51 protein-coding genes (2 of these 51 cut by a window edge) are annotated in these 57671 nt (G+C 39.2%); 45 read left to right on the top strand and 6 right to left on the bottom strand.

Annotated elements, in window-relative coordinates; all coding sequences use genetic code 11:
- Together QKW49_RS11245 and allB are read right to left on the bottom strand one after the other, a co-directional pair.
- On the bottom strand, positions 1 to 646 hold the 5' portion of the coding sequence (locus QKW49_RS11245; RefSeq protein WP_282867624.1) for an ABC transporter ATP-binding protein. The gene continues 884 nt to the left of window position 1, outside the view; 646 of the gene's 1530 nt are visible here — the first part of the coding sequence; its start codon is at positions 644 to 646; its stop codon lies beyond the left edge, outside the window.
- Positions 647 to 679: 33 nt separating this feature from the next.
- Complete coding sequence (allB, locus tag QKW49_RS11240) at positions 680 to 2098, bottom strand: allantoinase AllB (RefSeq protein WP_282867623.1); 1419 nt, start codon at positions 2096 to 2098, stop codon at positions 680 to 682.
- A 184-nt stretch (positions 2099 to 2282) separates the two neighbouring features.
- Between allB and QKW49_RS11235 the strand changes: the two genes are divergently transcribed.
- The 25 genes from QKW49_RS11235 (at position 2283) to mnmA (ending at position 28839) form a co-directional block, all read left to right on the top strand.
- A complete protein-coding gene (locus tag QKW49_RS11235; protein WP_282867622.1) occupies positions 2283 to 3434 on the top strand; it encodes a sialidase family protein in 1152 nt (383 codons plus the stop codon).
- Between the two features lie 348 nt (positions 3435 to 3782).
- Positions 3783 to 5126, top strand: a complete 1344-nt coding sequence (locus QKW49_RS11230) for an ammonium transporter (protein ID WP_282867621.1) — start codon at positions 3783 to 3785, stop codon at positions 5124 to 5126.
- Between the two features lie 240 nt (positions 5127 to 5366).
- Positions 5367 to 5597, top strand: a complete 231-nt coding sequence (locus QKW49_RS11225; RefSeq protein ID WP_282867620.1) for a hypothetical protein — start codon at positions 5367 to 5369, stop codon at positions 5595 to 5597.
- A 136-nt stretch (positions 5598 to 5733) separates the two neighbouring features.
- Positions 5734 to 6435 carry an RNA polymerase sigma-I factor gene (gene sigI / locus QKW49_RS11220; RefSeq protein WP_282867619.1) on the top strand — a complete coding sequence of 234 codons (702 nt, stop codon included), beginning with the start codon at positions 5734 to 5736 and terminating at the stop codon, positions 6433 to 6435.
- Between the two features lie 4 nt (positions 6436 to 6439).
- Entirely contained in the window at positions 6440 to 7762 is a 1323-nt protein-coding gene (locus tag QKW49_RS11215; protein ID WP_282867618.1) for an anti-sigma factor domain-containing protein, read from the top strand.
- Positions 7763 to 7951: 189 nt separating this feature from the next.
- Positions 7952 to 8455, top strand: coding sequence for a flavin reductase family protein (locus tag QKW49_RS11210; protein WP_282867617.1), 504 nt, complete (start codon positions 7952 to 7954; stop codon positions 8453 to 8455).
- Between the two features lie 165 nt (positions 8456 to 8620).
- Positions 8621 to 8932 carry a hypothetical protein gene (locus QKW49_RS11205; RefSeq protein WP_282867616.1) on the top strand — a complete coding sequence of 104 codons (312 nt, stop codon included), beginning with the start codon at positions 8621 to 8623 and terminating at the stop codon, positions 8930 to 8932.
- 4 nt (positions 8933 to 8936) lie between these two features.
- Entirely contained in the window at positions 8937 to 9989 is a 1053-nt protein-coding gene (locus tag QKW49_RS11200; RefSeq protein ID WP_282867615.1) for a V-type ATPase subunit, read from the top strand.
- Positions 9990 to 9999: 10 nt separating this feature from the next.
- Positions 10000 to 11901, top strand: a complete 1902-nt coding sequence (locus QKW49_RS11195) for a V-type ATPase 116kDa subunit family protein (protein ID WP_282867614.1) — start codon at positions 10000 to 10002, stop codon at positions 11899 to 11901.
- A 43-nt stretch (positions 11902 to 11944) separates the two neighbouring features.
- A complete protein-coding gene (locus tag QKW49_RS11190) occupies positions 11945 to 12361 on the top strand; it encodes an ATP synthase subunit C (protein WP_282867613.1) in 417 nt (138 codons plus the stop codon).
- Between the two features lie 359 nt (positions 12362 to 12720).
- Complete coding sequence (locus QKW49_RS11185; protein ID WP_282867612.1) at positions 12721 to 13029, top strand: V-type ATP synthase subunit F; 309 nt, start codon at positions 12721 to 12723, stop codon at positions 13027 to 13029.
- Positions 13030 to 13033: 4 nt separating this feature from the next.
- On the top strand, positions 13034 to 13642 hold the full coding sequence (locus QKW49_RS11180; protein ID WP_282867611.1) for a V-type ATP synthase subunit E: 609 nt from the start codon (positions 13034 to 13036) through the stop codon (positions 13640 to 13642).
- Positions 13643 to 13734: 92 nt separating this feature from the next.
- A complete protein-coding gene (locus QKW49_RS11175; RefSeq protein ID WP_282868123.1) occupies positions 13735 to 15501 on the top strand; it encodes a V-type ATP synthase subunit A in 1767 nt (588 codons plus the stop codon).
- A 227-nt stretch (positions 15502 to 15728) separates the two neighbouring features.
- On the top strand, positions 15729 to 17126 hold the full coding sequence (locus tag QKW49_RS11170; protein ID WP_282867610.1) for a V-type ATP synthase subunit B: 1398 nt from the start codon (positions 15729 to 15731) through the stop codon (positions 17124 to 17126).
- Positions 17126 to 17746, top strand: a complete 621-nt coding sequence (locus QKW49_RS11165) for a V-type ATP synthase subunit D (RefSeq protein ID WP_282867609.1) — start codon at positions 17126 to 17128, stop codon at positions 17744 to 17746. The genes QKW49_RS11170 and QKW49_RS11165 overlap by 1 nt, the downstream gene beginning before the upstream one ends.
- 69 nt (positions 17747 to 17815) lie before the next feature.
- Entirely contained in the window at positions 17816 to 18019 is a 204-nt protein-coding gene (locus QKW49_RS11160) for a DUF378 domain-containing protein (RefSeq protein WP_282867608.1), read from the top strand.
- A 381-nt stretch (positions 18020 to 18400) separates the two neighbouring features.
- Positions 18401 to 19423: a PstS family phosphate ABC transporter substrate-binding protein gene (locus QKW49_RS11155; RefSeq protein ID WP_282867607.1), complete on the top strand. Its 1023-nt coding sequence runs from the start codon at positions 18401 to 18403 to the stop codon at positions 19421 to 19423.
- A 215-nt stretch (positions 19424 to 19638) separates the two neighbouring features.
- Positions 19639 to 20556: a phosphate ABC transporter permease subunit PstC gene (pstC, locus tag QKW49_RS11150; RefSeq protein WP_282867606.1), complete on the top strand. Its 918-nt coding sequence runs from the start codon at positions 19639 to 19641 to the stop codon at positions 20554 to 20556.
- A 104-nt stretch (positions 20557 to 20660) separates the two neighbouring features.
- Positions 20661 to 21509, top strand: a complete 849-nt coding sequence (pstA, locus tag QKW49_RS11145) for a phosphate ABC transporter permease PstA (RefSeq protein ID WP_282868122.1) — start codon at positions 20661 to 20663, stop codon at positions 21507 to 21509.
- Positions 21510 to 21701: 192 nt separating this feature from the next.
- On the top strand, positions 21702 to 23912 hold the full coding sequence (locus QKW49_RS11140; RefSeq protein ID WP_282867605.1) for a methyl-accepting chemotaxis protein: 2211 nt from the start codon (positions 21702 to 21704) through the stop codon (positions 23910 to 23912).
- 29 nt (positions 23913 to 23941) lie between these two features.
- Entirely contained in the window at positions 23942 to 24697 is a 756-nt protein-coding gene (gene pstB, locus QKW49_RS11135) for a phosphate ABC transporter ATP-binding protein PstB (RefSeq protein WP_282867604.1), read from the top strand.
- An 81-nt stretch (positions 24698 to 24778) separates the two neighbouring features.
- Positions 24779 to 25435, top strand: a complete 657-nt coding sequence (gene phoU, locus QKW49_RS11130) for a phosphate signaling complex protein PhoU (RefSeq protein WP_282867603.1) — start codon at positions 24779 to 24781, stop codon at positions 25433 to 25435.
- A gap of 145 nt (positions 25436 to 25580) precedes the next feature.
- The gene (locus QKW49_RS11125; protein WP_282867602.1) at positions 25581 to 26864 is read left to right on the top strand and encodes a homoserine dehydrogenase; all 1284 of its coding nucleotides are present in this window, start codon (positions 25581 to 25583) and stop codon (positions 26862 to 26864) included.
- Positions 26865 to 26867: 3 nt separating this feature from the next.
- Complete coding sequence (locus tag QKW49_RS11120; RefSeq protein WP_282867601.1) at positions 26868 to 27458, top strand: HD domain-containing protein; 591 nt, start codon at positions 26868 to 26870, stop codon at positions 27456 to 27458.
- 265 nt (positions 27459 to 27723) lie between these two features.
- Entirely contained in the window at positions 27724 to 28839 is a 1116-nt protein-coding gene (mnmA, locus tag QKW49_RS11115; RefSeq protein WP_282868121.1) for a tRNA 2-thiouridine(34) synthase MnmA, read from the top strand.
- Between the two features lie 120 nt (positions 28840 to 28959).
- Here the strand turns inward: mnmA and citC are convergent, their stop codons facing one another.
- Positions 28960 to 29967 (bottom strand): [citrate (pro-3S)-lyase] ligase, encoded by a 1008-nt coding sequence (gene citC / locus QKW49_RS11110; protein WP_282867600.1) that lies wholly within the window; start codon positions 29965 to 29967, stop codon positions 28960 to 28962.
- A gap of 275 nt (positions 29968 to 30242) precedes the next feature.
- On the opposite strand from citC, the gene QKW49_RS11105 reads away from it, so the two are divergent.
- The gene (locus tag QKW49_RS11105; protein WP_282867599.1) at positions 30243 to 32444 is read left to right on the top strand and encodes a methyl-accepting chemotaxis protein; all 2202 of its coding nucleotides are present in this window, start codon (positions 30243 to 30245) and stop codon (positions 32442 to 32444) included.
- Between the two features lie 74 nt (positions 32445 to 32518).
- On the opposite strand, the gene QKW49_RS11100 is transcribed toward QKW49_RS11105, so the two are convergent.
- On the bottom strand, positions 32519 to 33466 hold the full coding sequence (locus tag QKW49_RS11100) for a LysR family transcriptional regulator (protein WP_282867598.1): 948 nt from the start codon (positions 33464 to 33466) through the stop codon (positions 32519 to 32521).
- A gap of 350 nt (positions 33467 to 33816) precedes the next feature.
- On the opposite strand from QKW49_RS11100, the gene QKW49_RS11095 reads away from it, so the two are divergent.
- From QKW49_RS11095 to citX, 15 genes are all read left to right on the top strand, one after another.
- Entirely contained in the window at positions 33817 to 35172 is a 1356-nt protein-coding gene (locus QKW49_RS11095) for an MmgE/PrpD family protein (RefSeq protein ID WP_282867597.1), read from the top strand.
- 79 nt (positions 35173 to 35251) lie between these two features.
- Positions 35252 to 35341: a PrpF domain-containing protein gene (locus QKW49_RS11090; protein ID WP_282867596.1), complete on the top strand. Its 90-nt coding sequence runs from the start codon at positions 35252 to 35254 to the stop codon at positions 35339 to 35341.
- Between the two features lie 140 nt (positions 35342 to 35481).
- On the top strand, positions 35482 to 37782 hold the full coding sequence (locus QKW49_RS11085; protein ID WP_282867595.1) for a hydratase: 2301 nt from the start codon (positions 35482 to 35484) through the stop codon (positions 37780 to 37782).
- Positions 37783 to 37860: 78 nt separating this feature from the next.
- The gene (gene citD / locus QKW49_RS11080) at positions 37861 to 38151 is read left to right on the top strand and encodes a citrate lyase acyl carrier protein (protein ID WP_282867594.1); all 291 of its coding nucleotides are present in this window, start codon (positions 37861 to 37863) and stop codon (positions 38149 to 38151) included.
- 1 nt (position 38152) lies between these two features.
- On the top strand, positions 38153 to 39049 hold the full coding sequence (gene citE, locus QKW49_RS11075) for a citrate (pro-3S)-lyase subunit beta (RefSeq protein WP_282867593.1): 897 nt from the start codon (positions 38153 to 38155) through the stop codon (positions 39047 to 39049).
- A gap of 16 nt (positions 39050 to 39065) precedes the next feature.
- Positions 39066 to 40604 carry a citrate lyase subunit alpha gene (citF, locus tag QKW49_RS11070; protein ID WP_282868120.1) on the top strand — a complete coding sequence of 513 codons (1539 nt, stop codon included), beginning with the start codon at positions 39066 to 39068 and terminating at the stop codon, positions 40602 to 40604.
- A gap of 55 nt (positions 40605 to 40659) precedes the next feature.
- Complete coding sequence (gene larA, locus QKW49_RS11065; protein WP_282867592.1) at positions 40660 to 41925, top strand: nickel-dependent lactate racemase; 1266 nt, start codon at positions 40660 to 40662, stop codon at positions 41923 to 41925.
- Between the two features lie 19 nt (positions 41926 to 41944).
- Positions 41945 to 42973 carry a tripartite tricarboxylate transporter substrate binding protein gene (locus QKW49_RS11060; RefSeq protein WP_282867591.1) on the top strand — a complete coding sequence of 343 codons (1029 nt, stop codon included), beginning with the start codon at positions 41945 to 41947 and terminating at the stop codon, positions 42971 to 42973.
- A 91-nt stretch (positions 42974 to 43064) separates the two neighbouring features.
- Entirely contained in the window at positions 43065 to 43568 is a 504-nt protein-coding gene (locus QKW49_RS11055; RefSeq protein ID WP_282867590.1) for a tripartite tricarboxylate transporter TctB family protein, read from the top strand.
- 18 nt (positions 43569 to 43586) lie between these two features.
- The gene (locus QKW49_RS11050; protein ID WP_282867589.1) at positions 43587 to 45086 is read left to right on the top strand and encodes a tripartite tricarboxylate transporter permease; all 1500 of its coding nucleotides are present in this window, start codon (positions 43587 to 43589) and stop codon (positions 45084 to 45086) included.
- A gap of 70 nt (positions 45087 to 45156) precedes the next feature.
- The gene (locus tag QKW49_RS11045) at positions 45157 to 46191 is read left to right on the top strand and encodes a TAXI family TRAP transporter solute-binding subunit (RefSeq protein ID WP_282867588.1); all 1035 of its coding nucleotides are present in this window, start codon (positions 45157 to 45159) and stop codon (positions 46189 to 46191) included.
- Positions 46192 to 46463: 272 nt separating this feature from the next.
- Positions 46464 to 48353: a TRAP transporter fused permease subunit gene (locus tag QKW49_RS11040; protein ID WP_282867587.1), complete on the top strand. Its 1890-nt coding sequence runs from the start codon at positions 46464 to 46466 to the stop codon at positions 48351 to 48353.
- Positions 48346 to 49224 (top strand): DUF6282 family protein, encoded by an 879-nt coding sequence (locus QKW49_RS11035; RefSeq protein ID WP_282867586.1) that lies wholly within the window; start codon positions 48346 to 48348, stop codon positions 49222 to 49224. The genes QKW49_RS11040 and QKW49_RS11035 overlap by 8 nt, the downstream gene beginning before the upstream one ends.
- A 179-nt stretch (positions 49225 to 49403) precedes the next feature.
- Positions 49404 to 50270, top strand: a complete 867-nt coding sequence (gene citG / locus QKW49_RS11030) for a triphosphoribosyl-dephospho-CoA synthase CitG (RefSeq protein ID WP_282867585.1) — start codon at positions 49404 to 49406, stop codon at positions 50268 to 50270.
- A gap of 28 nt (positions 50271 to 50298) precedes the next feature.
- A complete protein-coding gene (gene citX, locus QKW49_RS11025; protein WP_282867584.1) occupies positions 50299 to 50859 on the top strand; it encodes a citrate lyase holo-[acyl-carrier protein] synthase in 561 nt (186 codons plus the stop codon).
- A 130-nt stretch (positions 50860 to 50989) separates the two neighbouring features.
- On the opposite strand, the gene QKW49_RS11020 is transcribed toward citX, so the two are convergent.
- Positions 50990 to 51757, bottom strand: a complete 768-nt coding sequence (locus QKW49_RS11020) for an ECF transporter S component (RefSeq protein ID WP_282867583.1) — start codon at positions 51755 to 51757, stop codon at positions 50990 to 50992.
- Positions 51758 to 51836: 79 nt separating this feature from the next.
- Positions 51837 to 52709: a pyridoxamine kinase gene (locus tag QKW49_RS11015; RefSeq protein ID WP_282867582.1), complete on the bottom strand. Its 873-nt coding sequence runs from the start codon at positions 52707 to 52709 to the stop codon at positions 51837 to 51839.
- 262 nt (positions 52710 to 52971) lie between these two features.
- On the opposite strand from QKW49_RS11015, the gene QKW49_RS11010 reads away from it, so the two are divergent.
- The 4 genes from QKW49_RS11010 to QKW49_RS10995 all read left to right on the top strand — a co-directional run.
- Positions 52972 to 53688 carry a S24 family peptidase gene (locus tag QKW49_RS11010; protein WP_282867581.1) on the top strand — a complete coding sequence of 239 codons (717 nt, stop codon included), beginning with the start codon at positions 52972 to 52974 and terminating at the stop codon, positions 53686 to 53688.
- A gap of 103 nt (positions 53689 to 53791) precedes the next feature.
- A complete protein-coding gene (locus tag QKW49_RS11005) occupies positions 53792 to 54940 on the top strand; it encodes an amidase domain-containing protein (protein WP_282867580.1) in 1149 nt (382 codons plus the stop codon).
- 96 nt (positions 54941 to 55036) lie between these two features.
- Complete coding sequence (locus QKW49_RS11000) at positions 55037 to 56698, top strand: ATP-binding protein (RefSeq protein WP_282867579.1); 1662 nt, start codon at positions 55037 to 55039, stop codon at positions 56696 to 56698.
- Between the two features lie 218 nt (positions 56699 to 56916).
- Positions 56917 to 57671: the 5' portion of a U32 family peptidase gene (locus QKW49_RS10995; RefSeq protein WP_282867578.1), read on the top strand. The gene runs 1174 nt beyond the window's last position; only the first 755 of its 1929 coding nucleotides appear in the window; it begins with the start codon at positions 56917 to 56919; the stop codon falls past the right edge of the window.

The raw sequence follows: 57671 nt of genomic DNA, 5'->3' as shown, positions 1-57671 counted from the left end.
TTCGTAAAACGGTGATATTATCGGTAACACTCATCAGTTCTTTGAGTTTATGCGTGATAAGGATGACACACTTACCTTTCTCTTTGAGTAACACCAATGTTTTTAACAGCTGTTCGATCTCTTGCGGAGTAAGTACTGCTGTAGGCTCGTCCATGATGAGGATATCGGCACCAAGGTATAGTGTTTTTAAAATCTCAACTCTTTGCTGCATAGCTACCGGTATATCTTTTACAAGTGTTTTCGGGTCTACTTTCAGACCAAATTCCTCACCCAACTCACTGACGGTTTTGTTCGCTAAAGTAAAATCGAGAAGGCCACTCTTTTTACAAATCGGGCGTCCGAGCATGATGTTTTGGCCCACTGTGAGTGAAGGTACCAATGTAAAATGCTGATGTACCATACCTACACCCTTCGCAATTGCATTCTTGGGACTGTGAAAATGTACTTTTTCTCCGCTGATGAAAATTTCACCTTCATTGGCGCGATACATGCCATATAAAATTTTCATCAGCGTGGTCTTTCCAGCTCCATTCTCACCAATAAGACCATGAATACTGCCCCATTCGATGCCAAGCGAAATATTCTTGTTTGCCACAACACCAGGAAAGATTTTGGTGATTCCTTTTAATTCAACTGCATATGCCAAAGTCAATCCCCCTTTATTTTTCTGTTATCTTTGTTATTTATTTGACCACTGCTTAGGCACATACTCACCATACCCGGCTTCAGTTTTGATCTCACCGTCGTGATACACCATTTGGCCGCGTACGTATGTCTGCGTGACCTTGCCTTTTAGCCGGACACCTTGATATATGCCTTTTTTGCTCTTAGTCTTAGACAAAGACTTCATTCCATCATATGACCATTCCTTATGCATGTCTACTACTATTATATCGGCATCAGCACCCGGCAGTAAGCTGCCTTTTTTTGGGAACAGGTTCATGATGCGGGCTGCATTACCAGATGTGAGCTGAGCCAAGCGGGGCAAAGACAATCCGCGTTTATGAACACCCTCTGTAATCAGACCGGCCAGCATAGCATCGAATCCGCCAAAGCCACAGTATTCCTTCCAAAAACTACCCTCTTTTACCTTTTCTTCATCACTGTACGGTCCATGGTCTGAGCCGATGGTATCAATGGTGCCGTCCATAATATATTCCCACATTTTTTCTACATTTTCTCGACTTCGGATAGGGGGATTACATTTGGCGTAAGCTTTTTTCTCACGGAGGATGGATTTATCAAACATCAAATAGTGAGGACATGTTTCCACCGAAACGTCTATACCCTCCATCTTAGCTTTTTTTAGAAATTCAGCACCTTCAGCAATGGTCATGTGACAAATGTATAGCCGTGCGTTGTTAGCGCGTGCAAATAGAACTGCACGCTGAATAGCTTCCAGTTCTACCCACCAAGGCCGAGCGTCATCGTGCATAGCTTCATCATGACAGTTGGCGTATTCTAAGTCTTTGCTTCCAAAATCAGCTGCTTCAGCATTTTCCGCGTGCACACCGATTAGACCTCCAAATTTGGCCGCCTCCCGCATGCCCCTGACTAAATAACCATCGGTGATCTGAGGGTAATCAGCGTTTGCAAAGCTCATGAAGCCTTTATAGGCAACACAACCCAATTTATCAAGTTCGGCTAGGTTATCAATATTCGAAGGGATCAGCCCACCCCAAAATGCAAAATCCACAAAAGAGTTTTCATTTGCGACTTTAAATTTAAGATTGAAGCCTTCCTTTGTTGTTACCGGAGGAACACTTAGCGGCATATCCACTATAGTTGTTATTCCGCCCGCAGCTGCAGCCTGTGATCCATGATACCAATCTTCACGATAGTTTGATGGTGAAGGGTCCCACATATGTACATGGGTATCAATAACTCCGGGAAACAAAACCTTTCCCGAAACATCGATAACCTCTCCAATCCCCTCATATTCTCCAAAAATTATCGCTGAAATCTTTTCGTTTTCTACAATTAGTGTGCCTTCCATCACTCTATCGGGTAAAATGATTTTTCCGCCTTTAAAAATCTTTATGCTTTTTAACATATTGAACCCCTTTTTTAAAATGTTTTGCAAATAGCAGCTCATCATTGATGAGTAGTATATGTTTAGATTATCTTATTTTTTTGTTCTTGTCAATAATTTAAAAAAATATTGTTAATAATATATATTTTGGTTGATAATATTGACAATATATATATTGGTTGATAAGATAATAACTAATCACATGTGATGAGTCACGGACAATTTTTTAGAAAAATAGGAGGAGAGAACCATGATGAATGAAGATTCAGCATTAAATCCCGCTAAAATCTTCGTCAACCCGACTGAAGAGAGGTTTTCGGACCAATACCGCAAATGGCAGGGAATTCCCTCAATAGAAGTATCTGCAAAAGGACGAATATTTGTCAATTTTTATTCTGGACAGGAAGCTGAAGTAGGCGGAAATATAATGGTACTTTGCACTAGTGACGACCATGGTAATACTTTTAAGTCCTGTACAGCGGTAGTAGAACACCCGGATTCGGAATGTAGAATCTACGATCCGAATTTATGGATCGATCCACGCAATCGTTTATGGATGACTTGGACTCAGGCACGAGGGTTTAACGATGGCAGAAGTGGCGTATGGGTCTCAATTTGCGACAATCCGGACGCTGATGCGCTTGTATGGACAGAACCGCGCCGCATTGCCAACGGTATAATGATGAATAAACCCACGGTGCTTAAAAATGGTGAATGGCTTTTTCCCTGTGCCATTTGGTGCAACCAGAGCGGTAGTGTGCCCGCTGAGGATCATGGCCTACAGAATGAGCAATTCTCTAATGTTTATATCTCCCAAGATGAAGGGAAAACTTTTTCTCTTCGTGGCCATGCGGATATTCCCAATCGCAGTTTTGACGAGCATATGATTGTAGAAAAGAACGACGGTACCCTATGGATGCTGGTCCGAACCTTTGATGGCATTGGCGAAAGTTTTTCTACTGATGGAGGGTTCAACTGGACTCTTGGTCGTAAATCACATATTGACGGCCCATGTTCCCGTTTTCATATCAGGCGCTTAAAATCCGGTCGATTACTTATGATTAATCATTATAACTTTACCGAGCACATTGATATAGAAGATATTATGGCACAGGGCGATGTGAAAAGCTGGAAGGGGCGTTCGCACTTGACTGCTATGCTCAGTGATGATGACGGTGAAACCTGGAAGGGTTTTCTACTGCTTGATGAGCGCAATGAGGTATCCTATCCTGACGCAAAAGAGGCAGATGACGGTTTTATTTATGTGACTTACGACTGGGAACGAGTCTCTCAACGCGAAATCCTTATGGCACGTATTACCGAAGAAGATATTTTGAAAGGTAAATGCGAAACTCCAGGCACCGGACTGAAAATTCTTGTAAACAAAGCTATGGGAAAATAGCCTTTATTTGCAAACCTGCGAAGGGTATACTCTTGCACCGATATGGATAATAGCTTTCATACTCATGTTAGACAAGGCGATTATACTGATGGGGAAAAACAGGCGATATTAATAAAAAAACAACGTGAATTAATTCCATACATTTATATATTGCGAGCGAAAATGAATTTCCTATAAAAAATACTTGCAAATTATAGAGAAATACTTTATAATGTACTTAAGTTATTATTACAGGGTTGTAATATGGAACCGAAGTAAAGACGCTTCATTAGAGAGAGGAATCTCTTTAGTGGATTGCGTCTTTTTTTGTTTTATATTTACAGTAGTCAAATATTTAAGGAGGTAACAATGATGTTAAGAACAATGAAGTTAAGAATGATTTTAATGCTTGTTTTAAGTTCTATTTTAATTTTATGTATGCCTGTTGCGGCATTTGCTGCTGAAGGCCCTACACCCGAGAGTAATGCGGTTGCTATAGACACGGTTTGGGTAATGATAGCGGCTTTTCTGGTTTTCTTAATGCATGCAGGCTTTACCTGCGTAGAAGCAGGTTTCACACAATCTAAAAATACAGTAAACATTATTATGAAAAATGTTATGACGATTTCAATAGGTGTAGTTGCCTATTATCTTATAGGGTTTGCGTTGATGTTTGGACCGGACATCGCAGGTCTGATCGGCGCGAAAGGTTTTGCATTGACACAACGTGATTTGTTTGATTTCGGAATACCGTTAGATGCTTTCTGGTTTTTCCAAGCAGTATTCGCAGCCACCTGCGCAACCATTGTATCCGGTGCCATGGCTGAGAGAACAAAGTTCAGTGCATATTTGTTTTTCTGCATACTTATTTGCTCCGTTACTTATCCTGTGATCGGTCACTGGATTTGGGGAGGCGGATGGCTTTCAAACTTAGGATTTATTGATTTTGCAGGATCTACAGTTGTACATGGCGTTGGCGGGGTCACAGCTTTAATCGGGGCATGGATGGTAGGTGCCAGAACCGGTAAGTACACACAAGATGGAAAAGTTCATGCGATTCCGGGACATAGTATTCCACTCGGCGCATTAGGCGTACTTCTTCTTTGGTTCGGATGGTTTGGATTTAATCCAGGTAGTACCATTTCAGGTACCACTCCGGATATTGCGTCAATCGCAGTAACTACATTATTGGCAGGTGCAGCTGCAACCATTACAAGCATGCTATTTAGTTGGGTTAAATACGGTAAGCCGGATGTGAGCTTAACATTGAACGGATGTTTGGCGGGCCTCGTTGCTATTACTGCCGGAACAGCTGCAGTGACTCCAAATGGCGCATTGGTTATTGGTGGTATTGCAGGGGTGTTGATGATATTAGCTGTCGAGTTCTTTGATAGAGTTGCTAAAATCGATGATCCTGTTGGTGCAATATCTGTTCACGGAGTTTGCGGCAGCTTCGGAACTATCATGGTTGGATTGTTTGCAAAAGAAGGTGGCTTACTGTACGGTGGCGGTATCAAGCTTCTGGGCGTACAAACTTTAGGTGTTACAGCAGCCCTTGGTTTTGCGGCAGTGATGGGTCTGATCGTATTTGGTGCACTGAAGGCAACCATAGGAATCAGAGTATCTGAAGAAGAAGAAAGTAACGGGCTGGACATCGGAGAACATGGAATTTCAGCTTATACAGACCCTTCATCTACAGCTAATATTTTTTAAGCATAGAATTTGATAAGCAAATTTATAAAAAGGCATCCTTATTTTAATAAGGGTGTCTTTGTTTATTTCTTAGAAATATTCTACGTAAGAACGCATAAATAGCATGATTGTTTTTAAATTTGTTATAAATTACCCTGTTTTTAATATTACTGTGTACGAATACTATTATAGATAATGTTAATAATTGCTTTTGTTAAAGTATTTGATATGTAGTATAATACTGCAATTGGAGGGGTAATTTTGAGTAAGCTTGCAAATTGCATCAGGTGCGGGAATGTATACATATATAGCACTGGAAGCTATAATGTTTGTCCACAATGCAAATCCAAGTATGATGAAGTTTTCTCGGCTATCAGAGAATATCTGATAGAGCATCCTAACAGTAGTGTGATGGAATTAGCGTCAAAATTTAATATTTCTGTTAAGTCTATCAGAAGCTATATACAAGATGAAAGATTAAGTATACGATAATGATATGAATGGATAGGGGCAATTTAATATTCTTTGCGTATAGCGGAGTGAGCATTGCCGGTTTAAGAATACGAATATTTATAATAATATACTCATGTTTGTTGGCATATATGAGGGAGTAATAAGGGAGGCAATTATGGATAAAGCCATAGCGCTAAGGGTTATATCCATAAAGGATGATCCGGATCAATTGAATAGTTTTATTGAAGAATATAAACCTTTTATCGCATCGTGTGTTCAAAAATCAACAGGTAGATATGTTGAATATGGCAGAGATGATGAATTAAGTATTGGCTTAATGGCATTTCATGAGGCGATTAATGGGTATGACCGGAATAAAGGGAATTTCTTAGCTTTTTCCAGTCAGATTATTCGAAGAAGGTTAGTCGACTACTATAGAAAACAGAAAAAATACAGTAATGAAACTTCTATAGAAGGCTCACTAAATACTGAAGATCATGAAGAGTATGATTTAAGTATGCGAGAAGCGATAGATGAATATGACCGGTTGGAATTGGAAAGGGCAAGGCGGATTGAATTAGAAGAGTTAAAGAAAGAGTTGGCGTATTGGGAAATCAGTTTTTCGGATGTGGCACAGGCATCGCCAAAGCAAGAAGGAACAAGAAAGCTTTATCAAAAAATCATTCAATGTATTGTGAGTGATAAAAGTGTTGCCGACATTTTACTTAAGAAAAGGTACTTGCCGGTTGCAAAAGTTTGTGAGAAGTTAAGGATTAACCGAAAAAAAATAGAACGTGGACGTAATTATATCATCGCCGGTGTTGTAATTATGTTAGGTGAATATGAATTTATCCGTGACTTTATTAATTGGAGGTGATTTAATGAAGGCGATAGTGGTTGAAATAGACGGAAAAAATATGATTGTAGTTGATAATAATGGCTGTTTTAAAAAGATAAAATATGTGGAAGGATGCAGAGAAGGACAAGAAATAGATGTGCAAACCGGTTCAAATATTAGATATTTACCCTTTTTGCAGAGAATCGCAGCTGTTGCGGCAGTCTTCGTTATTGCTATCGGGTTAGGGTTATACGGATATTATTCTCCATATAGCTATGTGAGTATGGATATTAACCCTAGCGTTGAAATAGTCCTTAATAGGTTTGAAAAGGTTTTGGACGTACAACCCTTGAATGAGGATGGGAAGAAAATAATAGACGGCTCTCAGCGATTTATGCATAAAGAAGTGAACGTTGTAATCACTACTCTAATTGATAAGGCGCATGAGGAAAACTATTTAAAGGATAGTCAAGATAATGAAATATTTATTACCGTATCTTCTTCAAAACAAAAGGTGGCGAAAAAAATCAGCGAGGAAGTAAAAGAGTATGCTGCCGGAGAAATGAACAATAGCGATATTGAAGGACACGTAACTGCCGAAGGAGTAACTATTGAAAAACGTGTTCTGGCTAGAGAGGAAAGTATTTCGGTAGGTAAATTTCTTCTATTGGAACAGCTTCAACAGGTGTCTCCCGATGCGGACATCGACGAAGTAAAGGATAAATCTGTAAAAGATATTATGGAGAATATAAAGAAGCAGAAGGATAAAGATAAAGATAAAGAAAAAGAAAAAGAAAAAGAAAAAGATAAAGAAAAAGATAAAGAAAAAGATAAAGAAAAAGAAAAAGATAAAGAAAAAGAAAAAGAAGAAGCTAGCGATAAGGATAAAGTTGATAATAAACAAGGAAATGTAGATAAGAAGGAAGACACGGTGGAGGTCAAAAAACAGAATCAAGTAAATCAGAACAATAAGAAGATAGAAGAAGAGAAAAATACAAGACAAAAAAATAATCAAGATAATAAAATACTACCTGTGGAACAGAAAAAACAGGAAAAGAAAGATGACACGTCTCAACAGCCGAACGTGTCATTGCCGCTCGAAAAACAGACATCTAAGAACGACGATATAGAGGAGGAGAGTGCAAAAAAAGAAGATAAACAAAATGAAGAGAAAGAAAAAAAAGCAGATTCAAAAGTACGAGAGGATTTGTATAATAAAGATGTAGAAGATCAGAGCGAAACCATCGGCCAAGGAAAAGCAAAAAACGAAAATGAAGATAAAGACAGCAACAAAGCCAGTAGACAGAATGAAGATGAAAATAAGAATGAGAATGAAGATAAAAAAGAGAAGAACAAAAAAGATTGATGAAAAACAGCATTTCAGATGCTGTTTTTTTACGAATGGCAGGATATTTATTAAAAATGTTGTATATATTTAATAATGGATGCCAGAGAGTGGGTATATATCATATATGATTACTCATGCTTTAGTAAATGGTGGCTTCAGACGGAGGCGAGTCTTTAAACTCTTAAGAAAATGAAGGGAGAGATCATCATGTTTAAAGATGTACCTTATGATCGCTATATGACAGAGGTGAATCGTGGGCTTGCAGGAAGCGGGATCTTCTTGACAGCAAAAGGAGAAAAGCTAAATACTATGACCATTGGCTGGGGATTTGTAGGAAGAATGTGGGCAATGCCGATTTTTATTGTTCCTGTTAGAAAATCCAGGTTTACATATGGTCTTATTGAAAAAAGCGGAGAGTTTACCGTAAGTGTACCTTTTAGCAGCTTGAAAAAAGAATTGGCATTATGTGGTGCAAAGTCAGGAAGGGATATTGATAAATTTAAAGAATGCGGTTTAACGCCTGTCTCCGGGAAAGTAGTAGATGTTCCTGTCATTGAGCAGTGTGACTTGCATTTTGAGTGCAAGGTAGTCTTTAAAAAAGACGTAGATTCTAATTCCTTAAATCAAGAATATGATACCAGATGTTATCCAAATGGCGACTATCATACCTTATTCTTTGGTGAAATAGTAGCGTGTTACATGAAAGACTAATAACAATGGAAATTTTGACATTTTGGTTTTTTTTTTATATAATATATGATATGTCAATTCTATAATGTATTTTTGTATTTCCGGACGAGGGAGTTCAGAATTCTTATTCTTTGGCCCCCTCGTCTTAAATTTGAAACCGTAGGCACGAATGGAGGGGATATTTTTTTGGATGCGATTATAAAGAAAATTCTCGAAATTGAGCAAAAAGCACAACAGATTGTGGATGATGCGGATCAAGAAAAGCAAAAAATCGATGAAGCTTTAGAATTAGAGATACAGGACATGGAACAGGAAATACATTCAAAGGTTGAAAGAAAAATCCGACAAATCAGAGAACGTGAAATGCAAGAGGCCCAGAGTAGAATTAAGGAAATCAACAGTAAGGTGAAGCAGCAGACGGAGTCCATGATCCGATATGCAGCAGAAAAAAAGGATGAATGGGAAGATCTGTTGATGAACCGGATTATTGGGCGGTGAAAACATGTCATTATCATTATACAGATATAGCAGTTTGCATGCAAAGGTTCGGGTCATGCTGGCAAGGAGCCTAACATCTGCCGATTATGAAGAATTGGTAGTAAAAAGGTCAGTTCAGGATGTTGCAGCATATTTAAAGTATAATACGCACTATCAAACAATATTAGATGAAATAAATGAAACTACAATTCATAGAGGTCAATTGGAAAAAGTATTTAAAAAGGTGCTTATCAATGATTATATTAAACTATTCAGATTTGTACAAGGTAACGCTAAAGCTTTCTTAAAGCTTGCGTTTTTGAGATACGAAATAGAAGATCTTAAAATTCTTTTAAGGGTGTTGGACACAGAACACAATACCCAGCTAGTTCATGATTCTTTAATTTTTCTGAGGAAATACAGTACGATTGATATCGAAAATGTTGCATCATCCAAAGATATTCAGCAATTTATTCAAAACCTAAAAGGCAGTATTTATTATGATGTACTCTCTCCCTTTATTACCAACACCCAGCATCTAAACTTATTTAGTATTGAGATGAGTTTGGATATGTATTTTTTTACCCGCCTTTGGAAGCAAAAAGACAAATTGCTGAAGAATGAAGACCATAAAGCGATACTACAGTCATTTGGCAGTGAAATTGATATTTTGAATATACTGTGGATTTACAGATGTAAAAAGTATTATAACACGCCAAAAGAAATTATATACAGCTACACCATTCCGTTTACATATAGGATTAGTAAAGCGCAATTGATAAATATGGTTGAGGCAAAGACACCCGAAGAAGTACTGGAACTCGTACAGACCACAAAATATAATCAGATTTTTTTAGAGGGTAAAGAGTATTTCTATGAGCAAAATTTCACTTACTATGTATATAAACTACATAAGAGACTTTTAATGCGTCAGCCTTTTTCCATTGCTTCTTTAATGGCGTATTTGCATTTGAAAGAAATAGAAATTCGTAATATTATCTCGATTATTGAAGGAATTAGATATCAGCTTAGTCCTGATCAGATAAAAAAATATATTGTGGCAGGATTGGAAAAGTGAGGTGGTGGGTATGGCCATATTAAAGATGAAGTTTATTAATATCGTGGGACCGAAGAATAAGTTAGACAGCTTTATGCTGGATCATATTTTACAAAATAATATTCATCTTGAAAATGCCATGAGTGTCCTGGATAATGTCAAAGGGTTGTACCCTTATATTGAAGAAAATCCTTATGAAAGCCTTATGAAGAAGTCCAAAGAGATCGTTGAATATGTAAATCTCTCATTAAAAGGGAAATGGGAGAGCCCGTCCGCGGATTCTATAGCAGAAATGGAAAAGTATATTGACGCCGTGGGGGAGAGACTAAAGGTATTTAAGAACCGCAAAGAAGAAATCGAGAAAAACATGATAGAAAACACGCAAATAGTGAAACAGTTAAAGCCTATGAAGGATGTAGACGTGGAACTGGAGAGACTTTTTAACTTTCGTTTTATAAAATTCCGCTTTGGGCGGCTGCCCAAGGACAGCTATAAAAAGCTGGAAATGTATCTGCAAGATATAGAAGCATTCTTTATCATGGTTTTACAGGAGGCCGACTATGTCTGGGGGATCTATTTCACACCGGATGTTTATGAAGAGAAAATTGACAGTATATTCTCCTCATTGTACTTTGAGAGGATACGCATATCGGGCAAAGTCAGTGGAACTCCCGCACAGGCGTTAATACAGCTTAATGATGAGCTCAAACGGTTAAATAATGAAAAAAACCGTGTGCAGCAGGAGCTGGATGAATATGTCGCAAAGGAGCAAGAAACACTTATTAGGGTTTGTGCTTCTATAAAGCAATTATATCAGGCGTTTAATATCAGAAGATTTGCGGCACATACGCGGGAATCTTTTTACATTGTAGGGTGGATTCCTGAGCTATATTTAAAGAAGTTTACACAAGAATTGGATAAAGAACAAAGCATTACATATATTGCCGAAGAGCCTGAGATAGTAAAAAAAGTGAAGCCTCCTACCATATTGAAAAATCCTGTACTATTTAAACCTTTTGAAGCTTTTGTAAAGATGTACGGACTGCCTTCGTACAATGAGGTGGATCCAACCATGTTTCTGGCACTCACGTATGTTTTTATGTTTGGCATGATGTTCGGTGATTTGGGACAGGGTGCTGTTCTGGCGCTGCTGGGATGGGTTTTGTATAAGAAACGCGGAATGGATTTGGGTAAGGTACTGGTGCCGGTTGGGACTTCGTCCATGATTTTCGGTTTGCTATATGGAAGCATATTCGGACATGAACATCTTATTCCAACATTGTGGATAAAGCCGATGAACAATATCAATACCATTTTGATGATTGCCATAGGGATTGGGATCGTATTAATTACTTCTGCAATGATTATAAATATTATCAATGGCATTAAAGAAAAGGAATTGGCTAGAGTATTGTTTGATAATAACGGTCTTGCGGGATTTATATTCTATTGGGCGGTGATTGGATCGGCAGTCTATTCTTTTATAAGCGGGAAGACGGTATTAACGTTATTTTTCGCATTGATTTTCTTTGTGATGCCACTGATATGCATTTTTATGAAAGAACCGCTGGAAAGGTTGATACATAAAAAGAGAGACTGGTTTCCGGAAGATAAAGGTGAATTCTTTGTTGAAACCTTTTTTGAAATGTTTGAAGTGCTGTTAAGCTTTGTTACCAACACCATTTCATTTGTCAGAGTGGGAGCATTCGCACTCAGCCATGCGGGAATGCTGGCGGTTGTGATGGGATTTGTTGAAACCACAAAAGGCTTAAACAGTTTATTGATTATTATTATAGGAAATATCTTAGTGATTGGATTGGAAGGTCTAATCGTAGGAATTCAAGTGCTGAGGTTGGAATTCTATGAGTTGTTCAGCCGATTCTTTAGCGGTGAAGGCCGACCGTTTGTTTCACTGGAGAGTGGGCAAGAATAACCGCACACCTAAATAATTTATAAAAAATGGGAGGATTAGAGTGATGTTTATGCCAATTACAGTAACAGCGTTAATATTAAGTATTGTAGTGCCGGGAGCCATATATTTGCTGTACGGCTGCAGCGGAAAAAAGGTAAAGATGATTCTTGGAATGAATATATTTTCTTTTTTTTCAATCCTCATGATTGCTACCATTATGATGTTTTCCGGTAATGTTTTTGCTGCGGAGGCTTCAGCAAGCACAAGTGCAAATGGTCTAGGTCTTATTGCGGCTGCTCTAGCGACAGGCTTGGCAACCATAGGAGCGGGAATCGCGGTGGCTGCTGCCGGTTCTGCCGCTTTGGGGGCAATCAGTGAAGATCCTAAGATCATGGGAAAGGCTTTGATTTTTGTTGCTTTGGCCGAAGGGATCGCATTGTATGGGCTGCTCATCTCATTTAGTATTTTAAGCAGAATCTAAATTAGTGAATAGTGAATAATTAATAGTGAATAGTGATTAATGTACAATGGACAATGTACAGTGGACAATAAAATATGAGAAGATGTGATAGAGTTTGATGTAGCACATAGAGAAAATCGAACTTGGGGACAGTCCGAGACTAATGATAAAGTCGGGTTTACACACAGAAGGAGTGAAGCATGGGGACGGACCTACTGCTGCGCTTGTTTTTTAGGGAAGCTGGAGGTCCGGGCCCCGCCCATGCTTTGCGACTGACCAATCAAGTGATTTTTGGTGATTCATGATTGTCTCCGTGTCAGATTTTCGAACGATGGAGCACTTTACCATATCCTCTTATAGCATCAAGAAGGAGGCATACCATGCAGATGTTTTTAATCAGTGATAATGTCGATACTCAGACCGGGATGCGGATGGCAGGGATCGAAGGGGTAGTAGTGCATGAGGCACAGGAGCTGAAAACAGTGCTGGATACTGTTGTTAAAAATAAAGAAATAGGCATCATACTTATTACCGAAAAACTGGGTAAGCTCCTTCCGGAATATATTAAGGACATCAAGTTGAATTACCATACACCACTGGTCGTGGAAATACCTGACCGGCATGGGACAGGAAGAACGCCGGATTCCATCACACGCTATGTACGGGAAGCCATCGGATTGAAGATTTGAGGTGATGAATTTGAATTTTGTTGATGATAAGCTGGATAACTTTTCCAGTATCGTTATGAAAGAAGCTGCGGAAAAAAGATTGCAAATATTGAACCAGGTTAAAGAAGAAAGGGATGGAATTTTAGAGCAAAGGGAACTTGACTGTTTGGAGGATGCGTATGTAAAAATTCAAAAAGAAATACGCAAAACTGACAAAGAAAAAAATGAGATGATTTCTCGTGCTGTGATGGAAAGTAAAAAAGCCCTTCTGCAAAAGAGGGAGGAAATCATTGAAGAAATTTTCAACAATATTATGAAGAGGATTCAAAGTTTTTTGGAGACGCCGGACTATTATACGTTTTTAATGCAAAATATTTTGCAAGGTCGTCAACAAGTAGGACAAGGAGAAATTATCATATATATTAACAAATCGGATGTATCATTGATAGATAAAATCAAACAGCAGCTGAGTGAACCACTGGAGATTCAGGTTGATCAAGAGGATATCATAGGAGGCTGCAAGGTTTTTAACAAGACAAAAGGCACTTTGATTGATGATTCACTTGCCGCAAAGATAGCACAGCAAAAAGAGTGTTTTCTAGAAATCAGCGGATTGGTTATAGATTTATTATAGTTCACAGTTCACGGTTAACAGTTCACAGATTATGGTCTGTAGGCATATAGATAAATGATAATATAGTATGTAAAGTGGGTGATACCTTGGAAATAGAAGCTAAAGGCGTTATTTTTGGTATTAATGGGCCGGTTATAAAGGTAAAAGGCAGTAAGGACTTTCGCATGTATGAAATGGTAATGGTGGGAAACGAAAAGTTGATTGGTGAAGTTATAGCCATTCATAATGATATGACCATTGTTCAAGTATATGAGGTTACAACAGGTCTGACAGTAGGGGAACCGGTTATTTCTACAGGTAAACCTCTTTCAGTGCAATTGGCTCCGGGAATTATCGGAAATATCTTTGATGGAATTGAAAGACCGCTGCATTATATAGAAAAAAAGTCCGGAGATTTTATCTCGAGAGGAATAGCAATGGAATCATTGGACCCTGAAAAAGAATGGTTCACACACATTACTGTAAAAGTAGGGGACCAAGTTATGCCGGGAAGTATTATAGCGGAAGTTCAGGAAACACCTTTGATTCTGCATAAAGTAATGATTCCTCCCAATATGAGCGGAGAAGTAGTAGAGGTCATGCCGGATGGGAACTATTCACTTCATCAAACCATCATAAGAGTTCAGGACAAAACGGGTTCAATTAACGATTTGACACTTGTTCAGGAATGGCCTATCCGAATTCCCCGGCGTTATTTAGAACGTAAAAGTATCAGCCGGCCGCTTATTACCGGGCAAAGAGTCATTGATACTTTTTTTCCAATTGCCAAAGGCGGAACAGCGGCGATTCCGGGTGGGTTCGGAACAGGAAAAACAATGACGCAGCACCAACTTGCAAAATGGTCGGATGCGGATATCATCGTATATATTGGGTGTGGTGAGCGTGGGAATGAAATGACGGAGGTATTGGAGGACTTTCCTAAGTTGGTTGACCCGAAATCCAATCAGCCCCTCATGAACAGAACGGTTCTTATAGCAAATACTTCTAACATGCCGGTAGCTGCTAGGGAAGCATCTATATATACAGGGATAACACTGGCGGAATATTATCGGGATATGGGATATCATGTTGCCATCATGGCCGATTCAACTTCCCGGTGGGCCGAAGCATTAAGGGAGATATCGGGACGATTGGAGGAAATGCCTGCAGAAGAAGGATTTCCGGCATATCTTCCATCACGCCTATCGGAGTTTTATGAGAGAGCAGGATATGTATATAACTTAAATGGTACCGAAGGTTCAGTCACTATCATAGGGGCTGTCTCTCCACAGGGTGGTGACTTCTCAGAACCTGTAACACAAAACACCAAAAGGTTTATAAGATGTTTTTGGGCCCTAGACAGGCAGTTGGCCTATTCAAGGCACTATCCGGCGATACACTGGCTTACAAGCTACAGCGAATATATTGATAATCTACAAGAATGGTATCAGAACAATGTTCATGAGAAATTCTTTGCGTACCGTACCCAGATGGTTGGTTTACTTCAAGAAGAGAGTAAGTTGATGGATATTGTGAAGTTGATCGGTGCAGATATATTGCCGGATGAGCAAAAGCTGATTTTGGATATTTCCAGGGTCATACGCCTGGGATTCTTGCAGCAGAATGCGTATCATGCAAGCGATACTTACGTACCAGCAGCAAAACAGTTTAAAATGATGGAAACTATTTTGGAGCTCTATAATAAATCCAAGATATTGATACAAAAGAATATCCCGGTATCGGTGCTGAGAAATACCGGTATCTTTGATGATTTAATAAAGATCAAGTATACGATCGGCAATGAAGAACTTGAAAAGTTTGATGAAATCCATAAGAAGATTGACGCGGTTTATAATGAGTTGAAGGAGAAGTATAAGTGATAGTTCACAGTTCACGGTTCACAGTTCACAGATTTCCGTGTTACCTAAAATGAGTTAAAGGTTTAAATAGTGGGGAGCAGGGAGTGAGGAGTGAGGAGAAAAAACTCCCCCCACCCCACTATCCGCTCCTCATTTAAGCAAAGTTTCCTTAGGCGCTACTTATTGGGATTTATAAAGTAATCGTCTGTGAACTAACAACTAATAACGCTTGAAAGGAAGTCATGCTTATGAAGCTGGAATATATAGGGTTGAAAGAAATTTCAGGCTCCCTGATGGTTGTGGAAGGGGTTTCTGATGCCTCATTTGAAGAAATGGTAGAAATAACGGTTGAAGGTACGGAAAAACGAATAGGTCGTATTGTAGAACTAAGCGGAGATATTGCTGTGGTTCAAGTGTTTGAGGGGACTTCCAATATATCCTTGACCAATACAAAAACCAAGCCGTTAGGCCATTCACTGGAAATACCGCTTTCAAAAGAAATATTGGGAAGGGTTTTTGATGGTGTAGGCAGGCCGATAGACGGTCTGGGAAGCATATTTCCTCAAGTGAAATGGGATGTAAATGGCAAGCCTATCAATCCGGTATCAAGGGAATACCCCAGAAACTATATTCAAACAGGTATTTCATCCATAGATGGTCTTACCACCCTTATACGCGGGCAGAAGCTTCCTATCTTTTCAGGTAATGGTCTACCCCATGACGCTTTAGCAGTACAAATCGTCCGGCAGGCGCAATTGGCACAGCAGGAAGATACGGAATTTGCAGTAGTATTTGCTGCCATGGGTGTAAAGCACGATGTTGCAGATTTTTTTAAAAAAAGCTTTGAAGAAAGCGGCGTATTGCAAAAAGTTGTAATGTTTATCAATCTGGCAAATGATCCGGTGGTTGAAAGGATCATTACGCCCCGCTGCGCATTGACGGTTGCGGAGTATCTTGCTTTTGAACAGGATATGCATATTCTTGTCATACTTACAGATATGACTTCCTACTGTGAAGCGCTTCGTGAAATTTCGTCTTCTAAGGGTGAGATTCCCAGTCGAAAGGGCTTTCCGGGGTATTTATACAGTGATTTAGCTTCGCTTTATGAGAGAGCGGGTATGTTAAAAAAAAGGAAAGGTTCTATTACCCAGATACCTATACTGACCATGCCTAATGATGATATTACACATCCTATCCCTGACTTAACAGGGTATATTACCGAAGGACAGATTGTCCTCGATCGCACGCTTCATCAGAGAGGAGTATATCCTCCTGTCATCGTGTTACCGTCTTTGTCAAGACTGATGAAGGATGGAATCGGTGAAGGCTTTACAAGAGAGGATCATCCGGCTATTGCAAATCAGCTTTTTGCATCTTACGCGCATGTCCAAGAGGTACGGGCATTGGCTTCGGTTATTGGAGAAGATGAATTAAGTGAACTTGATAAAAGATATATTGAATTCGGAAAAGCATTTGAAAAAGAATTTGTCACACAGGAGAGGGATGAAAACAGACCCATGGATGATACGCTTGATATGGGATGGCGGCTATTGGGCATCCTGCCGAGAGAAGAGCTGGACAGGGTAGATATCAATGTTTTAGATAAATATTATAAACCTTACAGCAGTGTGAGAGGTGAGTTATAATGGACGTGAGCCTGTTTCCCACCAAGGGAAACCTTATTCAGGCACGAAACACCTTGCGGCTGTCCCGGCAGGGATATGAGCTTTTGGATAAGAAAAGAAATATTCTCATACGTGAAATGATGATGTTGATTGATAAAGCCGAACAAATCCAGTCACATATCGACATTACGTTTCGTGAAGCATATGAAGCGCTTCAGATAGCCAATATAACCATTGGGATCAGCACAGTAGAACAGATGGGATATGCAGTGCCTATTGAAGACAGTGTAGATATAAGATTCAGGAGTATTATGGGTGTAGAAATACCTATGGTAACCATGGTGCAACAAGAGATTACGCCCAGATATGGTTTTTTCCGTACCAATGCTGCGTTGGATGAGGCCTATAAAAAATTTGACAAAGTCAAAAAATTGACAGTAGATCTTGCGGAAATTGAGAATGCTGTTTATAGACTGGCGAATAATATTAAGAAAACCCAAAAAAGAGCAAACGCTTTAAAAAATATTATGATACCGCGTTATGAAAAGTTAACTTTTGTGATTCAAAACGCTTTAGAGGAGAAGGAAAGAGAAGAGTTCACACGCCTTAAAATGATAAAAAACTCCAAAGATGAAAAATGAAAATATTGGCTAATGTATGAATATGATAAAAAAAGATATACTAAGATTAAAAGCTTAAGGAGTGATGATATGGATAGATTAGCTTTGATCTTAGTAATTATAGGTGCATTGAACTGGGGATTAATTGGTTTGTTTGGTATTGACTTAGTAGCCAGTATCTTTGGTGGACAAGATGCAATGATTAGTAGAATTATATACACTTTAGTGGGCTTATCGGGGCTTTGGGCAACTACATTGCTATTTAGAGACAGAGTACCTGCAAGAAATCACTAATTTTTTACAAAAAATATACGATATTCAATATCGTATATTTTTTTTTGACTAACTTATCCATCAAACTTCAAATCCCTATGGACACGTGTGACATTGTATGCATTCTAAAGTAATTAAGAAAAAGATATCACATCTTCCTAGAAATTACGGTAAAGGATTTTGAACAGCATAAAAATTTAACATAGATTTTACATTTGCTTAACTCATTCTACATATTCAAATTATATACTTACTTGAAAACTATTAAGAAATAATTATCAACAAAAAAATAATAGTGTCAGTTAACAAACAATTAACAAAAGCTTTACGAAAATTACATTTTAAAAAAATAAGGACATGGTATAATTCACATTGTACCAAAAAAGAAAGGATGATGTGAGGATGAAAGTAAGTTTAAAAGTTGTAAGTGTAATATTAGTAGGGGTATTATTAGTAGCAGGATTTGCAGGTTGTGCAGGAACTGCTTCAAAAGAAGAGGCCCCAAAGACAGAGGCCCCAAAGACAGAAGCACCTAAGGCAGAGGAACCTAAGGCTGCAAAACTTGAAGGGAAAGTAATCATTGATGGTTCCGGTACAGTGTACCCATTAATGGCAAATATCGCAGAAGAGTACATGACGAATGTACAACCGAATGTAAGCGTACAGGTTGGAAGAGCTGGGTCTAGTGCCGGTTTTAAAAAATTCATACCGGGCGAAACAGATTTTTCTGATGCTTCAAGAAAAATTAAAGATGAAGAAGCGGCTAAGCTTAAAGAAAACGGTACTGAATTTTTGGAATTCAAAGTTGCTCTTGATGGCTTAACTATGGTTATCAACAAAGAAAATACTTGGGCAACAGAGATGAAAAAAGAAGAAATCATTGATATGTACTTATCAGGAAAATTCAAAGCAGATGACAAAGTACTTTGGTCCGATATTAGAGCTGATTGGCCAAAAGAAGAAATCAAATTCTATGGTCCGAATGAAAACCATGGAACATATGAGTTCTTCCATGAAACGATTCTTAAAAAAGCAGAAATGGTTAAAACTGCTAACCTTCAGCAAGAGTACTCAACATTGGTTGATTTAGTATCAAAAGATAAAAATGCTATCGCATTCTTTGGCTTTGGTTACTATGTGAGCAATAAAGATAAGTTAACAGCAGTAAAGGTAGACTTTGGTAATGGCCCTGTAGACCCTACTTTAGAAACAATTGGTGAAGATCTTGCTTATGCCGGATTTACTCGTCCCGTATTTACTTACTTGAATGTAAATTATGCAAAAGAAAAGCCGCAAGTGCTTGATTATGCTAAGTATGTTGTTTCTGCAGAAGGATGCAAAAGATTAGCAGGTCAAAATGGATTCGCACCACTTCCGGACTCTGTATATGCTGAATATCAAAAGCAATTAGAAGCTATTAAATAATAGTATTTAGTAAATATCATTAATAATCTACCTAAGACGAGGAGATATCTTTTCCTCGTCTTAAGTGCTGATTAGTAATATTAAATAGTGTACAAGGTTCCTAATTATTCGGAAATCAAACATATGGACAGTTCCTCTATTACGCCAAAGCAGGCTAAACAGCAGGTACAGTTCTTAAGTCCGATTTCCTCTATTTGTTGAAATGGAGTGTTTCTATGAGTAATTTTGTGAATGTAAAAGATATAATGAAAAAAAATAATAAATTTATAAAAATAGAAGAGATGGTTCCCGGTATTTTATTAATGATCGCTTCAATTTCTATATTGACATCCATTGGGATTGTTTTAACGTTGGTAGTTGATGCGTCTCATTTTTTTAGACAAGTTCCTTTAAGCGAAATATTCAGTACGGAATTGGCTCCTTTAAAAGATAATCCTTCTTTCGGTTTCTTACCGTTAATTTGCGGAACATTTGTTACTTCGGCTATTGCAATGTTAGTTGCAATTCCAATAGGATTAATTGCTGCAATGTATTTGAGTGAATTTTCAACAACCAATAGGAGGAAGGTCTTAAAACCGATTATAGAAGTATTGGCAGGGATTCCTACTATTGTGTATGGATTCTTCGCATATTCATTTGTAACGCCGCTGTTGATGAAAATTATTCCGGGATTAGAGGCGAAGAATGCACTTAGTCCGGGAATCGTAATGGGTATCATGATTATTCCTCTTGTTACATCATTATCTGAAGATGCGATGAATGCTGTTCCAAATTCAATACGTGAGGGGGCATTAGCGCTTGGATCAACGAAGCTAGAAGTTGCGGTAAAAGTGATTGTTCCTTCTGCTATTTCCGGAATCATTGCTTCTTTTGTATTGGCAATATCCAGAGCCATTGGAGAGACGATGATTGTTGCAATAGCAAGCGGCAGTGCAAAGAATTTTACGCTTGATTTTACGCAGCCAATCCAAACCATGACAGCGTATATTGTAGAATTTACAAGCGGTGATGCAGGCAGTGGTACCATCGGATATTACAGTTTATATGCAGTAGGACTGATGCTTTTTATTTTTACCCTTTCAATGAATTTGTTCGCAGGATATATTACTAAAAAGTATAGAAAGGAATATTAAAAATGAGCGATACGACATATATTCTAAATGAAAAAATTCAAAAAAGTCGGGATAGTGAAAATGAGATAAAAACTTATATAAATGCGGAAATAGCTTATAAGAGGATGAAGAAAAGGATTTTTTTAGATAAAGCAGCTAGAACGATCTCTTCTTTTACCATTTTATTTGCTTTGTTGGTATTGGGATTATTGATCTATAGAATCATTAGTGACAGTATCGGATGGTTAGATGTTCAGTTTTTAACCGGTAAATTATCTATTACAGCTGAGAAAGCCGGAATAAAAGGAGTTATCATTGGCTCAGCCTTATTGATGCTGGTTGTAGCACCCGTAACATTATTCCTGGGAGTAGGAACAGCGATATATATGGAAGAATACTCGAAAAAAGGTATGATTCAATCCATTATCAATACCAATATATCTAATTTATCCGGGGTACCTTCAGTAATATTCGGATTACTTGGATTAACGGTTTTCGGAAGATTGTTCAAATTAGGTTCCAGTGTACTTGCCGGTGGACTAACCATGTCTCTATTAGTTCTTCCAATTATTGTTGTATCCAGTCAAGAAGCGATACGAGCTGTACCAAATTTTCTAAGAGATGCGTCATACGCTTTAGGGGCTACAAAGTGGACAACAATTAGGAAGATAGTGTTACCTACTGCACTACCGGGTATCATGACAGGCTCCATTTTATCCCTCTCAAGAGCAATAGGTGAAACTGCTCCGTTGGTTGTTCTTGGAATTCCGGCATTAATCTTAAGAACGCCTACCAGTGTAATGGATGACTTTACAGCCCTTCCGATTCAAATATATTATTGGACCCTTGACACTGTTCTTACAAAAGAATATGCAAATCTCGCTGCTGCAACTATTATAGTGTTGCTAGGATGTTTATTTTTAATGAATTCAATTGCGGTAATTATAAGGAATAAGTTTCAAAGACGATATTAAGGAACAGTAATATAATAACTTCTTAATTTATTATATTGTTCTGTTGTTTACAAAAGGTCCTCACAGAGATTTGATTCAGATTATTCTGAAAGAATTAATACAGAATTAATATAGAATTAACACATCGTTGCAATTAATATGATAAATTTGTTTTAAAAGAATCAGCTGTGGAGACCATTAGGGGGATTTTAGATGGAACATATGATAAATAATAAAAAAGATACACATAAAAAGGATTATAACATCAAAAATTTATTTAAAAATATTAAACTTATCGAAAAGATCAAATTTATGAAAGATATCAAAGATTTTCTTGGTCTAAATAATTTAAAAATGAGTAATAAGCTGCTAGTAATGGTTATTCTAACCAGCTTATTACCAATTATGGTTTTGAGCTGGTTAAACATAAACCATTCCAGTAATCAAATCAAAAATGAAATTTTTAAAGGAAATCAATTATATACTACATTGACCAATGAAAGAATTAATCAATATTTTTATACCAGAGAAGGTGACGCAAAATTATTGGCCCAATCAAGAATTATGCGCGAAGGTATTGAGAAGATTAATAGCTTCAGTATGAGTGAAGATGAGAATGAAAAAGTCTTGGATGATTTTAAAAATTTATTAAATACTGCTTTGGGAAAATATAAATACACAGATATTTTTTTAACGAATAAATATGGAGAAGTGTGTTTTAGTATTAACTATGATAAGATAGATATTGCACCTCTTGTTTTTTCGGGAGATTTTAGCAATAAAGCGATGGCAGGAGAACAAAATTGGTCGGAAGTATTTCGCAATAGTTTTATAGATGATAATATCATGGTATTAGCTACTCCGGTTTATTCGTATTCCAATACGAATGATCATGTACCTATCGGTACCTTAAATATAGTATTAAACCAAGGGGCTATCAATACTATAGTCCAAAATGGAATTGACAAGATCGGCATAACCGGAGACTCCTATTTAATAGATTCAAAAGGTTTACTTCTTACAAATACCATGAAAGAGCCCTATGTGAATAGTGCGGCTTTAAATGAAGTTCTTCAAACTGAAGTTGTAGAGATATTGTCTGAACCCGTTGCCAATGGAGATTTACAGTTTAACCAAACAAAAAGTTATAAGAGCTATATGGGAGAAAAAGTTTTAGGAACTTTATCGGTATCAAAAATTGGTGACCGCTTTGTCGGACTTGTTATCGAAATTGAAGAAGATGAGGCACTTGGGGTAATTATACACCTTCGTAGAAGTTTGTTGATTATGGCTTCTATCATCATATTGATATCTTCGCTTCTTGCTGTTAAAATCTCTTTATCGATTAGTAAACCTATTCGTGGAGTTATAGATATTACTAATAAAATAGCTGATTATAACTTGGAAATACCCATTGGGGGAGATGAACTTAATAGAAAAGATGAAATTGGAGATTTAGAAAGAGCAATCGTAAAGATTGTAAATAATTTAAAGAGTATTATTAAAGAGGTTGAAAAATCTTCCTATGATGTTGCAACTTCATCAAAGGATTTAAAAAATAACTCACAGAATTCTTCCAGGTCTGCCGATGAGGTGGCTAAAGCAGTGAGTGAAATAGCCAAGGGATCGTTAGAGCAAGCGCGGAGTGCAGAAGAAAGCTTTAATAAAACAAGAGAATTAAGTAATATATTGTTGACAGATCATGAGAACTTAGAGCAAATGACCAAAGCTGCCAATGATGTTGGAAGGTTGGCAGATGATGGACTAGAGGTTATAGAGGTTTTGACTATAGCCAACAAACAATCCAATGAGGCGAATAGAGAAGTTCATGTAAGTATCTTTAAGTCACATGAAAGTTCCAAAAAAATAGAAAATGCCAGCAGACTGATCATGGACATAGCCGATAGAACGAATTTGCTTTCTTTAAATGCTTCTATAGAAGCAGCAAGGGCAGGAGAACATGGCAGAGGATTTGGGGTAGTTGCAGATGAAATAAGAAAACTGGCGGAACAATCGAGAGAGGCTACCGTAACCATTAATAGAATAATCGATGAATTGCGTCAAGACACTGAAGAGGTAGAAGGGACAGTAGAAAATCTGATCCATATTTCCGAAGAACAAATGAGCAGCGTGAGCTTAACCAAAGAGAAATATTTAGAAATTATTCAAGCAATTAAGGGAGCGCAATCTCAGGTACATGTTTTAAATGAATCACGCTTAATGATAGATAGAATGAGATTAGAAGTAGAGGATGAAATCCATAGATTGGTTGCGGTGAGTGAGCAAAACTCTGCTAATGCGGAGCAAGTGTCTGCATCTGTACAAGAACAAACTGCTTCCATAGAGGAAATATCTACCGCTACGCATAATCTGGATTTGCTAGCCCAGAACCTTCAAAAACTAGTAGGAGTATTTAAACTATAATTTAATATATTAGCAAAGGAGTATCACGAATGAGTGTTGCAAAGTTTTCAATAAAAAATTTGGACTTATTTTATAGCGATTTTCAGGCACTAAAATCAATTGACATGGATATACCGGAGAAGGAGATTACCGCATTTATCGGTCCTTCAGGCTGCGGAAAATCTACCTTTATAAAAACTTTAAATCGTATGAATGATATGGTAGAAGGGTGTAAAATTATCGGAGAAGTTAAATTGGATGGGCAAGATATCTATGGAGATATTGATGTGATAAAGTTAAGAAAACGTGTAGGCATGGTGTTTCAAAAGCCTAATCCTTTTCCGATGAGTATCTATGATAATGTTGCTTATGGACCTAGAATACATGGTATCGGCAAGAAGTCCGTATTGGACGAAATTGTTGAAAAAAGCTTAAAGGCTGCGGCGATATGGGATGAAGTGAAGGATCGGTTAAAGAAGAATGCGCTTGGCCTTTCAGGCGGCCAGCAGCAGAGACTCTGCATTGCCAGAGCGCTTGCGGTAGAACCTGAAGTGCTTTTAATGGATGAGCCGACCTCGGCGCTGGACCCTATATCTACCTTGAAGATTGAGGATTTGGCATCCGAATTAAAAGAAAACTATACAATTATTATCGTTACCCACAATATGCAGCAGGCCGGCCGTATATCCGATAATACTGCGTTCTTTCTTAATGGAGAAGTGATCGAATATGATAAAACGGTAAAAATCTTTAGTAATCCCCAGGAGCAGCGCACCGAAGATTATATTACCGGAAGATTCGGATGAAAAATAATCAAGTATTATTTTTTATGGTTGCAACAATCTTAGAATATGGGATTATAGAAAAATGGAAGGGAATGAAAACATATGCCGCATCGCCACGAATTTGAGAAAGAACTAAAAGAGCTTCATAATGATTTGCTCAAAATGGGACGTATCATTGAGCAATCCATGGATGATACGATTGTAGCATTAAAGGAGCAAAACATAGCATTAGCAAAAGAAATCATTGAGAGAGATGATGTTATAGATCATATGGAAAGTACGATTGAAGCACAATGTCTGATGATAATCGCCAGACAGCAGCCCATTGCGAGAGATTTAAGACTCATTACATCGGTCCTGAAAATGATAACCGATTTAGAAAGAATCGCAGATCATTGCGCGGATATCTGTGAGTATATTATTAAGTTAGCGGATGAGCCTTATAAAAAACAGATTGAGCATATTCCTATCATGGCAGATCAGGTTAAGAAAATGGTAAGAGAGACGATCGAAGCTTATGTTGAAAAAGATATTGAAAAAGCAAAGACCGCTTGCGCAGAAGATGATATCGTAGACAAGCACTTTGATGACATTATTGCAGAGTTACAAGAAATGATGAAACAGAATCAAGCATTTATATATCAAGGCACATGTTTTATGTTTGTCGCCAAGTATCTTGAGAGAATGGCGGATCACGCTACCAATATTGGGGAGTGGGTAGTATTCCATGTGACAGGGCACCATAAGGGAATGAACTGATAAGAAGATTATTGAAATTCAAAAAGTTCTATTGATTAGCAATGATCAATAGAACTTTTTGAATTTTGTTTTTAAGCTGTTTATGGTTGACAAATAGAGTGAATAGGGTATAATATGTGCAACAAAAAAAATGGAGATGATTGGTATGGATAAGATCAAAGTAGGTTTTTTAGGATTCGGAAATGTCGGAACAGGCGCGTACAAAATACTTCAGGAAACCGGAAATGAAATTTCTCATAGAGAAGGCTTTGAGATAGAGGTAAAAAAAATATTAGTAAGAGATACAAATAAAAAAAGAGATGTGCAAGCGGATGAGTCTCTATTCACCGATAATATTCAAGATATTATTAATGATCCGGAAATCTCTATCGTAGCCGAATTTATGGGAGGAATAGACCCTGCGAAACAGTATATCTTATCAGCATTGGAGAATAAGAAGACAGTGGTTACGGCAAATAAGGAATTAATGGCACGTCATTGGCCGGAACTGGAGAAAGCTGCACAGAATAATGGAGCCGGATTATACTATGAAGCAAGCGTAGCCGGGGGTATTCCTGTCATCAAGGTTATGAGCGAATCCTTGCAGGCAAATAAAGTTTATGAAGTGATGGGGATTATCAATGGAACGACCAACTATATTCTCACTAAAATGTCCGAAGAAGGCCGTGACTTCCACGATGTACTGGCGGAAGCACAGAGATTGGGGTATGCAGAGCCTGACCCTACGGCGGATATAGAAGGATTTGATGCAATGTACAAGTTATCTATCCTATCATCTATCGCTTTTCACGCGAAGGTGCCCATAGATAATATCTATAGGGAAGGGATCACAAAAATTACGGCAGAAGATATTGCTTACGGAAAAGAACTTGGATATGCGATTCGTTTGCTGGCTATTGCCAAAAAGAATGGAACAGATATTCAAGCGCGGGTTCATCCGACATTTATTCCGGTCAGCCATCCTCTTGCTGCTGTTCGGGAATCATATAACGCGGTATTTATAAAAGGAGACGCGGTAGGAAACTTGATGCTATACGGTCGTGGTGCGGGTGACCTTCCAACCGGAAGTGCTATCGTATCGGATATCATTACGGCATGCCATCAAGAAAACAATCATCGATACACAACTTTCTATAACGAGAACAAGGCTTCCTGGCAGGTACGGTTTGAGGATGATTGGGAAACAGAGTTCTTTATCAGGCTCACAGTAAAGGATAAACCGGGCGTACTGGCAAAAATAGCGGGGATACTCGGCAAGCACGAAGTAAGTATTGCTTCAGTGATTCAAAAAGACCACAACAAGGATGTAGTGCCGTTGATTTTTGTAAGCCACCATGCAAAAGAACAATCCATCAAAAAAGCGTTAGATGACATCGGAAAAGATGAAGATGTTCTTCAGATAGAGAATGTTATTCGGGTAGAGAGGTAGCAAATGATTGATGAAAGATTAAAAAAACAGATAGAATTCATTGTAGAAATTGATAAGCTTAAGCACATCTTCCGGCAGACCATCTTGATGAATAAATCAAGAAATGAAAACGATGCGGAGCATTCCTGGCATTTGGCGGTGATGGCTATTCTGCTGTCGGAATACGCAGCGGAAAAAAACATTGATGTTCAGCGTGTTGTTAAAATGGTGCTGATACATGATCTGGTAGAAATCGATGCCGGTGATACCTTCTGTTATGATGAAAAAGGAAATGAAGATAAGGCATGCCGGGAGCAGAAAGCTGCTGACCGGATATTTAATATGCTGCCGTCGGACCAGGCAAAAGAAATACGGGATCTCTGGGATGAATTTGAAGAGAGGATAAGTCCGGAGGCAAGGTTTGCCGCTGCGCTGGATAGACTGCAGCCGTTGATTCATAATTACAATACTGATGGACATACATGGACCAAGCACAATATCAGCAGTGATATGATCATTGCACGCAATCAGCCCATTGAAGAAGGGGCACCTGCGTTGTGGGAGTATGCGAAAAAGATGATCCGGGAATATGTGGATAAAGGCGTAATAAAATAAGTAAGATTGATGGATAGAGGGAATAATTAAAATATAGATAACAAACTTTAGATTTATAATTTACCAAGTTATATATTAAGCTAACAATTAAGATCCCGTAGGGGCAGACGACTCTGTCTGCCCGCAGATAAGGTGATCGTATAGCGGGTGGATGACTCTGTCCACCCCTAGAACAGCTTGCAGGGTATATAAGTGATGAATTTATAATTATCAATGTAGTTACCTATATTAATGTTTTTACAAGGCTGGTAGTGATATAGTGATAGTGAAAAAGGAAAATAAAGATATAAAAGTAATTATAGGTATGTCGGGTGGAGTGGATTCTTCCGTTGCGGCTCTGTTGCTAAAGGAACAGGGTTATGATGTGACCGGCATCTTCATGAAAAATTGGGATGAGAAGGACGAATTCGGGGAGTGTACAGCCGCAGAGGATTCGGAAGATGCGAGAAAAGTTTGCGATATGATTGGAATCCCGTATTACACGGTGAATTTTCAAAAGGAATATTGGGACAGGGTATTTACGTATTTTCTTGATGAATATAAAAAAGGACGTACACCAAATCCTGATGTACTGTGTAATAAAGAAATAAAGTTTAAGGCTTTTCTTGAGTATGCACTGAAAATAGGTGCCGATTATCTCGCAACCGGTCATTATGCACAGGTAGATTCTATTAATGGTGAGTACCGTCTTTTGCGTGCACAAGACCAAAGCAAGGACCAGACGTATTTTCTCTGTACTCTGGGGCAGAACCAGCTTTCAAAAGCAATGTTTCCCATTGGTCATCTTAATAAAACAGAAGTGAAAAACATTGCACAGCAGGCCGGATTCAGAACGGCGGCAAAAAAAGAAAGCACAGGGATATGCTTTATTGGAGAAAGAAACTTTAAACAATTCCTCAGTGCCTATTTGCCTGCTCAACCGGGAGAGATTCAAACCATAGAAGGGAAAGTGGTAGGTAAGCATGATGGGCTGATGTATTATACGCTCGGGCAGCGAAGAGGATTGGGGATTGGTGGAGCCGGCACCGGAGAACCATGGTTTGTAGCGGGAAAAGACTTGAAAAAAAACATATTATTTGTGGTGCAAGGTGAAACCCATCCGGCGCTCTATTCCAAAGGCTTGATTGCATCACAATTACACTGGGTAAGTGAAAAAGCGCCGGGATCTTCTTTTCAATGCACGGCAAAATTCAGATACCGGCAGCCTGACCAAAAAGTTACCGTCAATATAAAGAATGAAAATGCCTGTGAAGTGATTTTTGATAAGCTACAGAAGGCAGTGACACCTGGGCAGTTTGCAGTGTTTTACAATGATGAAGTTTGCTTAGGATGCGGAACCATTGACTCGGTATTTTCCAACCATTCCACATCGCGCTCTTGATCGGCAAATATATGTTTTAAACGTACATAATAATGATATATATGAAATGTAATATTATAAGAGAGTAGAAAATTTAGAAAATATGGATTTTTAATATAAAAAGCAGGCGATCGCCTGCTTTTATTCTTTTCGTAGCTTGCTTAGTACTGGTATGGCAGCATCGCTTATAAGATAGTTGTAGGTAGACCTTGGCACAAGCTCTTTCACAGCGTCCATATTTCCTTGTGCCAGTAACGCTCGAACACGGGATGCACTGATGGCGGCACCTGACTTATCCAGCCGTGGTAGCTCTACCACTTCTATGCCTGCCGGAATAAGACGTTCTTTCATAGTACGGTTGTATATTTCGGTTACCGGAGAAAAAGGCTCGGTACCTATGTAACGCTTCTTGATACCGAGCGCAGGTACAATATGTTTTAAAAATATTTCTACATCTATGGCACAATGTGCATTAGCAAGTTGTGTATCTTTCGTAAAATAAGAAGGGAAAGTAAGAGAAGAAACTACATATCTTCCCCCGGGAATGACAGTAACGTTAGGGAGATGTGCAGTACCTTCGCACATTAGCTTATAACGCACATCAAAAGGAAAGGCCGAAAGCTCTTCTTGTACTGCTAAAATAAATACTTTGCCGCTTACGGAAGCAGCGGTCTCAATCAAATATTGGTGGCCTAATGTAAAAGGATTGCAGTTCATTACGATAGCGCATGTATTGTCATAAGTCGCGCCTGCTTGCGCTTTGAGATTATGGCAGTATTCTGAGATACCCGGCCGGCCCCATTCGAGCAGTGCAGCATAGGGTTTTGCTACAGCCACTACTTCAAAACCTAAAGGAGTAAATATATTTGTTTTTTCCGGTTTTGTAAAAAGATAAAGATTGTGTTTTCCTATCTCAAAAGCGTATTTAATCAAGTGAGTAATGACAACAGAAGATAAATCCTCACCTTGAAACTGTTGAGATACAGCGACCATTTGCAGCATATCTCCCGAAAGTGAGCCGGTTGCGACTAATTCATCATGAAAAAATATGCCAACAGTATAATCTACATTAGTATTTATAGATAGACCGCAGCTTTCGATAAGGTCTTTTGCCTGATTAATGTTTGTTAAACGGCGTTCTTCAATCATATCTAAAACCTCCTTTATTTGATATAGAAAAAAGTTATAGGGGGTATGAAATACTAAGTATTTGCATATATCATGTGTCTATTATATAATCAGGACAGTAAAAAAACAAGATTATTTATAAATAATATACAAAAGACTTAGATGTATATTCTTGATAATAGAAATACCTAAGCTTCGCAATGGTACCATTGTTTTAACGCAACTAAGAAAGGCGTTCTTATATTTTTATGATTTAAGCATTTATTAGTTTGCTTAATCATTTTCAAGGAGGAATTATGATGAAGTTGCCTGATATACTAGCTAATAAAATAGGTAGTTTTTTTAAGCAGAGACATAAAATTAAAAATACTATTAAAGCAGCAGCTTATCATAAGGTGGGTATTTCGAATTTTCACAGTATACGGGTTAAGTTAATTGCCGCTTTCTTCGTAATGATTATTCCCATTAGTGCTTTGGGGATTATCTCTCAAAAGCTTGCATCGGATGCACTCGAACATAAAGCGATTGAAAGCAGCAAGGAAACCATGAAAAAAACGAGTGATTATTTGGATCTGGTATTCGAAATGGTGCAGGATACATACCAGCAATTAACGACTAACCGGGATATTCGTGATTATATAAAATCGGATATTATAGTGGACAGCCAAGGGAATATTACAGGTGACAATCCGTATGGCGATTATATGATCATGGACAAAGCAAAGCAGATTCTTGTTAATACGGTACTTGCGAGCCAGTTCCTGTCCAAAATAGAAATATTGAGAGACGGTCAAAACCATGTCGGATCTTCAACATTGGCCTTAGACGAAAAGGTGGATGATCTGAGACAAACATCATGGTATAAAGATGCCGAAGCTAATATGGGATTCCTTATATGGCGCGGTGACCATAAGGAATTCGATGAGTTTGTATCGGGGGAGTATGATAAAGCATACTCGATGTCCGCAATTGCCGTTCTGGATGATATGAGATTTATGTCAACAAACAGTGCCGCATCTAATGCAATATTTATAGCGGATATAAAATTTGATTTTGTTAATAATTTATTGGACGGAACTTATCTCGGAGAAGGCAGTACGATTCATCTGATCAGTCCGGATGGAAGGGTGATTTCATCATCGGCGGAAAAAGAGAAGTCGGAAGACATAGCGGATATAGTAAATCAAGGCTTCTATCAAGATATTCAGAACAGTGAAAAGCAAAGTAATGCAAAATTAGTGTCTTATCACGGAAAAGACCATTTAATGGTTTATAATAAAATAGATATGAATGGTTATGTTTTAATAGGTCTTATCCCTCGTTCCGAGCTTCTTGCTGCGGCAAGAGATATTAAAATATGGACACTGGGACTAGTAATACTTGCTGCCATTGCTGCAATGGGTATGGGGTTGTACATGGCAATGCGCATGGGTAAAACGATCAGTCATATCGTAGATATTGCCGACAGTGCTTCCAGAGGAGACTTAACCGCTAATCCGGTGTCGCGCAGCAAGGACGAGCTTGGTATTCTTACCCAAAGCATGGCAAAAATGATATCAAATATGAGGGAGATTATACAGCAGGTGGTAGAGATTGCGAATAAGGTAGCCCATTCTGCCGAGACAGTTGCGTCTACATCTGAGGAGATTTCTACCACATCTCATGAAGTATCGTCGGCAATACAGGAGATCTCGCGCGGTTCGTCAGAACAGGCCGGTGATGCGGAGCAAGGCAGCAGAAAGATGGAGAAGCTGGCTTTGAAAATTAATAATGTATCCGATAATACCAAGAGCATACATCATGTTTCTCAAAATACTGGTAAATTAGTACAGCAGGGATTAGTTTCCATTGAGGATTTGGATAAAAAGTCTCATGAGACCACAGCCATCACTGGAGTGATCTTGTCCGATATTCAACAGCTGCAGCAGCAGTCCAAGTCTATCGATATGATAAACAAGGTTATCAACGGCATCGTAGAGCAAACGAAGCTGCTGGCTTTGAATGCTGCTATTGAAGCTGCCCGTGCCGGTAAAGCCGGAAGAGGTTTTGCTGTAGTAGCCGATGAAGTGCGAAAATTAGCAGGGCAGTCTATGGAAGCGACACATGAGATAACTTCTATTATTAAGTCGATTCACCAGCAGACAGCACAGATGGTGGAAAGGGCAAAATCAGTGGAAGAAACGGTTAAATCTCAGAATCAATCGGTTGTTACATCAATTTCTATATTCAAGCAGATTGCCGAGGCTATGAATAATTTGGAGGCAGCGGTTGATGGGGTTATGTCGGGAATTGCTGAAATGGAAGGAAATAAAAATGAAGCGGTTTTAATCATGCATAATGTTTCCAGTGTATCTCAGCAGACGGCTGCATCCACCGAAGAAATTACCGCCTCTACCGAGGAACAATTGTCGAGCATAGAGGAACTGGCTGTTTTCGCACAAGAATTGAGCGACGCAGCACGGCAGTTAACAAGATCCATTGAAAAGTTTAAAATATAAGTTATAATAGGCATACTAAAAAGAATAGCAAGAGTTAATGCTATTCTTTTTAGTATGGTACTATGATATAAATATTAGGATTCTAATGTGGTACAACCGCATTTTTCACCTAGCATTTTAATAAATTGCTGCGCCGCTTTAGAAAGGTAACTATTTTTTTGAGTGGCTACGCACACTGACCAGTATGGCGAATATTTATCCTCAATAGAATAATAAGCGGGGGAATACGCCACTGTAAATATTTCTACATACTGTTGTGGGACGAGAGTTACGCAAATACCTTCGCAAGCTAATCGTCTGGCGGTTTCATAGCTTTTGGTAGTCAACACGATCAATGGATTAATATTGGCTTTCTGTAGGATTGCATCAGACATCTGTCTGATTCTTTGGCCACGACTTACTAAGATAAATGGTTCGTTGGCGAATAATGTAAGATCTATCCTGGGGTGCTTGGAGTCAGGAACTTCTACTGCATGACGGCCAAGGGGATGGTCTTTTTTTGTTACTAGAATAAAGTGGTCTCGGTAGAGCAAATGATATACTATATTTGAGTCATTAATAGGGTCGTAGAACGGGTTGGTATGCATAACTGCGAAATCTATTTTTCCTGAGGATAGGGCTTTCTCTAGACCTGTGGAGGTTTCTTCAACGATATGCACATCTATATTCGGATATGCTGCTTTGAACGGTGGCAAAGTCGCTGGCAATAGGTGTGTTGCAAGGTTAGCTGTAAAACCGATGGTAATCTTGCCCTTTTTTAAATTGTTTATGTCACAAACTTCTATTTCAAAGTCATTGTAAATCTTTAAGATATCTGTAGCAATTTGATAGTATCTTTCCCCTGCAAATGTTGGGAGCAATCCGGTATTAGTACGTTTAAAAAGTTTAGTACCAAGGTCCGACTCGATTTTTTGGATACATTTGCTGAGGGAAGGCTGGGTTAAAAAAAGCTTTTGTGCGGCTTTGGAGATACTCTTTTCTTCTGCGATTGTTTTTACATATAACAATTCACGTTCTGTCATTTTGACAACTACCTCCCTTTATTTGATATAGAAAAAAGTTATAGGGGTTATAAAATATTAAGTATTTGCATATATCATATGGACATTATATAATTAAGACAGTAAAAAAACAAGATTATTTATAAATAATATACAAAAGACTTAGATGTATATTCTTGGTAATAGAAATACCTAAGCTTTGCAATGGTACCATTGCTTTAACGCAACTAAGAAAGGCGTTCTTGTATTTTACAATTTATTAAAGGTTGTTTTATCATTCAAGTCATACTTAATAATGCAAAATTCGTTTTTGACAAAAATTCTACAAGGATTTCACTTAAAACTGCAGGAGTAGGTTGAGGGGGTAAAAAATGAGTGAGTTGCGCAAATTGTCAAGATACATTTGTGAGCTTAGTTTAGACAATGTGCCCAATGAGGTTCAGAATGCTGCAAAGCTTTGCGTACTTGATTCTGTTGGTGCTGCCGTTGGAGCGGCTCATTACGAACTTATAAAAGGTGTAGCAGATACCTATTATGATATTGCCGGGAAGAGCGACCATGCGTCATGTTGGGGACAGAAAAAGAAGGCTCCGCTGCTTACTGCGATTTTTCTTAATGCAATGATGGGTCATACTTTGGAGTTGGATGATGTGCATACAAATTCGAAAACACATATTGGTACTGTTGTAGTTCCAACTGCATGGACAATGGCAGAATTTCTGGGAAGAAGCGGTAAGGAATTTCTGGAAGCGGTTATCTGCGGATATGAGGTTATGTCAAGGATAGGGATGGGATTTGGAGTATCGGGACACCGGAATAAAGGATGGCATGTTACCGCTACGGCAGGAACATTTGGGGCTGCAGCCGCGGCTGCCAAGCTTTTGAAGCTGGACGAAGAAAAGACAGTATCTGCGTTGGGAATGGCAGGGACACAGTCATTCGGATTATGGGCTTTTCTAGCTGATGGTGCGAACTGTAAGGTGTTGCATCCTGCGAGGGCCGCGGTGAGTGGTGCGGAGGCGGCACTTCTTGCAAAATCCAATATGACGGGTCCGGAACATATTTTAGATGCAAAAGATGGCGGATTATTTGCCGCTATGTCTGATGAACATGATATAAGTTTGGTTGCAAAAGACTTGGGACAAAAATATGAGATGATGTATATGGATAATAAACCGTATCCATGCTGCAGAAGTACACATTGTACCATAGACGCCGCTTTGGCCATTAAGAACGAGTTTGGGATTTCTAAAAATGATATAGAAGAGATTGAGGTTGCCACCTATCTGGTAGGGTATAAGCAGTGCGGTGTCAGTGAAGGAAGCATAAATCCTGTTACTCCGGTAGATGCAAAGTTTTCTACGCCGTTTACCGTGGCTTGTGCATTTCTTTTTGGAGAGGTTACATTAAATCATTTCAAGCAAGAGTGCATCCAAAATCCCGAGGTGAGGGATTTGCTTAGAAAGGTTAATGTTGTGACGGAAGATAGATTTACAAAAGTATATCCTGGTCATTGGGGATGTGAACTCAGCGTTACGTGTAAGGATGGAAGAATTATTAAGAAGGAAATCGCTGATGCGTCAGGCAGTGTTGATAACCCATTGACAAAAGATCAGGTAAGAGCTAAGGCGCTGGCATTGATAAGCGACACATGTTCGGAAGATGCGGCACGTATCGTAGAGATGATTTTAGCTATTGATGATGCGCAAGCAGTCCCTGCGCTATAGAAAGATTGATGAGGCATAAAAAAACAATTTGTGACGAGTTGTTATTTGAATGAACTAGTATCTGGAGGGAGAAAAGGATATGAAGATACCCTGTGTTTATATGAGAGGCGGCACAAGCAAGGGTGTTATGTTCTTGGAAAAGGATTTGCCTGAAGATAAAAAACGATGAGACAGGGGCGGAATTGAAGGTCAATTTTCTTAATCCCGGCGGAGCGAAAATCGGTAAGGTTTTGCCTACAAGAAAGATTATGGATGGGTACGTCTATATCAGAGACTAGAAAAATAACTAACTGAAAGGGAGAATAATTCATGGTGAAATTATATGATACCGGTGTATACCTTATAAATGGACAAGAAATTGTATGTGATGATGCAAATGCTGCTGCAATTATTAAGAGTAAAACCGGAAAAGAAGTAACAAAAGACCAGGCGAAGAAAGGTACTATTGCTTATTCAATTATTGAAACCCATAATGCATCTGAAGATGAGAAAAATTTAAAAATAAAGTTTGATTCCTTGACCGCCCATGACATTACCTATGTCGGGATCATCCAGACTGCAAGAGCAAGTGGGATGGAGGAATTCCCCGTACCCCTTGTATTGACCAACTGCCATAACAGCCTCTGTGCTGTAGGCGGCACAATCAATGAGGATGATCACATGTTTGCGCTTTCAGCTGCTAAAAAGTATGGCGGTATTTTTGTACCTACCAATCTAGCGGTTATCCACTCTTACAACAGAGAAATGATGAGTAAATGCGGCAGAATGATACTAGGCTCCGACAGCCATACGAGATATGGAGCACTTGGAACGATGGGTGTAGGAGAAGGCGGCGGTGAACTCGCGAAACAGCTTGTGGGCAGAAGCTACGACTTGGCCAGACCCGAAGTTATCGGTATCTACCTTACCGGAAAACCTGAAAAAGGTGTAGGGCCTCAAGACGTTGCGCTTAGTATTATAGGGAAGGTATATAAAAATGGATACGTGAAGAATAAAGTAATGGAATTTATTGGAGATGGCATCGCAAATCTGAACGTTGAATACAGAAACGGGATTGATGTAATGACGACCGAAACCACGTGCTGGACATCTATATGGTGTACCGATGAAAAGGTTGAGGAATATTATGAGATCCATGGCAGAAAAGAAGACTATGCAAAGCTTGTTCCGGAAGATATTGCCTATTATGACGGGTTGGTGTATGTAGATCTTTCTACAATAAGGCCGACCATTGCGATGCCTTTCCATCCAAGCAATATTTATACCATAGAGGAATTGAAAGCAAACCCTCTTGATATCATGCATGAAGTGCAGAAGGAAGGCCTCAAGCAGTTTGATAATCCAAACTTCAATTTTGATCTAATGAGCAAGGTAGTAAATGGTGAAATCTATGTAGATCAAGGTATTGTGGCAGGCTGCTCCGGTGGTACGTATGACAATATTGTTGATATAGCGGATATATTGGAAGGAAAATCTATAGGAGACGGTACGTTTAAAATGAGCGTTTATCCGGGCAGCCAGCCAGCATACAGGCATCTTGTCAAGAATGGTTCTATAGAAAAACTAATGGATGCAGGAGTGATCGTGCGTGAAGCGTTTTGCGGTCCATGCTTTGGCGCAGGAGATACACCTGCCAACCAAGAATTTTCTATCCGTCATACCACTAGGAACTTCCCGAATCGTGAAGGCTCTAAACCTACCGAAGGGCAGATTTCCTCTGTTGCACTGATGGATGCCCGTTCAATTGCTGCAACGGCAATCAATGGTGGTAAACTCACAGCTGCAACAGAAATCGATGTAGCCTATACTAAACCCGCATATTACTTTAATAAGGCTATCTACGATAAACGTGTATATAATGGGGTAGGCAGACCGGATAGCAATGCAGAGCTTAAGTTTGGCCCGAATATTAAAGATTGGCCGGTTATACCCGGTTTAACCGATAACTTATTGCTCAAGGTCGTTACGTATATTACCGATCCTGTTACCACCACCGATGAGCTTATTCCTTCGGGTGAGACTTCATCCTTCCGTTCAAATCCGTTAAGACTTGCGGAATTTACACTCAGCAGGAAAGATCCTGCATATGTAAAAAATACTAAAGCAATTCAAGAAATTGAAGTGGCAAGGGAGAAAGGGATAGATCCCTGCACTATTTCGGAGGAAATTAAGAAAGTCTATAATAAGATCCACGGGATTATTGGATTTGAGAATATCGATCCATTGAAGGTAGGTATTGGAAGCACGGTTTTTGCGAACAAGCCGGGAGACGGTTCGGCCAGAGAACAAGCTGCGTCTTGTCAGAGGGTGATTGGCGCATGGGCAAACATAGCAAAGGAATATGCTACTAAGCGTTATCGGTCTAATTTGATCAACTGGGGAATGGTTCCGTTTATAGTGAAAGACGAAACGGCATTTAATAAAGAGGAATTTATATTTATCATTAATTTAAAGAATTCAATTCTTGAAGGAAAAAAGGAGATCAAGGCTTACGCAATAGGCGATCATGTGACCGAGCTGACTCTTTCTATAGGAGATCTTACGGAAGACGAGAAAAAAGTGCTTATATCAGGGTGTTTAATCAACTACTACAAAAAAGAGATAAATTGAGAGTGAAAATGGATAGATCAGTTTTAATTATAGTGATGTTTAGTTTATAGAGCAAGTGAGTGGAAAGGATGTGTGAATATGTCACAGATAAATAAAACTGCTTGTGCCGGAACACTGGAATCCAGTGATATTATGATTTTTGTTGAAAAAGACGGAAAAGGCATAGAAGTTGATTTGAAGAGTACGGTTGGAAAACAATTCGGAGATCAAATCAAAGCAGTCATTATAAAAACACTTACTGATTTAGGTGCGACAGATGTAAAGGTGATTGCAAATGACAGAGGCGCTTTAGACTGTACCATTAAGGCAAGAGTACAGGCAGCTTACTATAGAGCAATAGACTGCGCTGATTATAAGCGGGGTGCATAATATGGCGTATCAGAAAACAAGGCTTAGGAGAACCATGATGTTTATTCCGGGAAATAACCCGGGAATGATGAAAGACGCGCATCTTTACGGGGCGGATTCGTTAATGTTTGATTTGGAGGACTCTGTGAAATTGGAAGAGAAGGATGCGGCAAGATATCTTGTTTACAATGCTTTAACCACACTGGATTATGGTGATATAGAGAAAGTTGTCCGTATCAATCCATTAAATACTTCCCTTGGTAAAGCTGATATTGAGATGATGGTAAAAGCAGGCGTAAATATTATCAGACTGCCAAAGTCCGAAACAGCACAGGATATCATTGATGTAGACAACTATATTGCCTTATGTGAGGAAAGGTATGGGGTTGAGATAGGCAGTACAGGTATGATGGCGGCAATAGAAAGTGCGCTTGGGGTTATCAATGCGTATGATATTGCTAAGGCAAGCAAGCGCCTTGTGGGGATTGCACTTGGTGCAGAGGATTATGTGACAGACTTAAAAGCAAAAAGGACGGCATCAGGTGTGGAGCTTTTTGCGGCTAGAACGCAGATTATTATAGCTGCTAGAGCAGCCGGTATAGCAGCGCTGGATACGGTGTTTTCGGATGTTAATGATGAAGACGGATTCCGAAAGGAAGTTCAACTCATTAAAGATATGGGATTCGACGGAAAATCTGTATTGAATCCCAGACAGATCGAACCGGTGATAGAGATATTTACTCCGACACAGAAGGAAATAGAACATGCGGAGCGGGTAATAGAAGCTTTGAAAGAAGCAGAGTCAAAAGGTCTCGGAGTGATCAGTCTCAATGGAAAAATGATTGATAAGCCTGTAGTCATAAGAGCGAAACACACGCTTGAGCTTGCAGAAGCAGCCGGTATCTATATGAGAAATTAACGGGGGTGAAGGGTTGATGAAGAATGTTTTAGGTGTTGAAGTACCTCAATATATAGAAGGCTTGGGACAACTGCATATATTTGACGGAAAGCGTTACAGCGGCACTATTTTCCAACAAGAACTGAAAGCGCCGAAAGGACGCAGTGGCAAAATAGTTGCGTCTATTGAGAAGGTTGTAGAGTTATGCGGGCTTAAGGATGGAATGACCATCTCTTTTCATCATCATTTCAGAAATGGTGATTATATTGTAAACATGGTGATGGATACGTTGGCAAAGATGGGTTTTAAAGATTTGGTAGTGGCGGCTAGTTCCTTAACCAGCTGTCATCACCCAATGATTGATCATATTAAGAACGGAGTTGTTAAGAGGATAGAGACCAGCGGTATGCGTGGCGAGCTGGCAAATGCAGTTTCAGACGGATTGATGGATTTACCTGTTATTTTCCGTTCTCATGGTGGCAGAGCTTATGCTATTGCTTCCGGCGAATTAAAAATTGATGTTGCATTTCTCGGGGCACCTTCCTGTGACCGAGCCGGAAATGCGAATGGTTATAATAAGAACGGTGATACCTTATATGATTGCGGATCGTTGGGTTACGCCATGGTGGATGCGCAACATGCAAGTAAGACAGTTATTTTAACAAATAATATCGTACCCTATCCCAATACCCCCTGTGCAATTAAGGAAGTCGATGTGGATTATATTGTTAAGATGGATGCAATCGGAGATCCAAAAGGTATTGCCAGCGGCGCAACCAGATTTACAACCAACCCTAGAGAGCTTAAAATCGCAAGGACGGCTGCTGATATTATGGAGAATTCCGGCTATTTTAATGACGGGTTCTCATTTCAGACCGGAACCGGCGGCGCATCTCTAGCAGTAACACGTTTTCTTCGTGATAAGATGGTTAATAAAAAAATTACGGCGAGCTTTGCATTAGGTGGGATTACCGGTGCAATCGTGAAACTGCACGAGGAAGGCCTCGTTAAAAAGCTGTTGGATGTACAGGGCTTTGATCTTGAGGCAGCAAGAAGTGTCCGCGAAAATCCCTCTCATTGTGTGATTAGCGGTCATCATTATGCGGGGTCCGGATTGGAAGGAGCTGCAGTGGATCAACTGGATATGGTAGTTTTAAGTGCATTGGAAATAGATACGGATTTTAATGTAAATGTACTTACCGGTTCGGACGGTGTGATAAGAGGAGCGATAGGAGGTCACCCTGATACTGCATCAGGAGCAAAAATGACCATTGTTGTAGCACCGCTCATAAGAGGCAGAATCCCGACAATACTGGATCGGGTTAACACCATCGTAACACCGGGAGCAACGGTAGATGTATTTGTTACCGAATATGGTGTGGCGGTAAATCCGATGCGGCAAGATTTGATTCATAACTTCACATCAGCAGGGATGCAACTGAGCACTATAGAAGAATTTCAAAAGATAGCAGAGGGGATAGTAGGCAAGCCAAAGCGTGTTGAGTATGGCAGTAAAATCGTTGGACTGGTATACTATCGTGACAGCAGCGTAATTGATGTGATTAGGCAAGTATAAAAGAAAGTTCATACTTGCAGAAAGAACTATTTTGATTAGAAAGAAGAGATATGCTATGAGTAAAATAAGTGTTCCTTATGGAAAAATGATGCAAGAAGCAATTGTGAGTGATGAAGTCGAAGTTGAAGTCATTGATATCAATGTTCCGGAAATTACGGCAACTGAAGAGCAGCTGGTTAAAGAAGCACTGGATTATCCGATTGGAATAGATAGGGTTGAAAATCTTGTGAAGAAAGAGGATCAGGTTGTCATTGTTGTAAATGACCATACAAGGCCCGGTCCCAACAAAATCATTGTAAAGGAACTTGTAACAAGGCTTTCAGGAGCAGGAATTCCTGATGAAAATATTAGATTCATCTTTGCGACGGGCAGCCATAGAGCAAGCACAGATGAAGAAATTGCCAATATCATCGGAGCAGAGTATAGGGATAGGTATCAAGCAATCATGCATAACTGTTTGGACAAAGACAGCCTGACATATCTGGGGGAAACTGTATCCGGCATGCCCTTATATGTAAATAAGGCAGTTGTCGAAAGCTCTTTTGTGATTACTACCGGATTGATAGCACCGCATCATTCAGCGGGTTTTAGTGGAGGCAGAAAAAGTATTGTTCCCGGTGTGGCAGGAATTGAGACGCTAAAAATTCATCATTCCCTGCCCATAAGGCCTTTTAATCCTGCCATGGGGTTTATGTATGGGAATCCATTCCATGAGGCAGCTCTTGAAGCTGCAAAAAAGGTAAATGTCGGGTTTATGGTAAATGCGGTTCAAGATCCGCATAAGCAAAATATTGCATTTGTTGCCGGCGACATTGAATTAGCCCATGCTAAAGGTGTTGAAATCTGTAAAAAGGTGAGTGAAGTTGAAATCTGCGGGTTGGCAGATATAGTTATTACGAGCCCTGGCGGCTATCCAAGAGACTGCAACCTTTATCAGGCGCAAAAAGCGCTATCGGTTGCAGAACCGCTTGGAAAACCGAATTGTATATATATCTTAATGGCAAATGCTGAAGATGGCATTGGGGAAGGTGTATTCCGTGAATGGATGGTTGAAGCAAAAACGTCTCAAGAGGTTGTAGAAAGGTTTAGAAGGGAGGGATATAACGTCGGCAGCAATAAGGCGTTTATGTATGCCAGAGCTATGACAAAAGGAAAAGTCATGGTTGTTTCGGAAAACCTAAAAGAAAAAGACCTGAAAGAAATGATGTTTGAATGGGCACCTAATCTCCAGGAAGCTATCAAAAAAGCCATGAGCGAGAGAGATGTTAAAAAAATGATTGTATTACCGAGGGCTGTTAACATTATTCCATGTGTTAATTAAAAAATGAAGGGGGATAAAAATGAACAAGAAAAGTGTGGTAATATTCTGTTTAATCATATCTCTGATGATGATTGCAGGTTGTTCTTCAAGTACGCCGGCATCCGAGTCTAAAGCATCCGAGTCTAAAGCGTCTACACCTGCAGCTTCTGGGGAATCCCCGCAAAAAGAATGGAAGTTTGAAAGAAAAGTTGAAATCGTTATTCCGTTTGGACCAGGCAGCGGTACGGATACCACTATAAGAGCGTTCGCTCCATTGCTGGAAAAAGAGATTGGCGTACCTATCACTATTAACAATGTTTCAGGGGCTTCCGGCGTAAAAGGGGCTGAGTATTTAAACAGTCAGCCTGCTGACGGTTATACTTATGCGCTGTATACACCATCCCATTTAATCGCAGCTATTGCAAAGACAGCAAACTTTGATATTTTTAACGAAACAGAACCGGTAGCAAGGCTTGTATTTGACGCGAATGTTATTTTTGCAGGTAAAAATGTTCCTTATAATAATTTCAAAGAATTGGTTGAATATGCAAAAGCAAATCCGGGTAAAGCAAAAATAGGTTTGATGTCGGTAACCGGGATAGATGCTGTATCTGTACAGGAGCTCTTTGACCTTGCAGGCATCGATGTTCCGTTAGTACCATATGCAAGCGGTGCCGAAGCAAATGCCGGGGTTATGGGCGGGCACATTGACATGGTTTTATCAAGTCCGTTTGATGCTAACACTTATTTGGAATCCGGTGACATGAAGGGCATTGTTATTTTAAGTGAAAAGAGAGCTTCGACAATATCCGATGTTGAGTGTACCAAGGAGTTGGGGTATGAAGCATATATCGGACCTTGGAGAGGTATTGTAGCAAAGAAAGGCATACCTGAAGGAGCTATTGAAGCACTTGAAGCAGCAATCGTTAAGGCCAATGATTCAAAGGAATGGACAGACTGGAAGGAATCCGTATCTCTCAATGACAGGCCAGGTTTTGCAAATAGAGAAGAATTTAAAAAGATTTGGTCTGAATATTATGAGAAGATGAAAAAAGCTTTAGACAAATAGTTTATACATTGCTAAAATATCATCTGCAATATCTGTGGGAGAACGAAGGCTTCTTCCATGGATACTGCAAAAAAGGGCGAGGTGAAGTATTTTGGTTATAGAATTACTATTTAATGCAGCTTTAATGTTATTTTTTATGTATTGTTTCTTCTATGTAGGTTCAACCGCTCCGAAACCTGAGACTGGTGTAATGAATGGTGCACAATGGCCTCAAATGCTTTTGGTGTTGCTAGTAGTTTTCTTATGTATTAACATGTATAATATTTTTAAGAGAACGTCCAAAGAAGAAAAAAATTTTAAATCCATAACAGACATAAACTTTAAGGAATTCTATAAAAGTAAATTGCTTATTGGTATGACGATATTGCTTTTTTATGCGTTTCTTTTAGAGTATGTTGGTTTTATCCTATCCTCATTTATTGCTTCAGTTTTGTATTCAAGACTATTGGGTGAAAAACGTATTGTAAAGTTATTGGTATACTCTTTATTGAGCGTAGTAATTCTGTATTTCTTGTTTTCGAGAGGTCTTGATATTATGTTACCTAGAGGAAAAGGAATATTTCGTGATTTTGCTTTGCTCCTTGAAACAATATAAGTGGAGGGATATAAAACTATGGAATTGTTGATTCAGGGTTTTCAAGTTGTTCTAAGTCCTGTTACATTTGCATATATCGTCGGTGGGACAATCCTTGGTGTAATATTTGGTGCAATGCCGGGAGTAAGTGCTTCTATGGCTGTTGTTTTAGCAATGACTTTTACTTACTCCATGACACCTTTGGTTTCTATTGCATTTTTGGTTGCTGTTTATTGTGCATCAATTACAGGCGGGGGTATTACGGCAATTCTCTTTAAAATTCCTGGGACTCCTGCCAGTGCGCCCACAACATTTGATGGATATCCTATGGCAGCCAGGGGAGAAGCAGGTAAAGCATTGGGAATCTCACTTGTCACATCTGCTATCGGGGGGATTGTAGCTGCCTTTGCTATGTTTTTACTTGCACCACAGCTGGCAGGTGCTGCATTAAAATTCGGTCCATCAGAGCTCTTCGCAGTTTCTTTTTTAGGGCTTTCGGTTTTGACCTGCCTGGATGACGGAAATGTTGTTCAAACAATCATATCCGGTCTTATCGGTTTATGGCTGGCAACAGTGGGGATGGATCCGTTAATGGGGTTTGCAAGGTTTACCTGGGGTAACTCCACACTTCTTAATGGAATACAAATGATACCTGTGATGATAGGTATGTTTGCCATTACCGAAGTCTTAAAGCAAACTGTAAAGCGTACTAAAATGGAGAGTCTTGATAAAAGCAGTAGTAAGATTAAAGCTACGCTGATTTCTCTTAAGGAACTTTGGTTGATGAAGTGGACGGTTATTCGATCCGGAGTATTGGGAACAATGGTTGGCATTCTTCCCGGTGCTGGTGCTACAATTGCTTCGTTTCTCAGCTATACCACTGAAGTTAAAATGTCCAAGACACCGGATAAATATGGGAAAGGTGCACCGGAAGGTGTCGCTGCTTCCGAGACTGCTAATAACGCAGCTACCGGCGGATCCATGGTTCCGCTCCTTGCGCTTGGTATTCCCGGTGGTAATGCAGCTGCAGTAATGATGACCGCATTAGTACTTAAGGGAGTGCAGATGGGTCCGATGCTCATTAAGACGCAGCCGCAATATCTTTCCAGCGTGTTTGCTTCAATGATAGTAACCAACATTATTATGGTAATCATTGCAGTTGGTATTGCCAAAATCTTTAGTAAAATCCTTGCAATTCCATACAGTGTATTGGGTACGGTAATCATTATGCTTTCTGTGATAGGCAGCTTCGCCCTTGGCAATAGTACAGGTGATGTTTTGCTAATGATTATTGCGGGGATATTGGGATATATTTTTAAAAAATTTGGTTTCAATGCAGCTGCATTGATATTGGGATTGGTGCTTGGAGAAATGTGTGAATCCAATCTCAGAAGAGCGATAATGCTAGATAACGGTAATTATATAGCTGTGTTCACTAAGCCAATTACTGCAGTTCTTATGTTGGCGTGTATTGCCATGTTGGCATATCCGGTTATTAAGCCCTATATTATGAAAGAGAAATCTAAAATGAGTGTTTAAGAACAAAAGAATTATTAAACCGTGTGGGGAGATACTATACCTTGCGCGGGGAATTTTAGGAGGGAATTATATGATGAAAAGAAAATTAGCATTTTTATTATCTATTGTACTAACATTGGCTATATTCGCAGGTTGTTCCAAAAATGATCCGGCCGGAGATTCAGCTAGCGGAGATGCCGGTAAAAAACCGGCAAAGAGACAGTTTATGACGTTTGCGGCGCCGCCTGCCAGTTCTGCGGTTTATCCATATTGGGTAGCTGTTGGTAAAGCGATTTCTACAGTACATCCGGAATTTCAGATTACTGTTTCTGAGTCGCAGGGTGCTGTAGACATTACAAAACGTGTTCGCAGCGGTGAAGTTGCCGTAGGTAATTCGGTATCCAGCACCGATTATGAAAATTACAGCGGAACAGGGTCTTTTGAGGGTCAAGCAAACAAAGAGGCTAGAATGCTTTGGTATCATCAAATCACGCCCGAGCATTTTGTCGTATCAAAGGATTCGGGGGTGAAATCTCTTAGTGATTTAAACGGAAAGAAATTTAATCCGGGTGGTACAGGAACATCTGCCGCAGCCATTACTTTTTCAATTATGGATATTTTAGGTGTAAAACCGGATTACTTTGAAGCCGGACAGTCTGATGCGGCCGATGCGTATGCAAATAGACAAATTATAGGAACTGTAAAGCTCGGACCTGTAAATGACAGCTATGTAATGCAATTGGTTGCAGCACAGCCAATCAATATTATAAGCTTGTCGGATGAAGAGATTAAAAAGGTTAACGAAAGGTATCCTTATATGATCGATTTTACCATTCCGGCAGGAACATACCAGGGCGTAGATGAAGATGTAAGAACAATGGCAACCATGCAGGGTGCCCAGACTACCAGCAAGCTTTCACAAGAAGATGGTTACAAGATGGTTAAGGCAATGTGTGAAGAGGGGAAAGAAATTTGGGCGAGTGCATATGCACAAGGAGCAGATACGGACATTTTGGAACTAGCATTAAAATCTCCTATTCCTCTTCATGCTGGAACTGTTCAATATTTAAAAGAAAAGGGTTATGATGTTCCTGAAAAATTAACACCTCCTGAATATAAACAATAAAGAACATAGATGTTGATATACCTGTATATTTATATATGAACCATATGTTTTAATGGTTGTTCTGTGTTCAAGTTTGTTAAGGTATATGTCATGTGTTCTGTGAAAGTGTACAAAGCGATACTATCGAAAAGTAAGCAAGTATCAAAATAAAAATAATAAGTACGCCACCATCAAGTGCTTACTGTCCGATTGCTAAACGATATTACCGATATTAGCTGCATGACATATACCTTTCAAGATATAAACATATTAATGATACGAGGGGTTGTATTATGAGAAAGTTAAACGGTTTTTGGAAATGGATTATCACGGTTTTATCCGTTTCCTTGGTTATATTTCAGATTTATACATCAGGATTTGGGGCATTTCCCGACATCGTTCAGAGAAGTGTTCACCTGTTCTTTGTGCTTACGTTGTGTTTTCTTCTGAAACCAATGCGTAAAGGCAAGGATATGGATAAGGTACCTGTCATCGATATTATATTTTCAATATTAGCTGCCGGGTCAACGCTCTATATGTTCTTTACGTATCAAAAAATATTATGGGATCCGCTTCAATGGGTTAGTCCTTTGGATACTTTTTTTGCTGTTGTGTTGGTCATATTGACTTTGGAAGCCAGCAGAAGAGCGGTGGGATTGACGTTCCCTATTATGGCGGCAGTATTTTTGATATATGCGTACTATGGAGAATATTTCCCGGGCATGTGGGGACATCAACGGTTTAGCTTTGATTATATTTTCCAAAATTTCTATCATAGTACCAATGGGATATGGGGTACAATGGTAGGACTTTCAGCAACAATGTTAGCCATGTTTGGTATCTTTGGCGCGGTGCTTTCTGCTACAGGGGGATCACAAACCTTTATAAAGTTAGGGCAAATTTTAACAGGTAAATCTGTTGGCGGACCTGGCAAGGTTTCACTTATTGCAAGTGGGCTTTTTGGAATGATTTCCGGAAGTGCGATGGCGAATGTAGTAGCAACGGGAACATTTACCATACCATTAATGAAAAGGTCAAAATATTCAAGTGAGTGGTCTGCAGCCATTTCTGCCGTGGGGTCCACGGGAGGTCAGATTATGCCGCCTATGATGGGTGCAGGTGCCTTCATCATGGCGCAGCTGATTAGCGTATCCTACTTGAAGATTGCAGTGGCAGCGATTGTGCCGGCATTTTTATATTATTTTGGAGCATTTGTTGCGTTGCATTTTCTCTCTTTAAAGCTGGGAATTCGCGGGACTGCTGTGAAAGAAAAGATTTCGTATGTGGAATATTCTATCATTTTTATACCCATTATTGTTTTTATATTTTTCTTGGTAAGTAATTATACAGTGACTATCGCAGCTTTTTATGCAACCATTGCTTCTATTATTACTTGCGCGATATGCTATTTTATACGTACTAAAAGTGCTTCAACAGCAGCAAAAGATACAGGAAAACTTTGTTTTGACGTATCTATGAAAGGTGCATCCAGCATATTGGATATGGCTGCATTACTGGCAGGCGCTCAGATTGCTATTTCATTAATTTCCATGACAGGTTTCGGAGTAAAGCTGTCTGATCTGATTGTAAGTATAGGACAGAATAACCTGTTTCTTTGTTTGGTGCTGTCCATGTTTGTTTGTATCATTTTAGGCATGGGACTTCCGACAACAGCTGCATATGTACTTGCGGCAGCTATTCTTGCACCTGCTTTGATTTCATTAGATATACAACCATTGATTGCACATATTTTTGTTTTTTATTTTTCAACCCTTGCTACCATTACGCCGCCTGTTTGTGCTGCGGTATTCCTCAGTGCAGGCATAGCGGAGGCCAATTGGTTGAAAACCGGATGGCTGTCATGTCTGCTTGCAATACCGGCGTTTGTGGTTCCGTATACTTTTGCGTACAATAAAGCCCTATTATTAATGGGGAACCCTTACAATATTGCGCTTGGTGTTATAACTGCCATTATCGGCGTTTTTATAATCGGTTTAGCTATTGCCGGTTACACAAACAAGAGAATGAACATGATTTTGAGAGTTATTATGTTTATCGGAGGAATATTCCTACTTATTCCAAATATGGCATGGAGCTTAATCGGACTTGTTGTCGGAGGAATTTCCATTGTTATGTCCAGTGATTTGAATAAAATGAAGAAAGGAAGTGGTCAGATTGGCTAAAATTAGTATTGAAGGCGCTTGTGACTTGCACATCCATACTACACCGGATATTTTCGACCGTGTAGCAGATGATATTGAAACTGCGATAGTATGTCGGGATGCGGGAATGAGAGCGGTAGTCTATAAATGTCACGCAGATACCACCATGACAAGGGCATATCACACTCAAAAGCAAGTAGAGGGTATAAAAGTTTTTGGGGGTGTTGTATTAAATCATCAAGCGGGAGGAATTAATCCTGCAGCAGTAGATGTTGCGTTAAAGCTGGGAGCTGTTCAAATTTGGATGCCTTCCTACCATTCTCTTGCACATTATAAAGAAACCGGAAAACTTGGGGCTTACGGCCATCAAGGAGATGGTGTGACCAGCTATCCTATAGAGGGCATTACAGTTCTGGATGAAAATGGAGAACTAATTCCTCAAGTATATACTGTATTGGAACTGGTCAAAAAACACAATGCTATTATTGGTACCAGTCATTTATCCGCCGAAGAAGCGTTGAAGGTGATTGCTGCCGCAAGGGAAATTGGTTGTCAGAAGGTAGTATTGACACATCCTTTCTTCGGTCCCCCGTCCTGTACGGTGGAACAGATTAAAAAAGCTGTTGATATGGGTGCGTATGTGGAATTTTGCGCCGGAAATGCACTGAGTCCGCTTCCAAAACCCATTCCGATGTCTCTTTATAAAGAGGCGATAGAGCTTGTGGGCAGCAAGAATATTGTTATCTCTACTGATACCGGACAACCGAGAAAAACCCTTGCGCCGGAGACAATGAGAATGTTTGTGCAAACGCTTAACTACATGGGTATTTCTGAGAAAGATCTCTATACCATGTTCAGTGACAATTATAATAAACTTTTGGATTTGGATTAACGATTACTTCAAATTATATTTAACCATCTATAAAAGAGTTGTTTATTGAATTCTAATAATATCGGAGACAGGTTTCGAAGAACCTGTCTCCGATATTATTAACTGTAAGGTAAGGTATGGTATTGTGTTGATTGTAGCCGGATATTATATAATAATGTTATGGATAGAGGAGGGTGCCTATGAAAACTATTATGAATATTAATGAAAGAATTGGCACATGTTGTGTATCGGCTCTTCTTTATGAGGTTTCTGTCTATCCAAAGCCGGGATTGGTAGATCCTTTAACGAATGGTGCTCACCAAGATATGAATTTTTTCACTTTTATAAGTAGTATTGCAGCGATCTCGCATTACTTTACTAGATTTGCAGAATATGGAAGACTTTTGGCTCATATTGATGATACCACTCTTAGCAAGATACGTCCTTTAGGTATTGAATGTGAAGAAGCTATGTTTAAGGCTACTAATGGTGTAAACACACATAAAGGGGCTATCTTTTCTTTAGGAATCATTGCAACTGCAGCGGCATATTGTTATAAAACAAAGCAGTATGTTTCAGCAGATATGATTTGCGATGTGGCAGGTGCCATTGCTCAGGCAGCGCAGAAAGATTTTTCAACGCCTTCTGATTCTTTGGCGATGACCAAGGGACGTAAACTTTATGCAGCTTATGGGATAAAGGGTATTCGTGGAGAAGCGGCATCGGGTTTTTACTCTGTAAGAATGTATGCACTTCCTGTAATGAAAAATTTGTTTTCTTATGACATGCACAGCAAAAATGATATTTATTTGGAAACATTGCTTCATCTTATGACTAAAGTTGAAGATACCAATGTCATTTCAAGGTGTGGCATTCATATGATGGAATATGTGAGAAGTTCTGCTAACAAGGTACTTGGCTTAGGCGGTGCGTTGTCAGTCCAGGGCAAGGATGAACTCATTCGTATGGATCAGGAATATACAAAACGTAATATCAGCCCAGGAGGATGTGCAGACTTACTTTCAGTTGCAATTGCATTGGATCATATGGAAAAGCTTTTGGAATGATGTAGAAGTTGTATGGAGGTTGTTTGAGGTGGAAGATATAAATCAAGAATTATTAAAGGTACTTGCGGCAAGGGAACAGCGTTGGGAAATGCGTAGGAAGTTGGTAAAAGAGAAACGTAGGTGTTTGATCACTGTTACATTATGTATACCGATAGTCTATCGTACCGATGATGAATTCTGTACGCTATTTCAATACTTTTGCAGAACATTTCTAAGCAGTTTAATTCTGAATGGCCATCATGCTTATTTTGAGGATTATATTTGCGGGGAAGATGGGCCTGCTTTTTTCATTTCTATTGAAACAGAGGCTAAAAGCATCAAAAGAATATGTGTTAAGGTTGAGGAGAATGTTACAGGTGCACGTATGCTTGATATTGATGTGATGGATATTGACGGCACTCCCGTTGGACGCGAAGACATTGCTATAGCTCCAAGAAGATGCTTTATTTGTGACAATTCTGCCATGGTTTGTGTATCTAAAAGAAGACATTCTCCGGATGAAATCTCCACATGTGTAGAGCAGCTTAAGGAAAAGATGGCTGTTTCATCTCATTCTTTAACTATATTATCATCAATAGTTAAAGAATGAGTACAAAAGAAAACTTCATAATAATGAAGAAATAGGCAGATTTCTTATACATAAGCACACAAAATGATTCCTAGATATGTAAAAAAAGGATTCATTTTGTGTTTATGTATAACATCAAATTTATTATATACTACTTAAATAATCCTGTTTGCTTTAGAGGAATCAGCAGCGCAAACGCAATGACGGTACCACCTACAAACTGAAGGATATTATAATGTATGCTAAAAATAGGTGTGATCATATTGCCAACCAATATTCCTTCAGCAAAATAATAACCAACAACCATAATTAGGCCGCCAAGGGTCATTCCGATAAGGCTGTTGATACTGAACAGATGGCGGTCTTTCTTATGCAAAACCGTAGAGAGTATCATGAGAATAACAGGAATAGCGATGATGGTTCCCATGAGTACGGTTTGAATATTTGCTGCAAGTTTGCTTAGTTCTTCCGGCCCGCTAAGTTCCAACTGTTCGATGATAGAGGACGCTATCTTAGAAGAAGCGATACCTTGGAGTAAACGATGGAGTGAGATGCCTAAAGCGATCCAAGCGCCGCTAAATACCACAGAAAAAAAGTTCTTCAAATACAGTGTCTTGGCATCTTTAGCATCATGGGCCATGAATCCTACAATCGCACCCATAATCCCCTTAATAATCAATGTAGGGAGTGCATACACGGTATAGCCCAAGTAAATATCCGCCAGGGCGGAACCGATCCCTCCTACCGCTGCGCCATGCTTCCAACCAAGTAAGATGGCGGCAATAAAAATCATGCTATCTCCAATATGGATATACCCTCCCGTACCTGAAATAGGTATGCGGGGCAGTAAACCGGTAGCGATAAAAACTAACGCTGTCATTAAACCCGCGTAAGCGAGGTTTCTAATTTTGCTGTTCATAATACAAATCCTTTCTTTATTTAGCGGGGAGTGAGGAGTGAGGAGAGTTTTCTCCCCACTCCCCGCTCCCCGCTATTAGTTATAATATTTCATAACTGCTCAAAGTCACAGGCGCTTTCAGGTTTTGCAGTACACGCTCAATCAATACACCTTCCCGTACCGGATATTGATAGCCAAAAGTAGAACGGATGGCGATGGAAACAAATTGAACCGCTCTATCTAGTGCGATAGGAAGGCTGTCACCTTGCAAGAGACTTCCCACAAGTACGCTGGTGAAAACATCTCCGGTTCCCGGGTAATTGGCCGGAATATAATCACACGATACCTTCCAGAATCTTTTATCAGAACTGTTATAAGCTACAACTGCGGTTTTGTTTTTGGAGAGGCTTTCAGGTACGCTGGTAATAATGACTGTTTTAGGGCCTTGATCCGCTAACCTGAGAATCCAGCTCTTGAGTTCTTCCTGTTGTATGCTTTCCGGATAGGGTTCGTTAAGCAGTAAAGCAGCCTCGGTAATATTCGGTGTAATGATATCTGCGAGCTTTACAAGTTCACCCATTTTATTTACCATTTTATGATCAAATGTAGCGTATAATTCGCCATCATCTCCTAATACCGGATCAACAACTACCAATTGATCAGGTTGATGGAATTCGTTAATAAAATCAGCCACAATGGAGATTTGGCGTGAAGAGCCTAAAAAGCCGCTGTATATGCTGTTAAATTTGATATCAAGGCTTTTCCAATGTGCAATATATTCTTCCATATGCTCGGTTAGGTCAATAAACTTATAGTTCTCAAATTCACCTGTATGCGTGGAAAGCACTGCTGTGGGAAGAGGACAAACCTGCATGCCCATCGCAGATAAAATTGGAATGATGACGGTAAGTGAGCATCTCCCAAAACCCGATAGGTCATGAATCGCGGCAATGCGGGGTATTATATTCTTCATAGGGTTTCTCCTTTAAATGCGGTAAATTTTCTCATGCATTTTATTGTATCCAATAATGTGTAAGGTATCAAGACCTATTTGGTAAATAAATCTTACTGAGCCGCTTATATGGAAAACTTTTTAGTGAGGAGTGAGGAGAGTTTTTTTCTCTCCACTCCTCACTTATGAAGCTTACGTTAAAACCACAGATTTTATTATTGAGCTATACCATATTTAGCATTATAATAATAAGGGAAAATTACAATCTAAAAGGCGGGGTAAAATGAGCAGACTTGGTGAAAAGATTCGGAATGTCAGGGTACAAAAGGGAATGAGTGCCAAAGAATTGGGCAGAAAATTAGGCGTCGCTGAAAAGTTTATCATTGAAGTAGAAGAAGGCAGGAAAATATTGAACGATGCATTATTAGATAGGATTTCTAAAGTATTCGGGTACAATATAGATGATGATATGCTGTATCAGATAGAGGAAAATAATACTGATAAGCTGCAAGGGAAAAAAGATATTCAGGATATCAGGAAGGCAGCAGCGCAGAAGTTGAAAGAAGCGAACGAAGAGCAGCAAGCGCCTAAGACACAGATAGTGTGGAACGATGCGTTGGAATCCGTTTTGAAGAATGTTCCGATTTATGACTACAGTCTTAGCAAGGTATTGGATGCACGCCCACTGCCGGTTATATCTAACAGGATAGAAGGGCACGCTAAGGATAAAGTCATGTTTATTGAAATACAAGACAGTGATATGATGGGGTTTAGAATAGTAAAAGGTGATATCGCGTTTGGCTATACGACCCATGAGATTGAAAATAATACGATTTGCCTTGTAGAATATAACGGGGAGAGGAAAATCCGACAGATTAAGAAGTTAGATAGCAATCATTTGCTGCTGGTCAGCAATAGAGGAAGTCTGATTACCGAAACAATTCCTATTAAGAATATAAAAGTACTAGTCAAACTGGATAAGGTGGAAATGAAACTATAAAAGATTTATGATCTTATGATTATTTAATAAATTTAACAATTTTAATAATTTCTTCTCATTAACATTCATATAATCTTATGAGTGGTAGTAGGGAGGGATTTATATGTTTGTATTTGTTACTATGAGAAAAAGAACGGTTATATGGATAGCGGCAGCGGCTGTAGTAGGGATCTTAGCATTGATGGTGCAAAGGTCCGGAACAGATAATACAGCAGCTATTTTTACAAATAGCTTTACCAATTCATTAAGTGTTTTTGAAAAAGAAGAAGTTACTGAACAGGTACAGCAGATTGTTGAGATTAGAAGTAAAGCAATACTTGAAGGGAATATGGAATTGGTTAAGTCACTCTTTGACACAAGCACTAAATATGGTACATGGGCGTATGAACATGAGGTTAAGAAAGCCAAGTATCTAGAACAGTGGTCGGATAAACAGGGAGTGAAATTCATTGATATCGTGCCCACCATAAAAGTTCGGTATGGTAAGGACAAAGGAAATGGCTTTACGGTAAATTTTATTGCTTCTACAGAGTATCAATACGTTTATGAGAATGAGCCGGATAAGGTGAATTCGTTTAGAATCGGTACATATCACATATTTGATTTAATGGAGAAGTATGACCGTTGGCTGATTACAAGAGAGTGGTACACCGACCCTTTCGCGGACTCATTGAATCTGGATGATATAAAAAGCCAGGAGATTAAAAGCTATATACTGGCAGCTTCCCAAAGAGATTTTTCAGATTTGAATGAACGAAGGAAAAATGCGGTGGCGTATGCCGACCAGTATTGTGGTGCAGCCAGTGAAGAACAATATGACTTTCAATATAACAAACAATACAGAGACTACAATCCTCAAGGTGGAGACTGTGCCAACTTTGCTTCTCAGATATTGTATGAGGGAGGCAAGTTTAAGAAGACCGGCTCATGGAATTATAATAAGGGCGGTGCCACTAAAGCATGGGTGAACGCGCAGGGGTTTAAAGATTATATGTTGTATAGCGGCCGAGCATCTAAAATTGCGTACGGTACGTATAATCAAGTATATAAACAGGCGTATAAATTGCAGCCGGGGGATTTTGTAGCATATGAGAAAAAAGGAAAAGTAACACATATTTCTGTTGTAACCGGTGCGGATTCCAAAGGGTATTCGTTGGTGAGTTGCCATAATACAGACAGAAATAAGGTGCCGTGGGATCTGGGATGGAGTAACAAAGGGATTAAGTTTTGGCTGGTACATGTGAATTATTAATTGGTTCACAGCAACTGCACCCTACAGGATGCTATGGCTTTACATTTTGCTTTTATGTAGTATAATAAGAGAAAATGTGAAAAGGGGCTGCAGTGATTGAACAAGGTTCTTAACTTTTTAACGCATGCGAAAAGGCTTCGTATCCGTTTTTTGATTCTATTCTTGCTTTTAATTTATATACCTATTACGCTTAACACTATATTTGTTTATACGCAGGCATTACAGGTAGTAAAAGAGGAAAAAATGCAAGCAATGGAACAAATTCTTAAAAAAACAGTTGAATCTACTCAATTAAATATGGAAGGTATAAAGAAGAGTATATTTAACATATCCTCCAATCGTGCGTTAAGAAAAACGGTACAGGGTTTTGAATCCTATACGCCTACGCAGCAAGAACGGCTTACAGGCTTTTATAACCAGGAATTTGAAAAATTAGAGCAGAATTCCTTTATTGACCGGGTTTTTTGTATTACTATAAATGGAAAACTATATTTTGATGATGAAAGTCATATCATCGATTCGCGAGCGTTTATGAAAAGTGCTCTCCAAAAAGAATTTTTGCAATCCATGGAAGATGAAACGTGGCAATATGGATTTTTTGATTTTTACTCAGCAGAGGCTGACGGTGAGCCGATGCTTTTTATGTTGCATAAACTGAAAGAAGTAGGGGTAGCAACCAAGGGCGAGCACAAAAAAACCATTGATATGGAAGAAACAATAGGGTATCTGTTTGTCATGTTGGATATTGGGTCTTTTCAATCGTTATTTGAGAATATTCCCTATGAGCTTGCCGGGCAGATTTCTTTTTATGATAAGGATTTTACGCCTATTCTAACTTCACCAAAGTATAACGTCCCTGCTGGCATACTGCGCAGCCATGCACAAGCTGACTTGATAGGTAAGGCTGACGAAATAAAGATTAAAGGAACGGCGTATGCGTTAGGGGTGGCTGCATTAGATTATCCGAAATGGTATATTATAAATATTATATCGGTGGAAGAATTAATGCACTTAATCAGAAGTGCTTTGAGAAACAGCTATTGGCTTATTATTCCTGTTAGTATTATTGTGGCCTTGTGGGTGTTTATTGAGATGGTTATTCTTTCACGATTGGTTACAGAAAAGGAGATGACTAATTACCGGTTGTTGGTGAGTGAAGATACGCTTCAAAAACTGCGGATCTATAAGCATGATTTTATGAATCATTTGCAAATTATACATTCACTCATAGAAATGAATCAGTCCCAGAAGGCGGCTCAATATCTGAAGAAGATTTCGGAAGAAGGAAAAATTATCACTCAAAACTATGAAATAGGAATTCCCGAGATAGAATCTGCAATTTTTACTTCAATTATTTCTGCTGAAAAGAATAATATCGAAGTAAAGATTGATACTATAAAGCTGCCTGCAAATATAAATGTCAACATCTACGATCTAGTGAAAATTATAACCAATCTCATTAAAAATGCTATGTATGCTTTGACCCGCGCAGATGCAGAGGACAAGCTGTTGACCATACGTATCTATAGTGAGTTGGATGAGTATGTGTTTAAAATTAGTAACAATGTGCCCATTATTCGAGAGGATTTAAGGCAAGTAATCTTTGATAAAGGGTTTACTACAAAAGGAAAAGAAGGAAGCGGATTGGGTCTGCATATCGTAAAAAAATTGGTGCGTGAAAATCATGGGCGTATCGACTTGGTAGTGGATGAGCGAGGAAACCACTTCATCGTGCGTTTTCCCCAGTATCGAATGTAGATAGCGAACTGCCAACTTAAGATATAGATATTTACCGTACTTGAGGTTAGCGGAACGGCACGGGGGCCGCTCCCTACAAAATCTCTTAATCTTTATGAATTGATATAAATTATTATGTATCATTCGTAGGGAACGCCCCCTGTGGCGTTCCGTTTTAGTTCATTTATAGTATAATAATCCGAATATTTACAATTATAAATAGAGAAAAGGTGTGTACAATGAGTAGATTTTTCAATGGCAAAGTAGTAGAACTGTTAGCTCCTGCCGGTACATTCGATATTTTTAAGGAGATTATCGGCAGCGGCGCCGACGCCGTATATCTCGGCGGCAAGAAGTTTAACATGAGAATGCACCGTAAAGATTACAATTTATCAAACGATGAGATCAAACAAGCGATAGAGATTGCTCACTCCATGGGAAAAAAGCTATATATCACTTTTAATAATATGATGAGTGATGAAGAAATAGATAGTGCGAAGGAGTATTTATTGTTCCTCAATAATGTAAGACCCGATGCGCTGATTATTCAAGATATGGGGGCATTATCCATTATAAAACAAACAAATATTGATATCCCCTTGCATGCCAGCGTAATGATGAATGTTCATAATAAGCCGATGATTGACAGACTGCGGGAGTTGGGTGTCTCACGAGTTGTAATGTCCAGAGAGGCAAGCCTGCAAACAATCAGTAAACTGTCTGAAGCTACGCTTATGGAATATGAATATTTTGTCCATGGTGATATGTGTGCGGTACATGGCGCTCAGTGTTTGTACAGCGGCTTGCTCTTTGGAAAAAGCAGCAATCGGGGATTGTGTATGAAGCCGTGCCGATGGCCGTTTCATGTGGATGGAAAAGAGGGTACGGTGTCCGATGGTGAATATCACCTCGCGGTAAAAGACATGTGCATGTACAGGCATATTCCGGAACTGATCTGCGCAGGAGTGAATTCTTTTAAAATTGAAGGAAGAAT

It is taken from the genome of Petroclostridium sp. X23 (genome assembly GCF_030013905.1).
Lineage (GTDB): Bacteria > Bacillota > Clostridia > SK-Y3 > SK-Y3 > X23.
Note: the sequence above shows the minus strand (reverse complement) of the source record. Positions and strands in the feature narration are given on the sequence as shown.

What these genes read in the sequence shown, in the direction of transcription:
- allB (WP_282867623.1), bottom strand. Translation starts at nt 2,098, where the DNA reads ATGATGAGCTGCTATTTGCAAAACATTTTAAAAAAGGGGTTCAATATG.
- QKW49_RS11235 (WP_282867622.1), top strand. Translation starts at nt 2,283, where the DNA reads ATGATGAATGAAGATTCAGCATTAAATCCCGCTAAAATCTTCGTCAAC.
- QKW49_RS11230 (WP_282867621.1), top strand. Translation starts at nt 3,783, where the DNA reads ATGATGTTAAGAACAATGAAGTTAAGAATGATTTTAATGCTTGTTTTA.
- sigI (WP_282867619.1), top strand. Translation starts at nt 5,734, where the DNA reads ATGGATAAAGCCATAGCGCTAAGGGTTATATCCATAAAGGATGATCCG.
- QKW49_RS11215 (WP_282867618.1), top strand. Translation starts at nt 6,440, where the DNA reads ATGAAGGCGATAGTGGTTGAAATAGACGGAAAAAATATGATTGTAGTT.
- QKW49_RS11210 (WP_282867617.1), top strand. Translation starts at nt 7,952, where the DNA reads ATGTTTAAAGATGTACCTTATGATCGCTATATGACAGAGGTGAATCGT.
- QKW49_RS11200 (WP_282867615.1), top strand. Translation starts at nt 8,937, where the DNA reads ATGTCATTATCATTATACAGATATAGCAGTTTGCATGCAAAGGTTCGG.
- QKW49_RS11195 (WP_282867614.1), top strand. Translation starts at nt 10,000, where the DNA reads ATGGCCATATTAAAGATGAAGTTTATTAATATCGTGGGACCGAAGAAT.
- QKW49_RS11190 (WP_282867613.1), top strand. Translation starts at nt 11,945, where the DNA reads ATGTTTATGCCAATTACAGTAACAGCGTTAATATTAAGTATTGTAGTG.
- QKW49_RS11185 (WP_282867612.1), top strand. Translation starts at nt 12,721, where the DNA reads ATGCAGATGTTTTTAATCAGTGATAATGTCGATACTCAGACCGGGATG.
- QKW49_RS11180 (WP_282867611.1), top strand. Translation starts at nt 13,034, where the DNA reads ATGAATTTGAATTTTGTTGATGATAAGCTGGATAACTTTTCCAGTATC.
- QKW49_RS11170 (WP_282867610.1), top strand. Translation starts at nt 15,729, where the DNA reads ATGAAGCTGGAATATATAGGGTTGAAAGAAATTTCAGGCTCCCTGATG.
- QKW49_RS11165 (WP_282867609.1), top strand. Translation starts at nt 17,126, where the DNA reads ATGGACGTGAGCCTGTTTCCCACCAAGGGAAACCTTATTCAGGCACGA.
- QKW49_RS11160 (WP_282867608.1), top strand. Translation starts at nt 17,816, where the DNA reads ATGGATAGATTAGCTTTGATCTTAGTAATTATAGGTGCATTGAACTGG.
- QKW49_RS11155 (WP_282867607.1), top strand. Translation starts at nt 18,401, where the DNA reads ATGAAAGTAAGTTTAAAAGTTGTAAGTGTAATATTAGTAGGGGTATTA.
- pstC (WP_282867606.1), top strand. Translation starts at nt 19,639, where the DNA reads ATGAGTAATTTTGTGAATGTAAAAGATATAATGAAAAAAAATAATAAA.
- pstA (WP_282868122.1), top strand. Translation starts at nt 20,661, where the DNA reads ATGAAGAAAAGGATTTTTTTAGATAAAGCAGCTAGAACGATCTCTTCT.
- QKW49_RS11140 (WP_282867605.1), top strand. Translation starts at nt 21,702, where the DNA reads ATGGAACATATGATAAATAATAAAAAAGATACACATAAAAAGGATTAT.
- pstB (WP_282867604.1), top strand. Translation starts at nt 23,942, where the DNA reads ATGAGTGTTGCAAAGTTTTCAATAAAAAATTTGGACTTATTTTATAGC.
- phoU (WP_282867603.1), top strand. Translation starts at nt 24,779, where the DNA reads ATGCCGCATCGCCACGAATTTGAGAAAGAACTAAAAGAGCTTCATAAT.
- QKW49_RS11125 (WP_282867602.1), top strand. Translation starts at nt 25,581, where the DNA reads ATGGATAAGATCAAAGTAGGTTTTTTAGGATTCGGAAATGTCGGAACA.
- QKW49_RS11120 (WP_282867601.1), top strand. Translation starts at nt 26,868, where the DNA reads ATGATTGATGAAAGATTAAAAAAACAGATAGAATTCATTGTAGAAATT.
- citC (WP_282867600.1), bottom strand. Translation starts at nt 29,967, where the DNA reads ATGATTGAAGAACGCCGTTTAACAAACATTAATCAGGCAAAAGACCTT.
- QKW49_RS11105 (WP_282867599.1), top strand. Translation starts at nt 30,243, where the DNA reads ATGATGAAGTTGCCTGATATACTAGCTAATAAAATAGGTAGTTTTTTT.
- QKW49_RS11100 (WP_282867598.1), bottom strand. Translation starts at nt 33,466, where the DNA reads ATGACAGAACGTGAATTGTTATATGTAAAAACAATCGCAGAAGAAAAG.
- QKW49_RS11095 (WP_282867597.1), top strand. Translation starts at nt 33,817, where the DNA reads ATGAGTGAGTTGCGCAAATTGTCAAGATACATTTGTGAGCTTAGTTTA.
- QKW49_RS11090 (WP_282867596.1), top strand. Translation starts at nt 35,252, where the DNA reads ATGAAGATACCCTGTGTTTATATGAGAGGCGGCACAAGCAAGGGTGTT.
- QKW49_RS11085 (WP_282867595.1), top strand. Translation starts at nt 35,482, where the DNA reads ATGGTGAAATTATATGATACCGGTGTATACCTTATAAATGGACAAGAA.
- citD (WP_282867594.1), top strand. Translation starts at nt 37,861, where the DNA reads ATGTCACAGATAAATAAAACTGCTTGTGCCGGAACACTGGAATCCAGT.
- citE (WP_282867593.1), top strand. Translation starts at nt 38,153, where the DNA reads ATGGCGTATCAGAAAACAAGGCTTAGGAGAACCATGATGTTTATTCCG.
- citF (WP_282868120.1), top strand. Translation starts at nt 39,066, where the DNA reads ATGAAGAATGTTTTAGGTGTTGAAGTACCTCAATATATAGAAGGCTTG.
- larA (WP_282867592.1), top strand. Translation starts at nt 40,660, where the DNA reads ATGAGTAAAATAAGTGTTCCTTATGGAAAAATGATGCAAGAAGCAATT.
- QKW49_RS11060 (WP_282867591.1), top strand. Translation starts at nt 41,945, where the DNA reads ATGAACAAGAAAAGTGTGGTAATATTCTGTTTAATCATATCTCTGATG.
- QKW49_RS11050 (WP_282867589.1), top strand. Translation starts at nt 43,587, where the DNA reads ATGGAATTGTTGATTCAGGGTTTTCAAGTTGTTCTAAGTCCTGTTACA.
- QKW49_RS11045 (WP_282867588.1), top strand. Translation starts at nt 45,157, where the DNA reads ATGATGAAAAGAAAATTAGCATTTTTATTATCTATTGTACTAACATTG.
- QKW49_RS11040 (WP_282867587.1), top strand. Translation starts at nt 46,464, where the DNA reads ATGAGAAAGTTAAACGGTTTTTGGAAATGGATTATCACGGTTTTATCC.
- citG (WP_282867585.1), top strand. Translation starts at nt 49,404, where the DNA reads ATGAAAACTATTATGAATATTAATGAAAGAATTGGCACATGTTGTGTA.
- QKW49_RS11020 (WP_282867583.1), bottom strand. Translation starts at nt 51,757, where the DNA reads ATGAACAGCAAAATTAGAAACCTCGCTTACGCGGGTTTAATGACAGCG.
- QKW49_RS11015 (WP_282867582.1), bottom strand. Translation starts at nt 52,709, where the DNA reads ATGAAGAATATAATACCCCGCATTGCCGCGATTCATGACCTATCGGGT.
- QKW49_RS11010 (WP_282867581.1), top strand. Translation starts at nt 52,972, where the DNA reads ATGAGCAGACTTGGTGAAAAGATTCGGAATGTCAGGGTACAAAAGGGA.
- QKW49_RS11005 (WP_282867580.1), top strand. Translation starts at nt 53,792, where the DNA reads ATGTTTGTATTTGTTACTATGAGAAAAAGAACGGTTATATGGATAGCG.